This window comes from Stenotrophomonas sp. YJH_SMC_17, assembly GCF_059371655.1.
Genome location: NZ_JCAFUU010000005.1, coordinates 113,687 through 170,099 on the forward strand (window position 1 = coordinate 113,687; position 56,413 = coordinate 170,099).

The 56,413-nt window shown below is 67.9% G+C and carries 47 protein-coding genes (2 of these 47 cut by a window edge); 17 read left to right on the forward strand and 30 right to left on the reverse strand.

Annotated elements, in window-relative coordinates:
- Window positions 1–76: the 5' portion of an SDR family oxidoreductase gene (locus AC5P8Z_RS14950; RefSeq protein ID WP_286070509.1), read on the reverse strand. It extends 1,031 nt beyond the left edge of the window; 76 of the gene's 1,107 nt are visible here — the first part of the coding sequence; it begins with the start codon at window positions 74–76; its stop codon lies off the left edge, out of view.
- A gap of 195 nt (window positions 77–271) precedes the next feature.
- Between AC5P8Z_RS14950 and AC5P8Z_RS14955 the strand changes: the two genes are divergently transcribed.
- Entirely contained in the window at window positions 272–580 is a 309-nt protein-coding gene (locus AC5P8Z_RS14955) for a hypothetical protein (RefSeq protein ID WP_286070508.1), read from the forward strand.
- A gap of 22 nt (window positions 581–602) precedes the next feature.
- Here the strand turns inward: AC5P8Z_RS14955 and AC5P8Z_RS14960 are convergent, their stop codons facing one another.
- Window positions 603–1,661, reverse strand: a complete 1,059-nt coding sequence (locus tag AC5P8Z_RS14960) for a DNA topoisomerase IB (protein WP_495229409.1) — start codon at window positions 1,659–1,661, stop codon at window positions 603–605.
- A 112-nt stretch (window positions 1,662–1,773) separates the two neighbouring features.
- On the opposite strand from AC5P8Z_RS14960, the gene AC5P8Z_RS14965 reads away from it, so the two are divergent.
- The 3 genes from AC5P8Z_RS14965 to AC5P8Z_RS14975 all read left to right on the forward strand — a co-directional run bounded on the left by AC5P8Z_RS14965 (window position 1,774) and on the right by AC5P8Z_RS14975 (window position 8,333).
- Window positions 1,774–2,163, forward strand: a complete 390-nt coding sequence (locus tag AC5P8Z_RS14965; protein ID WP_286070506.1) for an I78 family peptidase inhibitor — start codon at window positions 1,774–1,776, stop codon at window positions 2,161–2,163.
- 174 nt (window positions 2,164–2,337) lie between these two features.
- Complete coding sequence (gene gltB, locus AC5P8Z_RS14970; RefSeq protein WP_495229410.1) at window positions 2,338–6,792, forward strand: glutamate synthase large subunit; 4,455 nt, start codon at window positions 2,338–2,340, stop codon at window positions 6,790–6,792.
- 95 nt (window positions 6,793–6,887) lie between these two features.
- Window positions 6,888–8,333 (forward strand): FAD-dependent oxidoreductase, encoded by a 1,446-nt coding sequence (locus AC5P8Z_RS14975; protein WP_286070504.1) that lies wholly within the window; start codon window positions 6,888–6,890, stop codon window positions 8,331–8,333.
- Here the strand turns inward: AC5P8Z_RS14975 and AC5P8Z_RS14980 are convergent.
- Complete coding sequence (locus tag AC5P8Z_RS14980; RefSeq protein ID WP_495229411.1) at window positions 8,319–10,724, reverse strand: ATP-binding protein; 2,406 nt, start codon at window positions 10,722–10,724, stop codon at window positions 8,319–8,321. The genes AC5P8Z_RS14975 and AC5P8Z_RS14980 overlap by 15 nt on opposite strands.
- A 168-nt stretch (window positions 10,725–10,892) precedes the next feature.
- On the opposite strand from AC5P8Z_RS14980, the gene AC5P8Z_RS14985 reads away from it, so the two are divergent.
- Window positions 10,893–11,759, forward strand: a complete 867-nt coding sequence (locus AC5P8Z_RS14985; RefSeq protein ID WP_495229412.1) for a methylglyoxal synthase — start codon at window positions 10,893–10,895, stop codon at window positions 11,757–11,759.
- 273 nt (window positions 11,760–12,032) lie between these two features.
- Here the strand turns inward: AC5P8Z_RS14985 and AC5P8Z_RS14990 are convergent, their stop codons facing one another.
- The 3 genes from AC5P8Z_RS14990 to ttcA are packed head-to-tail and all read right to left on the reverse strand — an operon-like array spanning window position 12,033 to window position 14,746.
- On the reverse strand, window positions 12,033–12,812 hold the full coding sequence (locus AC5P8Z_RS14990; RefSeq protein ID WP_495229413.1) for a M48 family metallopeptidase: 780 nt from the start codon (window positions 12,810–12,812) through the stop codon (window positions 12,033–12,035).
- Window positions 12,813–12,871: 59 nt separating this feature from the next.
- Complete coding sequence (locus AC5P8Z_RS14995) at window positions 12,872–13,777, reverse strand: recombination-associated protein RdgC (protein ID WP_286070500.1); 906 nt, start codon at window positions 13,775–13,777, stop codon at window positions 12,872–12,874.
- 36 nt (window positions 13,778–13,813) lie between these two features.
- A complete protein-coding gene (ttcA, locus tag AC5P8Z_RS15000) occupies window positions 13,814–14,746 on the reverse strand; it encodes a tRNA 2-thiocytidine(32) synthetase TtcA (protein ID WP_286070499.1) in 933 nt (310 codons plus the stop codon).
- A gap of 91 nt (window positions 14,747–14,837) precedes the next feature.
- Here ttcA and AC5P8Z_RS15005 point away from each other — a divergent pair, with 91 nt between their 5' ends.
- A complete protein-coding gene (locus AC5P8Z_RS15005) occupies window positions 14,838–15,041 on the forward strand; it encodes a YdcH family protein (protein ID WP_286070498.1) in 204 nt (67 codons plus the stop codon).
- A 101-nt stretch (window positions 15,042–15,142) separates the two neighbouring features.
- Here the strand turns inward: AC5P8Z_RS15005 and plsB are convergent, their stop codons facing one another.
- From plsB to AC5P8Z_RS15025, 4 genes are all read right to left on the reverse strand, one after another.
- Window positions 15,143–17,779, reverse strand: a complete 2,637-nt coding sequence (gene plsB, locus AC5P8Z_RS15010; RefSeq protein ID WP_495229414.1) for a glycerol-3-phosphate 1-O-acyltransferase PlsB — start codon at window positions 17,777–17,779, stop codon at window positions 15,143–15,145.
- Window positions 17,779–18,732, reverse strand: a complete 954-nt coding sequence (locus AC5P8Z_RS15015; RefSeq protein ID WP_495229415.1) for a hypothetical protein — start codon at window positions 18,730–18,732, stop codon at window positions 17,779–17,781. The genes plsB and AC5P8Z_RS15015 overlap by 1 nt, the downstream gene beginning before the upstream one ends.
- A 448-nt stretch (window positions 18,733–19,180) precedes the next feature.
- On the reverse strand, window positions 19,181–19,906 hold the full coding sequence (pyrF, locus tag AC5P8Z_RS15020) for an orotidine-5'-phosphate decarboxylase (RefSeq protein WP_495229416.1): 726 nt from the start codon (window positions 19,904–19,906) through the stop codon (window positions 19,181–19,183).
- The gene (locus AC5P8Z_RS15025) at window positions 19,903–20,826 is read right to left on the reverse strand and encodes a 5'-nucleotidase, lipoprotein e(P4) family (RefSeq protein WP_295566513.1); all 924 of its coding nucleotides are present in this window, start codon (window positions 20,824–20,826) and stop codon (window positions 19,903–19,905) included. The genes pyrF and AC5P8Z_RS15025 overlap by 4 nt, the downstream gene beginning before the upstream one ends.
- A 101-nt stretch (window positions 20,827–20,927) precedes the next feature.
- Between AC5P8Z_RS15025 and AC5P8Z_RS15030 the strand changes: the two genes are divergently transcribed.
- Window positions 20,928–21,578 (forward strand): YceH family protein, encoded by a 651-nt coding sequence (locus AC5P8Z_RS15030; RefSeq protein ID WP_286070493.1) that lies wholly within the window; start codon window positions 20,928–20,930, stop codon window positions 21,576–21,578.
- An 83-nt stretch (window positions 21,579–21,661) separates the two neighbouring features.
- Here AC5P8Z_RS15030 and AC5P8Z_RS15035 read toward each other — a convergent pair whose 3' ends face one another.
- Together AC5P8Z_RS15035 and AC5P8Z_RS15040 are read right to left on the reverse strand one after the other, a co-directional pair.
- Window positions 21,662–22,189 carry a GNAT family N-acetyltransferase gene (locus AC5P8Z_RS15035; RefSeq protein WP_286070492.1) on the reverse strand — a complete coding sequence of 176 codons (528 nt, stop codon included), beginning with the start codon at window positions 22,187–22,189 and terminating at the stop codon, window positions 21,662–21,664.
- Window positions 22,190–22,295: 106 nt separating this feature from the next.
- Window positions 22,296–24,272 carry a UvrD-helicase domain-containing protein gene (locus tag AC5P8Z_RS15040; protein WP_286070491.1) on the reverse strand — a complete coding sequence of 659 codons (1,977 nt, stop codon included), beginning with the start codon at window positions 24,270–24,272 and terminating at the stop codon, window positions 22,296–22,298.
- Between the two features lie 101 nt (window positions 24,273–24,373).
- Between AC5P8Z_RS15040 and AC5P8Z_RS15045 the strand changes: the two genes are divergently transcribed.
- Complete coding sequence (locus tag AC5P8Z_RS15045) at window positions 24,374–24,994, forward strand: thymidine kinase (protein ID WP_495229417.1); 621 nt, start codon at window positions 24,374–24,376, stop codon at window positions 24,992–24,994.
- 732 nt (window positions 24,995–25,726) lie between these two features.
- Here AC5P8Z_RS15045 and AC5P8Z_RS15050 read toward each other — a convergent pair.
- The 4 genes from AC5P8Z_RS15050 to AC5P8Z_RS15065 form a co-directional block, all read right to left on the reverse strand.
- A complete protein-coding gene (locus AC5P8Z_RS15050) occupies window positions 25,727–27,331 on the reverse strand; it encodes an OpgD/OpgG family glucan biosynthesis protein (protein ID WP_495229418.1) in 1,605 nt (534 codons plus the stop codon).
- A 105-nt stretch (window positions 27,332–27,436) separates the two neighbouring features.
- Window positions 27,437–28,249: a bifunctional DNA-formamidopyrimidine glycosylase/DNA-(apurinic or apyrimidinic site) lyase gene (gene mutM / locus AC5P8Z_RS15055; RefSeq protein WP_495229419.1), complete on the reverse strand. Its 813-nt coding sequence runs from the start codon at window positions 28,247–28,249 to the stop codon at window positions 27,437–27,439.
- A 60-nt stretch (window positions 28,250–28,309) separates the two neighbouring features.
- On the reverse strand, window positions 28,310–28,642 hold the full coding sequence (locus AC5P8Z_RS15060) for an EF-hand domain-containing protein (protein ID WP_495229420.1): 333 nt from the start codon (window positions 28,640–28,642) through the stop codon (window positions 28,310–28,312).
- Window positions 28,639–29,781 carry a DesA family fatty acid desaturase gene (locus AC5P8Z_RS15065; RefSeq protein WP_495229421.1) on the reverse strand — a complete coding sequence of 381 codons (1,143 nt, stop codon included), beginning with the start codon at window positions 29,779–29,781 and terminating at the stop codon, window positions 28,639–28,641. The genes AC5P8Z_RS15060 and AC5P8Z_RS15065 overlap by 4 nt, the downstream gene beginning before the upstream one ends.
- 211 nt (window positions 29,782–29,992) lie before the next feature.
- On the opposite strand from AC5P8Z_RS15065, the gene AC5P8Z_RS15070 reads away from it, so the two are divergent.
- Window positions 29,993–30,814, forward strand: a complete 822-nt coding sequence (locus AC5P8Z_RS15070) for an ABC transporter ATP-binding protein (RefSeq protein WP_295566501.1) — start codon at window positions 29,993–29,995, stop codon at window positions 30,812–30,814.
- Window positions 30,815–31,028: 214 nt separating this feature from the next.
- Here AC5P8Z_RS15070 and AC5P8Z_RS15075 read toward each other — a convergent pair whose 3' ends face one another.
- Both AC5P8Z_RS15075 and AC5P8Z_RS15080 read right to left on the reverse strand, forming a co-directional pair.
- Window positions 31,029–32,231 carry a DUF4785 domain-containing protein gene (locus tag AC5P8Z_RS15075; protein ID WP_286070484.1) on the reverse strand — a complete coding sequence of 401 codons (1,203 nt, stop codon included), beginning with the start codon at window positions 32,229–32,231 and terminating at the stop codon, window positions 31,029–31,031.
- 11 nt (window positions 32,232–32,242) lie between these two features.
- On the reverse strand, window positions 32,243–33,121 hold the full coding sequence (locus AC5P8Z_RS15080) for a lipase family protein (protein ID WP_286070483.1): 879 nt from the start codon (window positions 33,119–33,121) through the stop codon (window positions 32,243–32,245).
- Between the two features lie 261 nt (window positions 33,122–33,382).
- Between AC5P8Z_RS15080 and AC5P8Z_RS15085 the strand changes: the two genes are divergently transcribed.
- On the forward strand, window positions 33,383–34,222 hold the full coding sequence (locus AC5P8Z_RS15085) for an acid phosphatase (RefSeq protein WP_286070482.1): 840 nt from the start codon (window positions 33,383–33,385) through the stop codon (window positions 34,220–34,222).
- A 132-nt stretch (window positions 34,223–34,354) separates the two neighbouring features.
- On the opposite strand, the gene AC5P8Z_RS15090 is transcribed toward AC5P8Z_RS15085, so the two are convergent.
- The gene (locus tag AC5P8Z_RS15090; RefSeq protein ID WP_286070481.1) at window positions 34,355–36,625 is read right to left on the reverse strand and encodes a TonB-dependent receptor; all 2,271 of its coding nucleotides are present in this window, start codon (window positions 36,623–36,625) and stop codon (window positions 34,355–34,357) included.
- A 158-nt stretch (window positions 36,626–36,783) separates the two neighbouring features.
- Between AC5P8Z_RS15090 and AC5P8Z_RS15095 the strand changes: the two genes are divergently transcribed.
- Window positions 36,784–37,797, forward strand: a complete 1,014-nt coding sequence (locus tag AC5P8Z_RS15095; protein ID WP_286070480.1) for a TIGR00266 family protein — start codon at window positions 36,784–36,786, stop codon at window positions 37,795–37,797.
- 145 nt (window positions 37,798–37,942) lie between these two features.
- Window positions 37,943–38,935 carry a patatin-like phospholipase family protein gene (locus AC5P8Z_RS15100; RefSeq protein WP_286070479.1) on the forward strand — a complete coding sequence of 331 codons (993 nt, stop codon included), beginning with the start codon at window positions 37,943–37,945 and terminating at the stop codon, window positions 38,933–38,935.
- A 40-nt stretch (window positions 38,936–38,975) separates the two neighbouring features.
- On the opposite strand, the gene AC5P8Z_RS15105 is transcribed toward AC5P8Z_RS15100, so the two are convergent.
- Complete coding sequence (locus AC5P8Z_RS15105) at window positions 38,976–39,461, reverse strand: Lrp/AsnC family transcriptional regulator (RefSeq protein ID WP_164137061.1); 486 nt, start codon at window positions 39,459–39,461, stop codon at window positions 38,976–38,978.
- A 125-nt stretch (window positions 39,462–39,586) separates the two neighbouring features.
- Between AC5P8Z_RS15105 and phhA the strand changes: the two genes are divergently transcribed.
- Complete coding sequence (phhA, locus tag AC5P8Z_RS15110; protein ID WP_295566488.1) at window positions 39,587–40,480, forward strand: phenylalanine 4-monooxygenase; 894 nt, start codon at window positions 39,587–39,589, stop codon at window positions 40,478–40,480.
- A 31-nt stretch (window positions 40,481–40,511) separates the two neighbouring features.
- A complete protein-coding gene (locus AC5P8Z_RS15115) occupies window positions 40,512–41,171 on the forward strand; it encodes a DMP19 family protein (protein WP_495229423.1) in 660 nt (219 codons plus the stop codon).
- Window positions 41,172–41,226: 55 nt separating this feature from the next.
- Here AC5P8Z_RS15115 and AC5P8Z_RS15120 read toward each other — a convergent pair whose 3' ends face one another.
- The 9 genes from AC5P8Z_RS15120 to AC5P8Z_RS15160 form a co-directional block, all read right to left on the reverse strand.
- A complete protein-coding gene (locus AC5P8Z_RS15120) occupies window positions 41,227–42,321 on the reverse strand; it encodes a GDSL-type esterase/lipase family protein (protein ID WP_495229424.1) in 1,095 nt (364 codons plus the stop codon).
- A 92-nt stretch (window positions 42,322–42,413) separates the two neighbouring features.
- A complete protein-coding gene (kduD, locus tag AC5P8Z_RS15125; protein ID WP_125429153.1) occupies window positions 42,414–43,169 on the reverse strand; it encodes a 2-dehydro-3-deoxy-D-gluconate 5-dehydrogenase KduD in 756 nt (251 codons plus the stop codon).
- An 80-nt stretch (window positions 43,170–43,249) separates the two neighbouring features.
- Complete coding sequence (gene kduI, locus AC5P8Z_RS15130; protein ID WP_285318591.1) at window positions 43,250–44,098, reverse strand: 5-dehydro-4-deoxy-D-glucuronate isomerase; 849 nt, start codon at window positions 44,096–44,098, stop codon at window positions 43,250–43,252.
- 193 nt (window positions 44,099–44,291) lie between these two features.
- The gene (locus AC5P8Z_RS15135; RefSeq protein ID WP_106549175.1) at window positions 44,292–45,350 is read right to left on the reverse strand and encodes a LacI family DNA-binding transcriptional regulator; all 1,059 of its coding nucleotides are present in this window, start codon (window positions 45,348–45,350) and stop codon (window positions 44,292–44,294) included.
- A 39-nt stretch (window positions 45,351–45,389) separates the two neighbouring features.
- Window positions 45,390–46,985 carry a family 43 glycosylhydrolase gene (locus AC5P8Z_RS15140; RefSeq protein WP_495229454.1) on the reverse strand — a complete coding sequence of 532 codons (1,596 nt, stop codon included), beginning with the start codon at window positions 46,983–46,985 and terminating at the stop codon, window positions 45,390–45,392.
- The gene (locus AC5P8Z_RS15145) at window positions 46,985–48,268 is read right to left on the reverse strand and encodes a TRAP transporter large permease (protein ID WP_106549174.1); all 1,284 of its coding nucleotides are present in this window, start codon (window positions 48,266–48,268) and stop codon (window positions 46,985–46,987) included. Before AC5P8Z_RS15145 ends, AC5P8Z_RS15140 begins: the two co-directional genes overlap by 1 nt.
- Before the next feature lie 3 nt (window positions 48,269–48,271).
- Window positions 48,272–48,802, reverse strand: a complete 531-nt coding sequence (locus AC5P8Z_RS15150; RefSeq protein WP_106549173.1) for a TRAP transporter small permease — start codon at window positions 48,800–48,802, stop codon at window positions 48,272–48,274.
- 10 nt (window positions 48,803–48,812) lie between these two features.
- Window positions 48,813–49,814 (reverse strand): TRAP transporter substrate-binding protein, encoded by a 1,002-nt coding sequence (locus AC5P8Z_RS15155; RefSeq protein ID WP_125429146.1) that lies wholly within the window; start codon window positions 49,812–49,814, stop codon window positions 48,813–48,815.
- Window positions 49,815–49,854: 40 nt separating this feature from the next.
- Window positions 49,855–50,682 (reverse strand): 2-keto-4-pentenoate hydratase, encoded by an 828-nt coding sequence (locus AC5P8Z_RS15160; RefSeq protein WP_495229425.1) that lies wholly within the window; start codon window positions 50,680–50,682, stop codon window positions 49,855–49,857.
- Window positions 50,683–50,855: 173 nt separating this feature from the next.
- Between AC5P8Z_RS15160 and AC5P8Z_RS15165 the strand changes: the two genes are divergently transcribed.
- From AC5P8Z_RS15165 to AC5P8Z_RS15175, 3 genes are read left to right on the forward strand one after another with little or no spacing between them, the layout of a single operon-like run.
- A complete protein-coding gene (locus AC5P8Z_RS15165; protein ID WP_495229456.1) occupies window positions 50,856–51,824 on the forward strand; it encodes an alpha/beta hydrolase in 969 nt (322 codons plus the stop codon).
- The gene (locus AC5P8Z_RS15170; protein ID WP_295566475.1) at window positions 51,824–53,446 is read left to right on the forward strand and encodes a carboxylesterase/lipase family protein; all 1,623 of its coding nucleotides are present in this window, start codon (window positions 51,824–51,826) and stop codon (window positions 53,444–53,446) included. The genes AC5P8Z_RS15165 and AC5P8Z_RS15170 overlap by 1 nt, the downstream gene beginning before the upstream one ends.
- Window positions 53,447–53,497: 51 nt before the next feature.
- A complete protein-coding gene (locus AC5P8Z_RS15175) occupies window positions 53,498–54,085 on the forward strand; it encodes a cysteine dioxygenase family protein (RefSeq protein ID WP_286070471.1) in 588 nt (195 codons plus the stop codon).
- A 40-nt stretch (window positions 54,086–54,125) separates the two neighbouring features.
- Here AC5P8Z_RS15175 and AC5P8Z_RS15180 read toward each other — a convergent pair whose 3' ends face one another.
- Window positions 54,126–56,413, reverse strand: partial view of a LamG-like jellyroll fold domain-containing protein gene (locus AC5P8Z_RS15180; RefSeq protein ID WP_495229426.1) — the 3' portion only. The gene runs 1,525 nt beyond the window's last position; 2,288 of the gene's 3,813 nt are visible here — the last part of the coding sequence; the start codon falls outside the window, past its right edge — the gene reads right to left on this strand; the stop codon is at window positions 54,126–54,128.

Genomic DNA, 56,413 nt, shown 5'->3' on the forward strand with positions numbered 1-56,413 from the left:
TCTTCGTCGCGGTGCTGCCTTTGCGCACCTTGGGCGAAGCTTTGCGGCGGGCGGGGGTCTTTGTAGTGGTGGCCATGCAGGTCTCCTCGGGAGGGAAAGGGGCTGCCGGCCAGCGGCCGGCACTACCGGGGGCGGCATCCGCCGCGCCTGCAGTGTCCCTGTCCGGGCTGTCGGCGGCAGTGAGCGCACCGTGTCCACGATGTGCACGGCATTCATTCCACGACCACGCCTGCCGTCGCACCCTGCACGCACCCACACGAGGAACGTCTCCATGAAACATGCCATCGCCACTGCCGCTCTTACCCTCGCCCTCGCTGCCTGCAGCAGTACGCCGATGGCCCAGGTGCAGCCGATCGACGGCGTGATTTCCGGCCAGTGCCACAGCGACATGGTGCGCGGGGCACTCGGCCTGGCCGCTTCGGCCGCTACCGTCGAACGCGCGCGCGTGGACAGCGACAGCCTGCACGTGCAGGTGCTGCGTCATGACGGCCCGCGGGTGCCGCCGGCGCACGAAGGCGGTGACCGCCTGACCATCGAGAAGGGCCGCACCAACAACATCACCGCGATCTACTGCGGATAACCGCCGTCGAGCAAGCCCGACGCTACGTCGCGCCGCCGCGCTTGGACAGCCGCCGCGCGCGGCGCAGTAGCTTCAGCGTCGCCTGTTCCCACTGGCGCGGCCCACGCAGGCCAGCCAGTTTCGCCAGTTCGCCGCGCTCCCAGCCGGCGAACACGCAAGGGTCGATATAGGCCTTGCGGCACACCGCAGGCGTATTGCCCAACTGAGCCGCCACCTTGCACACCACCTCACGCTGCACCTTGGCCAGCGCGCGCTGGCTGGCCGGTTCGGGCAGCTCGGTGGCGGCGAACGCCTGTACTGCAGCCAGGGTGCCGCCCCAGGTGCGGAAATCCTTGGCGGTGAAATCCTCGCCCATCACCTCGCGCAGGTAATCGTTGACCGCACCGGAATCGACCGGCTGGATCACACCGTCGTCATCGCGGTACTGGAACAGGGCCTGGCCAGGCAACTGCTGCACACCGCGCACCAGCGTGCCGAGCCGGCGGTCGCCGACCGTTACTTCATGCAGCTGCCCGGATTTGCCGCGGAAGCGCATCCGCACGCGCCCCCCACGCAGCAGGTCCAGGTGCCGGTTGCGCAGCGTGGTCAGGCCAAAGGATCTGTTTTCCCTGGCGTAGGTTTCATTGCCTACCCGCACCAGGGTCTCGGCCAGCAGCGCGACCACTACCGCCAGCACCTTTTCGCGCGGGAAGCCACTGCGCTTGAGATCGCGGCCAAGCCGGCGACGCAGCGCAGGCAGTGCTTCGCCAAAGGCGATCACCCGGTCGAACTTGCCGGCGTCACGCACCGCGGCCCAGTCGGCGTGGTAGCGGTACTGCTTGCGCCCGCGTGCGTCGCGGCCGGTGGCCTGCAGGTGCCCGTTGGCGTGGGCACAGATCCACACGGCGGTATAGGCCGGCGGAATTGCCAGGGCGCGGATGCGCTGCAGGGTGGCGGCCTCGCGCACGGCATGGCCGTCGGCATCGCGGTAGGCAAAGCCTTTGCCGGCGCGGCGGCGGCTGATGCCGGGCTGGGTGTCATCGACATAGCGCAGGCCTGCGGCGCGCGCGGCCTGTTGTTCCGGGGTGGGGGGCGTTGGCATGGCTGCGAGTGTCGCGGGTGCGGCGCGGTGATCCTGTCGATAACGCAAGACAAACACGTGAGGGTCGGTTCGCCGCTATGCTCGGGTTTTCACAGTCCCTTCCGGAGTCATGATGTCGTTTCCGATTCGCGCCCGTTCGCTCTCCGCCCTGTTGCTGCCGGCCGTGCTGGCCCTGACCGCCTGCCAGGCGCCGGCGCTGGATGAACAGGATTCGGCCACGGCCCATGCCCAGCAGGCGGCCGAAGCCGCCAAGGCACCGGCCGACGACGCCGGCAAGGCCACCGAGGCACCGCCGGTCGGCACCTGCGACGCCAGCCAGGTGCAGAGCCTGGTCGGCCAGCCCTACACCGATGCCCTCGGCAAGCAGGCCCAGGAAGATGCCGGCGCCAACCAGGTGCGCGTGCTCAAGCCCAATGATGTGGCCACGATGGAGTTCCTCGGCGACCGCCTGAACATCGAAGTGGACGACAAGGGCGCGGTCAGCGGCGCGCGCTGCGGCTGAGTCCGGCCCCGCGCCGGCACGGGGGTGCCGGCGCGTTCTGTTGCACCTGCAACCGTGTATTGCGGCGTTGCAGCAACCTGTGATCTAGTCGAGGCATCCGGTGGCCTCACGATGCGCTCCAGGGAATGAGCGGGGACGAGTGTCGCCGCCAACCCTATACGCATCGAGGTAGAGATGGCCCCCCGCAACCGCCAAGGGCTTTACGACCCGCGCTCCGAGCGCGATGCCTGTGGATTCGGCATGGTCGCCCAGCTCGACGACCAACCTTCGCGCCTGTTGGTTGATACCGCCATCGCCGCGCTTTCGCGCATGACCCACCGTGGTGGCGTTGCCGCCGATGGCCTGACCGGCGATGGCTGCGGCCTGCTGCTGCGCCGCCCCGATGCGTTCCTGAAACTGCTGGCCAGCGAAGCCGGCATCACCATTGCCGCGCGCTTTGCCGCCGGCCTGGTGTTCCTGCCGCACGCTGCCGATGCGGCGCAGGCCTGCCGCACCCGATTGCAGGAAGAACTGGAAAAGGTCGGATGCCGGGTGGCGGGCTGGCGCGACGTGCCCACCGACGACAGCGTCTGCGGCCAGCTGGCGCGCGACACGCTGCCGCGAATCGAGCAGGTGTTCGTCGATGCCGGAGTCGGCCAGGATGACGCCGGCTTCGCGCTGGCGCTGTTCCTGGCCCGCCGCCGCAGCGAACAGCAGCTGCGCGAGCACGCCGACTTCTACGTCACCACCCTCACCCCGGATGCGATCAGTTACAAGGGCATGGTGCTGCCGGACAAGCTGAGCCGCTTCTTCCCCGACCTGCAGCGCCGCGAACTGGCCTCCAGCGCGATCGTGTTCCACCAGCGCTTCTCCACCAATACGCTGCCGCGCTGGCCGCTGGCGCACCCGTTCCGCATGCTCGCCCACAACGGCGAGATCAACACCATCGAAGGCAACCGGCGCTGGGCGCAGGCGCGCAGCAAGGTGTGGAAGACCCCGCGCTTCGACATCGCCGAATTCGATCCGGTCATCTCCATGCACGGTTCGGACTCGCAGAGCCTGGACAACATGCTGGAGCTGATGGTCGCCGGTGGCATGGAGCTGATCCAGGCGCTGCGCATCCTGGTGCCGCCGGCCACGCAGTCGCTGGAGTTCAAGGATCCGGACCTGGCCGCGTTCTACGAATTCCACGGCCTCAACAGCGAGCCGTGGGACGGCCCGGCTGGCATCGTCGCCTGCGACAGCCGCTACGCCGTGTGTACCCTCGACCGCAACGGCCTGCGCCCGGCGCGCTGGATGCTGACCGCCGACCGCCACTTCCTGGTCGCTTCCGAAGCCGGTGTGTGGGAAGTGCCCACCGAGCGCGTGGTGCGCAAGGGCAAGCTTGGCCCCGGCGAGATGGTGGCCATCGACCTCAAGCGCGGTGATCTGCTCGACTCCGACGCGGTGGACCGCATCAACCGCGGCCGCGCGCCGTACAAGCAGTGGCTGCAGCAGGGCGTGACCTACCTGCAGACCGAACTGATCGACCCGTCGCTGGTGGAAGAGCCCTTCGACGAAGGCACCCTGCGCAGCTACCACAAGCTGTACCAGCTCAGCAGCGAGGAAGTGGAGCAGGTGCTGCGGCCGCTGGCCGAGACCGAGCAGGAAGCCACCGGCTCGATGGGCGATGACACGCCGATGGCGGTGCTGAGCCAGCGCAGCCGCCCGCTGTACGACTATTTCCGCCAGGCGTTCGCACAGGTCACCAACCCGCCGATCGACCCGCTGCGCGAAGACTGCGCGATGTCACTGTCCACCCAGCTCGGCAAGGAGACCAACATCTTCCATGCCGGCCCGGAGACGGTGAACCACGTCATCCTCAATTCGCCGGTGCTGAGCCAGCGCAAGCTGCGCCAGCTGCTGAAGATGGACCAGTACGTGCAGGCCAACCGCCTGCTCGACCTGTCCTACAGCGAGGACGAAGGCCTGCGCGCCGGCATCGAGCGCATCTGCGCCGAAGCCGAACAGGCTGCGCGCGATGGCATGGTGATGCTGCTGCTGTCCGACCGCTACCCGGTGGCCGGGCGGCCGATGGTGCATGCGCTGCTGGCCACCAGCGCCATCCATCACCACCTCTCGCAGCTGGGCCTGCGCTGCGACGTCAACCTGATCGTCGAGACCGGCACCGCGCGCGACCCGCACCACATGGCGTGCCTGCTCGGCTTCGGTGCCACCGCGGTGTATCCGTACCTGGCCTACCAGACCCTGTTCGACCTGGGCCGCCGCGGCATCCTCAAGCTGAGCAAGGGCGGTGAGCAGTCGCAGATCGGCCGTCGTTACCGCAAGGGTGTCTACAAGGGCCTGTCGAAGATCATTTCAAAGATGGGCATCTGCACCGTGGCCAGCTACCGTGGCGCGCAGCTGTTCGAGATCATCGGCCTGGAGCCGGAGGTCGTGGACCTGTGCTTCCCGGATACCGCTTCGCGCATCGGCGGCGCCGGCTTCGCCCGCCTGGACGCCGACGCGCGTGAGCTGTGCGCGCACGCCTGGGACGCACAGCAGGACGTCGATGTCGGTGGCTTGCTGAAGTACGTGCACGGCGGCGAGTACCACATGTACAACCCGGACGTGGTGACCACCCTGCAGCGCGCGGCGCGCAGCGGCGATCCGCGTGCGTGGCAGCAGTACTGCGATGCGGTGCATGCGCGCCCGCCGTCGGCGCTGCGCGACTTGCTGGAACTGGTGCCGGCGGCCACGCCCGTGCCTCTGGACGAGGTCGCCCCGGCCAGTGCGCTGTTCCCGCGCTTCGATACCGCGGCGATCAGCCTGGGCGCGCTGTCGCCCGAGGCACACGAAGCGCTGGCGATCGCCATGAACCGCCTCGGCGGCCGCAGCAATTCCGGCGAAGGTGGCGAAGATCCCGCACGCTACGGCACGCAGCGGCGCAGCAAGATCAAGCAGGTGGCCTCGGGCCGCTTCGGCGTCACTGCCGAATACCTGGTCAATGCCGAAGTGCTGCAGATCAAGGTCGCGCAGGGCGCCAAGCCCGGCGAGGGCGGCCAGCTGCCGGGGCACAAGGTCAACGAGCTGATCGCACGCCTGCGCTATGCGCGCCCGGGCATCGGCCTGATCTCGCCGCCGCCGCACCACGACATCTATTCGATCGAAGACCTGGCCCAGCTGATCTACGACCTCAAGCAGGTCAACCCGACCGCGCTGGTGTCGGTAAAGCTGGTCAGCCATGCCGGCGTCGGCACGATTGCCGCCGGCGTGGTCAAGGCCGGTGCGGACCTGATCACCATCTCCGGCCATGACGGCGGCACCGGTGCTTCGCCGGTCAGCTCGATCCGCTATGCCGGCGTGCCGTGGGAACTGGGCGTGGCCGAAGCGCACCAGGCGCTGCTGGCCAACGACCTGCGCGGGCGCACCCTGCTGCAGACCGACGGCGGCCTGAAGACCGGCCTGGACGTGGTCAAGGCCGCGCTGCTGGGCGCGGACAGCTTCGGCTTCGGCACCGCGCCGATGATCGTGCTGGGCTGCAAGTACCTGCGTATCTGCCATCTCAACAACTGCGCCACCGGCGTGGCCACCCAGGATGAGCGCCTGCGCGAGAACCACTTCACCGGCCAGCCCGAGCGCGTGGAGAACTTCTTCCGCCTGCTGGCCGAGGAAGTGCGCGGCTGGCTGTCGTACCTGGGCGCGCGTTCGCTGGAAGAGATCGTCGGCCGCACCGACCTGCTGCGGCAGATCGAAGCGGCACCGCGCGACGGCGTGCGCGTGGACCTGTCGCGCCTGCTGGCCGACAGCCGCTACGAAGGCAGCCACTGTGCCGCGCAGCGCCTGTACGAATCGCCGGACAGCCTGGCCACGCAGATGGATGGCCTGCTGGCCCCGGCCATCGAGCACAAGCGCGGCGGTGAACATCGCTTCCTGATCCACAACACCGACCGCAGCATCGGCACCCGCCTAGCCGGTGCGGTAGCGCGCGCGCATGGCAACCAGGGCATGGCCGAGGCACCGCTGGAACTGCGCTTCCGTGGCAGTGCCGGGCAGAGCTTCGGCGCCTTCAACGTCGGCGGCCTGCACCTGGAAGTGGAAGGCGAGGCCAACGATTACGTCGGCAAGGGCATGGCCGGCGGCCGCCTGGTGGTGCGTCCGCCGCGTGGCGCCCGCTTCGAGGCACGCAGCACCGCCATCATCGGCAACACCTGCCTGTACGGCGCCACCGGTGGCGAGCTGTTTGCCGCCGGTCGCGCGGGCGAGCGCTTCGCGGTGCGCAATTCCGGCGCGCTGGCGGTGGTGGAAGGTGCCGGTGACCACTGCTGCGAGTACATGACCGACGGCGTGGTGCTGGTGCTGGGCAAGGTCGGCCTGAACTTCGGCGCCGGCTTCACCGGTGGCCTGGCCTACATGCTGGACGTTGATCGCGATTTCGTCGACCGCTACAACCACGAGCTGATCGACATCCACCGGGTATCGGCCGAGGGCTTCGAGAACTACCGCCAGCACCTGCACCGCCTGATCGGCCGCCACCGCGAGCTGACCGGCAGCATCTGGGCGCAGCAGATCCTGGACGAGTTCCGCGATTACATCGGCAAGTTCTGGCTGGTCAAACCCAAGGCCGCCAGCATCGAGTCGCTGACCGAAACCCTGCGCCGCGCGGCGTGACACGGCGGGGCGCCGTCCGCAACCGGCGCCCCGACCTCCCCACCGCTGTAGTGCCGGCCGCTGGCCGGTATCCGGAAAACACCACAGAGCCCGCCATGAGCCGCAAGCACGCCTTCCAGTTCCTCGACCTGCCCCGCACCATGCCGCAGCGCATTCCGGTGGAACTGCGCACCTCCGGCGACTGGGGCGAGCTGTACGGCAAGTTCGGCAAGGAAGACGCGCAGTACCAGGCCGGCCGCTGCCTGGACTGCGGCAATCCGTACTGCAGCTGGAAGTGCCCGGTGCACAACGCCATTCCGCAGTGGCTGCAGCTGGTGCAGGAGAACCGCATCCACGAGGCCGCCACGCTGTGCCACAGCACCAATCCGCTGCCGGAAGTGTGCGGCCGGGTGTGCCCGCAGGACCGGCTGTGCGAAGGCAGCTGCACGCTGGAAGAATTCGGCGCGGTCACCATCGGAGCGGTGGAGAAGTACATCGTTGATACCGCGCTGGCCACCGGCTGGCGCCCGGATCTGGGCGCGGTACAGCCGACCGGCCACAGCGTGGCGGTGATCGGTGCCGGCCCCGCCGGGCTGGCCTGTGCCGACCGCCTGGCCCGTGCCGGCATCGCCGCGGTGGTCTACGACCGCTACGAGCAGATCGGTGGCCTGCTGCAGTTCGGCATTCCCAGCTTCAAGCTGGACAAGGGCGTGATCCACCGCCGCCGCGAAGTGCTGGAAGGCATGGGCGTGCAGTTCCGCCTCGGCGTGGAGATCGGCCGCGACCTGAGCGTGCAGCAGCTGCTCGATACCCATGATGCGGTGTTCGTCGGTACCGGCGCCTACCGCTACACCGATGGCGGGCTCGACGGCCAGGACCTGAAGGGGGTGCTGCCGGCGCTGCCGTTCCTGGTGCAGAACAGCCGCATCGTCAGTGGCGATGACCCGAAGGGCCGGCCGATTGCCGGCTGGGAAGACACCATCGCCCTGCCCGATCTGAACGGCAAGCGCGTGGTGGTGCTCGGCGGTGGCGACACCGGCATGGACTGTGTGCGCAGCGCCGTGCGCCTGGGCGCGGCCAAGGTCACCTGCGCCTACCGCCGTGACGAAGCGAACATGCCGGGCAGCGCGCGCGAAGTGGCCAATGCGCGCGAGGAGGGCGTGCGTTTCCTGTTCAACCGCCAGCCGCTGTCGATCGAAGCCGGTGCCGATGATGAAGTGATCGGCGTGACCGTGGTCGAGACCCGCTTGGGCGAACCCGATGCCAACGGCCGCCAGAATGCGGTGCCGATCGACGGCAGCGAATCGCTGCTGGAGGCGGACGTGGTCATCATCGCCTTCGGTTTCTCGCCCACGCTGCCGGCATGGCTGTCCGAACATGGCGTGGAAGGCCAGTCCAATGGCCGCATCGTGGCCGGTGGCAAGGACCGCCTGCCGTTCCAGACCGCGCACCCGCGCCTGTTCGCCGGTGGCGACGCAGTGCGCGGCGCCGACCTGGTGGTGACCGCAGTGGCCGAAGGCCGCGACGCCGCTGCCAGCATCATCCGCCTACTGGCGCACTGAATCCGGCGCGAGCAGCGCCGCCAACAGCGCACGCAGTTCGTGCGTCTCCACGGGCTTGGCCAGGAAGTGGTCGATGCCCGCATCGCGGCAGGCCTGGCGGGTCCGGTCCAGCACGCTGGCGGTCAACGCGATGATCGGCACCACCGCACGGATCGCGCAGGTGTCGGCACGGATCGCACGCGCCAGCGCGAAGCCGTCCATGTGCGGCATGTGGCAGTCGGTGATGACCAGGTCGAACGCCTCCGCCTGCCAGGCCTCGAACGCCTGGCGGCCATCGGTGCAGGCGCGGACCTGCAATCCCAGGTCGTGCAGGCGCTGTTCCAGCAGATGCAGGTTGGTGGGATGGTCCTCGGCCACCAATACCCGGGTCGGCGACAGCCGCGCCAGCGCCGCCGACGTCGGTGACGCCTGCGCCGGCATCCCGCAGGCGGCCAGATCCAGTTCCAGCCACACGGTGGTGCCTTGGCCCAACACGCTGCGCAGGTCCAGCGTTGCCCCCATCGATGCGGCCAGCTCCCGGCAGATGGCCAGGCCCAGGCCACTGCCGCCGAAGCGACGCGTGGTCGATGCCTCGGCCTGGGTGTAGGCGGCGAACACCGCCTGCTGCCGCTCGGCACTGATGCCCACGCCGCTGTCACTGACCTGCAGGCGCACCCGCTGGCCACGGGCGTGTTGCTGCACCACCTGCACCTGCAGGTCCACGCCGCCATGCTCGGTGAACTTGAGCGCGTTGCCGGCCAGGTTGAACAGGATCTGGCGCAGGCGCAGGTCGTCGGCCAGCGATCCCGCCTGCAGGGCAGGATCAAGCGCGACATGCAGGTGCAGGCCGCGGCTGGCCGCCACTGGCATCAGCAGCTGCTGCACCGCCTGCACCAGTGCAGCCACGCGGGTCGGCCGCAGCTGCAGCGGTACCGCCTGCAGGCGCTGGCTGTGCAGTACATCGTCGAGGATCTGCCGCAGCATCCGCGCGGCATCACCCACCGTCGCCAGCACCTGCCGCTGGCGCGGGTCCAGCGCGCTGCCTGCCAGCCGTTCCAGCATGCCCAGCAGGGTACTCATCGGCGTGCGGATCTCGTGGCTCATCGTCGCCAGGAAATGGGTCTTGGCCAGCGCCACCTGTTCGGCCTCGCGGCGAGCCTCGGCCAGCGCACGGGTGCGCGACTGCACTTCGCTGACATCGATCCAGTAGCCGCTCCATTCCACGTCACCGCCCTCGCACGACAGCGGCTGCCCATGCGAACGCACCCAGCGCCAGCCCTGCGCCGCGCGCGTACGGAACGTGACATCGATCGGGCCACGCGCCAGCGCGGCGGCTTCCACGCAGTCCATCACCCGGCTGCGATCATCGGGGTGGACGGCTGCCAGCAGGCGCCGCTGGTCGATCTGAGCGGTCTCCACGCTGATCCCGAACAATGCCTGCACATCACCGGCAATCTGCGGGAAGCTGTAGTGGCCGGAGGCGGACCGGCGTACCTGGAAGACCACTGCGGGCAGGTTCGAGGTCACCTCCTGCAGGCGCTGGGCCACCATCCGGCGGCGTTCGCTTTCGCGATGCACGCGCCAGTAGCCGTAGGCATACACCAGCACGAGCGCCAGCAGGATCAGCGAAGACGACACCAGCCAGCGCAGCGGCGACGGCGGTGGCTGGGGACGCGGCTGGTTCGGCAGCCACGCGTTGCGGATCGCTTCGCGCTCGGCGCCGGACAGCTGCGAGATGGCCTGGTCGAACGCGTTGACCACATCGGCGCAGGCCGGCACGGCGGCCAGCACCAGTGCGTCGTCGGTACCCGCCGGCGCGGCGATCACCAGCGGCGTGCCCCGGTAGCGGCGCAGGCCGGCCTCGGCCTCGCCGAGGTTGGCGATCACCGCATCGATCAGGCCCGCGCCCAGCAGGGCCAATGCGTCATCCATAGGCGCGGGCGGCAGCAGCTGTGCGCCGGGCGCATGCTCGGCCAGCATCGCGCTCAACGCCACCGCGTCGGGACTGACCACGGTCTTGCCGCGCAACCCTTCCAGGCCCAGCATCGGCGGCGCATCGCGGCGGCGCACGATCACCTGTGGCAGCTGCTGGTAGGCGCTACTGGCCACCCAGCCCGCGGGCAGCTGCGAGCGCGGCCAACCCAGCAGGGCCTGGATGCCGTCGGGCACCCCACCTTCCGCGACGGCGGCCGATGGCAATGGATGGGGCTGCAGCAACCGTCGTGCGCCCAGCAACGCCAGGTATTCCGCGCTGAGCCCTTTCGGCTCGCCGTCTTCACTGGAAGACAAGGGCGCGCGATCGGCCGGCCAGGCAATGCGCAGGGGCGTCCCACACTCCGCAGCCGCGGCGGTAATGGGCGACAGCACGCAGGCCATGACCGCGACGGTGGCGCGCAGGCCAGCGACGTTCACGATGGGCATCCTCTTTTCGCGGGCGGAAATGAACGGCCGCGCTGCGGTACCGCTGCCTGTCACGCTAGCGACACGTGTGCGGGTAGCAATGAAGAAAGTTGTAAAAGCAGCAAGCAGGGGGAATGCCGACATACACTGCCGCTTTCACCCGTTCCTGCGGAGTTCTCAATGCGCATCGGCCTGGCTGCCAACCGTCTCCACCACCACGACGCGCGCGCCGCCCTGTTCCGCTGGCTGCGTGTCAGCGAGGCCGGCCTGCGCGAACTGGGGGTGTCGCTGCACGCAGTCGGCCGTACCTATGACGCAATCGGGCGGCAGGGCTTCCTGAGCGGCTATGCGGGCCTGCACCGCTATCCCTATGGTCGCGAGGGTGGCCTGATGAAACTGGTGGCCGAGGTGGTCGGCATGGGCGCCGAGCGGACCCTGGATGGCGCGATCTACCTGATCGACCCGGTCGATCCATCCTCCGTGTTCCCAGAAGCCACGGCGCTGAAGCGGCAGTGCGTGATTCATGGCAAACCGTTCATTTCGACCGTGGCCACTGCGCGTGACTGGGTGGAGGTGGAACGCATCCACGCCGGCCTGGCCGCCGATGCCGGGGCCGACGACCTGCATGCGTTTGAGGGGCAGACGCTGGCACTGATCGCGCACGATGCGATGAAGCCGGCCATGCTGGCGTTCGCCGATGAGCACTTCGATGTGCTGGCGCGGTTCGGTGAGCGCGTGGCGACCGGCACCACCGGCCAACGCTTGAACGAGCTGGCCTGGAGCCGCGGCTGGCCCAGCGATACGCCGTGGGTGACGCGCTACCAGAGCGGCCCGATGGGCGGTGATGCGCAGATTGCAGACCGCGTGCTGGAAGGACGCTGCCAGCGTGCGATCTTCTTCGAGGACCCGCATGTGGCGCGCCAGCACGAGGCGGATATCCAGCTGCTGGAGCGTGCGGTGACGACGGTGACGGACCAGGCGGTGTGCATTACGGCACCGCGGGTGGCGGCGCGGTGGGCGACGGCGGCGGCGTTGCGGGCGGGGTGAGGGTTTCGGCGAACGGCTGAGCCCCTCGTGGTGGCTTGGGCCTGCACGATCATGCGGTTGGCCGGGATGGGGGGAACTGCGGGGGACGCGGTAAACCCGTCCCTGAAGCGACCCCCGCAATCCCACCCATCCCGTCCTTCGACAGTTCCGGTGTGCCACCACGGAAGAAGGAAGGAAGAACAGGAGCGGGTTGCGCGCTGCGCGCGCTTCCGTAGAGCCGAGCCCATGCTCGGCTGCAGTCAACGGCAGCCGAGCGTGGGCTCGGCCCTACAGTTACAGAAGCTGGCGTAGCATGGCTTTCAGGCGCCGACCTTCCAGCTGGAAGTAGTCGCGCTGCTCGCGCCAGGCGGGGAAGCGTTGTTCCACTTCGTGCCAGAACGCGGGCGAGTGATTCGGCTGGATCAGGTGGCAGAGTTCGTGCACCAGCACGTACTCGAACGCTTCCGGACGGCCGAGCACCAGGGCCAGGTCCAGCGCCATGCTGCCGTCAGGGGCCAGCGAGCCCCATTGCGAGGACATCACCTTCAGCCGCACGCGGCTGGGTGCGCGCGGCAGGGTAGGCAGGTACTTCGGCAGCCAGCGGCCGACGTCGGCGCGGGTCTGCGCTTCGTAGAACTCGCGCAGCAGGCGGCGCAGGGTGGCGTCCCCACCACGGGTCGGCCACTGCACACAGGCACCGTGCGTGTCGATCTCCAGGCGCGCGTAACGGCCTTCCTGCCAGCGCAGCGGCAGCAGTTCGCCACGCAGGGGCAGCACGCCGTCCTCGCCCGGCTGCAGCGGTGCCGGCAGGCCATTGTCCTGATAGACGCGCAGTTGCAGCGCCAGCCAGTCGCGGTGCTGTTCCAGGAAGCGTTCGCCCATCACCAGGCTTGCCCGCGGCGGCAGCGTCAGGCGCGCGCCGCGCTCGTCCACGCTCAGCTTGATGCGCCGTGCACGCGGGTCGCGCACCCGCAGCACCTCGATCTCGGCATCCTCCAGCCGCAGGCGAACGGTGTCGCGCTGTACGGTGGCGGGTGGGGTCGGGCTGATCAGGCGGCGCAGCAGACGGCTCATGTGCCCAGCATAGCGCCGCTTCGGGCCACCGGATGACCGGCGGCCCACGGGCTGCCTGTTCAGTCAGCCTTGCTGAGCTTGAAGGCTTCCTCCAGCAACAGGAACAGGCGGCGGATCTCGGCGCTCTGCAGGGCGAAGCGGGCATCGAACTCGGCGCGGCGGCCGTCTTCGTCGGCATGCTCCAGCTGGTCCAGGGCACCGTCGAGGAACTTCAGCTTGCGCACGATCAGGTCGTCGCCGATCACGAAGGACAGGTTGTCCTCGAAGATCAGCGCCAGCTTGGTCACCTGCTTGCCGGCGTCCAGGTGCTTGTCGATCTCGTCGCAGCGCAGCTCCTGGTGCTGGCACTTGACCACCGCGCCACCTTCCACCGGATCCTTCATCTCGCACTCTTCGCCCAGGCTCAGCCCGGTCGGCAGCGGCTCGCCGGCGATCCAGCCGGTCAGGATCGAGCGCGGCGCCACTTCGGCGTTCAGCGGCATGGCCGGGAAGCTGCCGAGCAGGCCACGGATGTCGGACATGAAGTACTCGCCGGTCTTGCGGCTGGAGGTATCCACCGCCACGTAGCCGTGCTGCAGGTCGATGAAGGCGTCGTTGCGCGAGGACTTCACGAAGGCGCGCGGCAGCAGTTCATGCAGCAGGTCGTCCTTCATGCGCTTGCGTTCGCGGCCACCCGGGCGGCGGCCTTCCTTCTCCTCGATCTCCTCCAGCTTGCGCTCGAGCAGGTCGTTGACCACCGCCGCCGGCAGGATCTTGTCCTCGCCGCCCACGGTCAGCCACAGGTGCTCGGCAATGCGATGGGACAGCAGTTCCTTCTCCTCGCGGCCGAACGGCGAGATGAAACCGCGCGAGCTCATTTCCAGCGCGCCGACCGGCTTGAGCAGGGCGTGCGGCAGCAGGGTGTCGACTTCGGAAAAATCAGTGGCGGTCGGGAAACGGAAGAACGTCAGGTTGCGAAAGAACATGGAATTCCGGATGGCAAAGAGGAAGGGCGACCGACCTTAAACGGTAGGCGTCTCGGGATCTGCGTCGGCGTCGGCCGGGGAACCGGCCAGCCAGGCATGGGCGTCGGGCAGCGGCGCGTCGTCGCGACGGCCCAGCGCCATGAAATCGAACAGGGTGGTATCGGCCAGCTGCGAGGGCCGGACCTCACCCATGGCGCGCGCGATCTGCTCGATGCGGCCGGGGTGGTCCTTTTCCCACTGCTTCAGCATCAGGCCGACCTGGCGGCGCTGCAGGTTCTCCTGGCTGCCGCACAGGTTGCAGGGAATGATCGGGAACTGGCGCGCCTGCGCGTAGTCGACGATGTCGCTCTCGCGCACGTAGGCCAGCGGCCGGATCACCACGTGCTTGCCGTCATCGCTGCGCAGCTTCGGCGGCATGCCCGACAGCTTGGCGTGGTGGAACAGGTTCATGAAGAACGTGGCCACCATGTCGTCGCGGTGGTGGCCCAGCGCGATCTTGGTGAAACCGTGGGTTTCGGCGTAGTTGTACAGCGCGCCGCGACGCAGGCGCGAGCACAGCGAACACATGGTCTTGCCTTCCGGAATGACCCGGCTGACCACCGAATAGGTGTCCTGCTCGATGATGTGGTACGGCACGCCCAGCCCGGCCAGGTACTCCGGCAGCACGTGCTCGGGGAAGTCCGGCTGCTTCTGGTCCAGGTTCACCGCCACCAGCTCGAACGGCACCGGCGCCTTCTTCTGCAGCTGCAGCAGCACGTCCAGCAGGGTGTAGCTGTCCTTGCCACCGGACAGGCAGACCATCACCTTGTCACCGGCTTCGATCATGCCGAAGTCGGCAATCGCCTCGCCGACCTGGCGGCGCAGGCGCTTGGCCAGCTTGTGCTGTTCGCGCTCGGCCAGCCGCGGATCGCGGGCGGCGCGCGGCTGGGAACGCGGCAGGGGATCGGGAAGGGAAATCACGGCACTCATGGGTTCCATTCTAACGGCTCGGAGCCGCCCCGGCCGGGGGTCGGGGTTCCCCTCTCCCGGCAGTCATCGTCGCTGTGTATGCTCGGAGGCTGTGGACACCTACAGCCCCGCCGAGATCGTCGAACGCCTCGCCGCCCTGCGCGCCGAGCATCGCCTGCTGGATGAACAGATCACCCGCATGGCTGCCAATGGCGAGGACGAACTGGAATCCAAGCGCCTGAAGCGGCGCAAGCTGCAGTTGAAGGACTGCATCGCCAGGCTGGAAAGCCTGCAGATTCCCGACGAACCGGCCTGAGCGGTGGCCCATCCACGCACGGCGTGGATCCACTGCTTCGCCCCCGGTAGATGCCAACCCTGGTTGGCATGCCCTTGGCCGGGCATGGCCCGGCGCTACCTTCAATCCTGCGGCGCAGGCTCGTCCGGGCGTGCCGCTTCGGGGCTGACCCGCTCGATGGTGTGGCGCAGTTCGCGGCCGAGGATGAACTTTGCGTCCTTGGCCCAGGCATCCAGGCGCTCGTCGAACAGCAGCTTGCTGTTCTCGTCCGGCCACACCAGGCGCAGCTCGCGCAGCTTCTGGATGAAGCCCCGGAACAGGGTGCGGTCGAAGAACTCCGGCGCGGCCGGTGCATAGAGCAGGCTCAGACGCTGCGCCGCCTGCTGGCACAGGCTTTCCAGCTCGGCCGCACCCAGCACGCCCGGGCCGTTCTTCACCAGCACCGAAATGGCGATGTAGTAACGCTCGAACGCCTGCTGCAGCGAGTGCCCGATCGCACGCAGGCGGAACACTTCGTCGGTCTGCCCGGTGTTGCGCGCCAGGATGCCGCCATCGTCGTCGTTGACGTTCTGCAGCAGGCCCTCGCGCACGAACACGTTGATGGTCTGGTCGATGCGCTGCGCGAATTCGTCCTCGCTCCACGGCAGGAACAGCTCGGCCTGCAGGAACGGGTACACCGTGCGGCCCAGCTGGACCAGGCCGGTGCGGCTCATGCGGCGGTTGTTCTGGAAGCAGCAGGCCACCCACGACGAGGCAGTGAACAGGTGCAGCACGTTGTTGCGGAAGTAGCTCAGCAGCACCGCGGTATCGCCGCTGACGCTGAGCACATCGCCCAGCGGATGCTTGATGCGGGTGAGAACGTTGATTTCCTCGGCGTGGGCGATGATCCGCTCCGGAGAATGCGGGGTCACCGTCACCCGGTCCGAATACGGCATCTCGACCAGCAGGGTCTTGCACAGCTCGATCTGCGCGATCAGGTCGGCTTCGCCCATCGCGTGCTTCGGCGTGGACAACAGCGCCAGCGCCAGCAGGTTGATCGGGTTGACGTCGGCGGCACCGTTGATGCGCACCTGGATGCGTTCGGCCAGCGTATCCACCGTGGTCGACAGCCACGCCGGCTTCTCGTCCTCGGACACCGCCTCGCCCTTCCACTCCGGGGCCTTCTCGGCCAGCACGTCGTTCAGCGCGATCGGCTCGCCGAAGTTCACCACCACCTGGCCGTAGTTCTGCTTGAGCACCTTGGGGATGCCCCACAGCAGCGACCAGATCGATTCCTTCTCCTTCGGCCGGCCGGACAGTTCGTCCAGGTAGCTGCCGCCTTCCATCAGCTTCTCGTAGCCGATGTAGATCGGCTGGAACAGCACCGGCTTGCGCGGCTGGCGCAGGAACGCGCGCAGGGTCATCGAGATCATGCCGCCCTTGGGCTGCAGCAGGCGGCCGGTGCGCGAACGGCCACCTTCGACGAAGTATTCCAGCGAGTAGCCACCGGCCACCAACTGCGCGACGTACTCACTGAGCACGGCCGAGTACAGCGCGTTGCCGCGGATCGAGCGGCGGATGAAGAACGCACCGCCCTTGCGCAGCAGGGTGCCGACCACCGGCAGGTTCAGGTTGATGCCGGCCACGATGTGCGGCGGCACGATGCCACGGTCGTACAGCAGGTAGGACAGCAGCAGGTAATCCATGTGGCTGCGGTGGCTGGGCACGTACACCACTTCGTGGCCCGGCGCGGCGGCCTTGAACTTGTCCAGGTGGTGCACCAGCACGCCCGCATAGATGCGGTTCCACACGTGGCTGAGCATGAAGCTGGCCGAACGCACCACCGGGCTGGAGTAGTCCGCGGCGATTTCCCAGGCGTAGGCGTGCGCCTTCTTCCAGGCATCGGCCGCCTTCGAATTATCGCGCTTGGCCTGCGCGGCGATCGCCTCGCGTACCGGTTCGGCAGCCAGCACCTGGTCCACCAGCAGGCGCCGGGTCGACAGGTCAGGACCGATCACCGATTCACGGATGCGGCGGAAATGGGTACGCAGCACGCGCTGCAGCTTGCGCACCGTGCGTTCCGGCTCCAGGCCCTCGTCGATGATGGAACGCAGCGAGATCGGCGGCGCGAAGCGGACGATGGTGCTGCGGCCATTGAGCAGCACCGCCAGCAGGCGGCGGAAGCGGCCGACCAGTGCCCAGTTTTCCGAGAACAGCACCGCGAACCAGCCGCTCTGCTTGTCCGGCGCGCGGCCGACGAAGATCGACACCGGCACCAGGTGCACGTCCAGGTCATCGCGCACGCGATGCGCCTGCAGGACCTTGGCCAGCGAATCGGAGTGGGTCTTGGCGCCGCGCTGCTCGGGAATCAGCGAGTTGCTGGAGCTGCGCCGCGACAGCGCCAGGTAGGCGCGCTTGCGGCCGGTCGGGTCACCGGCCAGCGGCACCAGCGGCGACGGCAGGCCGGCCTGGCGGCAGGCCTTGTCCAGGATGAGCGCGTTGGACAGGCCGTAGTCTTCCAGCACGTACATGACCGGGCGGCCATCGTTGTACTGGCCCGGGTCTTCCGGTTCGATCTTCAGCGACAGCCACGGCTCGACCAGGCGGCCCAGCAGGCGCGCCCACAGCGGGCGGCGGCCGGCCGGACGCGCGTGCGCGGGCGGCGGTACCGGGTTCGGGCCGGTACCGGTCGAGGGGGACGCCGGCACCGTATCGGCGGGCGTCGACTGGGATTCTTCGCCGGGGAACGGCAGCGGGTTCTGTTTCGACATCGGCGCCATTATGGCTTAGGCGGTGGCGTTGCCGCTTCCCCACCCTCGGCGGGGGCTTCAACCGGGGCGGGGACCGCTGCGGCGCGGGCCGCGTCGGCCTTGCGCAGCAGCGCATCGGTGTCGGCCAGGGTGCGGGTCAGGTACCAGTGGCCTTCGCGCCGGCTCAGCGGCAGCTGCAGGCTCATTTCACGGCCGGCGAGGTCGTAACGCAGGCGCACCAGCGCGTTGTCGCCTTCCACCGACAGCAGTTCTCCGCGCACGCTGCGCAAGGCGTCGTCCACGCCCAACCCGTAGCTGCCCAGCACCGCCTTGAGGGTGTGGATGAATGGCGCCAGCTGCTCCAGGCTGCCTTCCATGCCCGCGGCCTGCAGGCCGGCCTCGTCATCGAAGCCGACCTTGCCGGCGGCGCCGACCAGCGCAGCGATGGTGCTGCGGGCACGCGCACGGTCGCTGATGGGTGCGCCCTGCGCCCAGCTGGCGAGAGTTTCGACGAGGGCGATGTAATGCGCCTGCTGGCCTGGTGTGTAGCCCTTCTGATGGCGCAGGTACTGCACCCCGAAGTTGCCCATCGACTGTGCGGCCTGGCGAACGGCGCCGGCCTGTCCGGCCAGCTGGCGATCGAAGCTGCGCTGCAGTTCGGCGCTGGCATTGGGTTTGCGCAGTGCGGCCAGCATCGGCAGCAGCTGGTCGCCCAGCGGCAGTTCGGTCAGCGGCCATTGGCTGTGGCCTTCGGTCCAGGCCTGTTGCAGGCGCGGGTACTGGCTCGGCGGCACCGACAGCTTTGCGTAGCCGACCAGATCGTCCTCGGCCAGGCGCAGCGCCATCGCCTGCACCGCCGCGACCGGCTCGGCTGCCGGCTTGGCCGGATCGTCGGCTGAATCACGGCACGCAGCCACCGCCAGCAGCAGCATGGCTGCCAGCCCCCACCCACGCGCAGACCTTCCTCGCACCGCTACGCTCATGCACTCGGACTCCCCGGACCGGTCCGCATCTTGCGGCCTGCGACGTGACAGCGGCAAGCCGGGGGGCAACTTGGGGTCAGATCCCTTCTGCCCTTGGCAGAAGGGATCTGACCCCGGACCGTGGCCCGCGCATAAAAAAAGAGCCGGGATCACGAGGATCACAGGCTCTTCAAGCCGGCGCGAGGCCGGTGGACAGTGTTGTGGCACATGTCCGGTCCGAGGACCGGATGGCGGCGATCCTACGCTGCGCTTCAACTTAAGGCAACACTTTACTTAGACCGCAATAAATCATTGATTTTATTGGAATGTGATTTCCAACATCACAGCCCCATGAAATCTACGGCGGGTTTTGCGGCGATTCGGGCACAACCACTGCCTGGCAGATGCAGAAACGCCACCCTGCGCGGGGCAGGATGGCGTCCAAGCCCGCAGCCCTGGCCGCAGAATCTCAGCGCGCAGCCGGCGCCGACGCGATTTCCTGCTGGATCGCCCGTGCGGCGGCCTGCGGATCGGCCGCCAGGCGGATCGGGCGGCCGACCACGATGGCATCGGCGCCATCGGCGAAGGCCTGGGCCACGCCGACGGTACGCTTCTGGTCATCGCCGACCGGCCCCCCCGGGCGGATGCCCGGGCAGACGATCGAGAATCCGGCGCCGGTGGCGGCGCGGATCGGACCGGCTTCCTGGCCCGAGGCGATCACGCCATCGATGCCGGCGGCCTGGGCGGCCAGCGCGCGCTCGACCACCACGTCCACCGGTTCGCGGTCGATGCCCATCTGCGCCAGGTCCGGGCGTCCCATCGAGGTGAGCACGGTCACCGCCAGCAGGCGCATGTCGCCGCTGTTGGCGGCCGCGCAGGCCTCCATCATCGCCGGGTGCCAACCATGGATGGTGGCGTAGCTGACCGGCCACTGCGACAGGCGCTTGATCACCGCCGCGGCGGTGGCCGGGATGTCGAAGAACTTCAGGTCGACGAACACGCGCTTGTCGCGGCGGGCCAGCTCGTCCAGCACCTGGAAATACTCGCCGGAGGCGAGCAGTTCCATGCCGATCTTGTAGAACGCCACGCTGTCGCCGAGACGATCGACCCACTCAAGCGCCTGCACGCGGTCAGGCACGTCCAGCGCGAAGATCAGGCGCTCGTCATCGCGCAGCGGCAGCGGCGCGCGGCTCACGGTGCGTAGTCCAGGGCAGCGCGCTTGGCATCGTGGCGGGCCTGGCGCGACTGGCTGTAATCGTTGTTGAACTGGGCCGGCTCAAAGCCGCCGTAGGTCGGGTTCGGCAGCATCCACCAGCGTTCGCCGAACCAGTCGTGGTACTGCTGCAGCAGGGCGTCACGGCCCTCGTTGGTGTTGGCGGTCACTTCCACGAAGTCGCCCAGCTGGTCGCCGAACTGCATCAGCACGCGGTACTTCTGCCCGGCCAGGCGGCGGCGGCAGTTCTTCTCGCTGCCGGCCTGCTCGCAGCCTTCGACCACGGTGCCCAGGCCCAGGAACACGCTGTCATCGGCCACCGGCAGGCCCTGCTCGCGCAGGTTGGCCAGGGTCGCGTCCTTCAGGTGCACGGCGCGGTTGGAGATGTACAGCAGGGTCACGCCCTTGGCGTTGGCGGCCTTGGCGAAATCAACCACGCCCGGGATCGCCTTGGCCTTCTTTTCGGCCACCCACTGGTCCCAGCTCAGTTCGTCGTACTCCTTGCCATCGCGCACCAGGCGCGCCTGGTAGGGCGAGTTGTCCAGCACGGTCTCGTCCACGTCCAGCACCACGGCCGGCTTCAGGCCCTTGGCCTCGTTGCCACGCTCTTCCGGCACCAGGGCGTCCCAATGGGCTTCCTTCAGCGCCGCGTCGAGGCGGTCGGCGGCAGCGCGGTAGGTCTGCTCCGTGATCGCCTTGTATTCCTGCGCGCGCTGCATCCACAGCACCGCGTTGAGGTTGTCGTTGGCGGTGGCATCGAGCGCGCCATCGGCCTTGGCGGCGGCGGCCGGGGCCTCCGGGGCAGCAGCTTCAGCGGCAGGCGCATCCACGCGCTTGCAGGCGGACAGGCCCAGCGCCGCGGTGGCGAGCAGGGTCAGGGACAGGGAAACGGGACGACGCATGGATTCACCGGCAATCAGATATACCGGCGCATTTTACCGGCAAAGCCGGCGCCGGGAGGGCTATCCTTGGCGGTTGACCCGTTGCCCTTCCGGAGGCCGCCATGACCGATTCCAGCCAGACCCCCGACGTCCCCCTGCTCGACGCCGTGCAGGCCCGCCTGCTGGGCTGCCTGGTGGAAAAGGAGGCGACCACCCCGGACACCTACCCGCTGACGGTCAATGCGGCGCAGTCGGCCGCCAACCAGAAGACCGCCCGCGAGCCGGTGATGAACGTTGATGCCGGCAGCGTGCAGCATGCGCTGCGTCAGCTGGAGACGCTGGGCCTGGCCCGCCAGCATTTCTCCTCGCGCGCGGACCGCTACGAGCACCGCCTGCAGGCTGCGCTGGACCTGACCCGGCAGCAGACCGTGCTGCTGGCGATGCTGCTGCTGCGTGGGCCGCAGACCTTGGGTGAGTTGGTCTCGCGCAGCGAGCGCCTGCACCGCTTCGCTGACACCGACGAAGCCCGCCATGCCATCGAGCGCCTGCAGCAGCGCGCGCTGCTGGTGGTGCTGCCGCGCGCCAGCGGCCAGCGCGAAGACCGCTACATGCACCTGTTGTGCGGCGAAGTGGACGGCGCGGCGCTGGCCGCGAAGTACGCCAGCAGCGGTGGTGGCAGCGACGCGGCCGACCCGGGCCTGGCCGAGCGCGTGGCCCAGCTGGAAGCGGCGGTGGCCGAGCTGCAGGCACAGCTGGCCGAACTGCGCGGCTGAAGGGTGGGTGCCGACCGGGGTCGGATCCCGCACCGCGGGCTCTGACCCCAACGCCACCTCGGGTTGCCGGCCAGCAGCCGGCACTACCCGACCTCTGCCGCCCCCGGCGTGGCATACAGGCGGCTCGCACTCTCCACGCCCGGCAGCTGGATCACCCCGCGCGCCTGCATGCCCAGCCCCAGCAGGATCCTCCCGGATGCCACATTGTCCAGGTCGGTGATGCCATACAGGTCGTGCAGGCCCAGCGCTCCGCGCGCATGCGCGAACACCGCCCGCGCCGCCTCACCGGCATAGCCCTGCCCCGCGAATTCGGACAGCACCGCATAACCGATATCCGGCCCCGGCAGGCCATCACGCCGCACCAGGCCGGCGTTGCCCAGCCACGCGCCATCGGCGAGCCGCTCGATCGCGTACATGCCGTACCCGTTCAGCGCATAGCTGTGCAGCACCCGCAGCGCGATGTACTCGCGCGCCTGTTCCTCGCTGCGCACGTTGCGGTCACCGATGAAGCGCAGGAAGCCGGGATCGTTGAGCAGGGCCAGCATCGGCGCCGCGTCGCGGTCCGGCTCGATGCGGCGCAGCCGCAGGCGTTCGCTTTCGATGGGATGCATGCGCGGAGCTCCGCTGGGATAGGCCGATTGTAGAGCCGAGCCCATGCTCGGCTGATCCGTCGATGCGCAAGCCGAGCATGGGCTCGGCTCTACAGCTGCGCTCCGCTCAATCAAACAGCGCTTCGATGGCGGCCAAGCCCGCGCTAGCGCGCTCCTTCTTCCGCGCTGCATCCGCCACCGGGTCCGCGCCATCGCGCTGGATCTCCTCGGCCGGAATCTCCTCGAAGAACCGGCTTGGCTTCAACCGCACATGCTCGCCGAACTTGCGGGTGAGCTTGCTGTAACTCATCCACAGCTGGATCTTGGCGCGGGTGATGCCCACGTACAGCAGGCGCCGCTCTTCCTGCAGGTTGCCCTCATCCAGGCTGACCTGGTGCGGCAGCACGCCGTCCTCGCAGCCGACGATGAACACGTACGGGAACTCCAGGCCCTTGGAGGCGTGCAGGGTCATCATGCGCACCTGGTTGCCGCCCTCGTCCTTGTCGCTGCGCGACAGCAGCGCCAGCTGCCCGGCCAGGTCGGCGGCGGTGGCGCCGCGCGGGCCGCCCTCGAACCACTGCGCCAGCTCCTCGATGTTGTTGGCGCGGCGCTGGTAGCTGGCCTCTTCCTTGGCCTGCTGGCGCAGTTCGCTGAGCAGGCCCGATTCCTTGGCCACCTTGCGGATCATGTCGCCGGAGGTCACCTGGCGCATCTGCGCCCGCAGGTCGCGCAGGATGTCGGTGAAGCGCGCCAGGCTGTTGGCCGCGCGCGGCGGCAACTGCTGCAGGGCGCCGATGGTCTCGGCCACATGCGCCATCGGCATGTCCTTTTCCTGCGCCAGCTCGGCCAGCCTGGCCAGCGTACCTGCACCCACATCGCGCTTGGGCGACTGCACCGCCCGCATGAACGCGGTGTCGTCGTCCGGGTTCACCAGCAGACGCAGCCAGGCCAGCGTGTCCTTCACTTCCTGGCGTTCCAGGAACATGGTGCCGCCGGTCAGGTGGTAGGGAATGCGCAGCAGCTGCATCGCCTTTTCCAGCGGGCGCGACTGGAAGTTGCCACGGAACAGGATGCAGAAATCACTCCACGGCACGTTGCGCGACTGCGCCACGAAGGCGATTTCGGCGGCCACCTTTTCCGCTTCGTGCTCACTGTTGCGGCACTCCCACACGCGGATGCGCTCACCGTCAGCCTGGTCGCTCCACAGCTTCTTCAGATGCTCGTGCGGGTTGTTGGCAATCAGCGCATTGGCCGCGCGCAGCACGCGGTTGGAGCAGCGGTAGTTCTGCTCCAGTTTGATGATTTCCAGCGCGGGGTAGTCACGCCCCATCTGCTGCAGGTTTTCCGGGTTGGCACCACGCCAGGCGTAGATCGACTGATCGTCATCGCCCACGCAGGTGAAGTTGCCCTTCTCACCGGCCAGCTGCTTGAGCAGGCGGTACTGCGCGTCGTTGGTGTCCTGGCATTCGTCCACCAGCAGGTAGCCGATGCGCTCGCGCCAGGCGAGCGCGATCTCCGGGTTTTCTTCCAGGATCTGCACCGGCAAACGGATCAGGTCATCGAAGTCGACGGCGTTGAACGCGGTCAAGCGCAGCTGGTAGCGCTCGTAGACGCTGGCCGCTTCCTTCTCGCGGTTGCTGCGCGCGGCGGCCATCGCCTGTTCGGGCGACAGGCCGGCGTTCTTCGCGCGCGACACCAGGTTCTTCATGTCCTCGATGTCGTCGGGCTTGGCCCCGGACATCAGGTCCTTGATCTGCGCAGCGGCATCATCGGCATCGAAGATCGAGAAGCCGCGCTTCAGGCCGACGGCGGCGTGTTCGATCTGCAGGAACTTCAGGCCCAGGGCGTGGAAGGTGCAGATGGTCACCTCGTCGGCATCCTGCTCGCGCAGGCGCTTGGCCACGCGCTCGCGCATTTCCTTGGCCGACTTGTTGGTGAAGGTGATCGCCGCGATACGGCGGGCCGGATAGCGACCACAGCCGATCAGGTGGGCGATCTTCTCCACGATCACGCGCGTCTTGCCGCTGCCCGCACCGGCCAGCACCAGCAGGGGGCCTTCGATATGGAGGACGGCGGCGGCTTGGGGGGGATTGAGACCGTGCATTGGAGAGGGATTGTAGCGGGCCCGGGTGACGGCCACAGCCGCCGGCCGGTGGGGATGCTGAACGGCGTCGGCGCGTCGGCGCAGCGGCGTACAATCAGCCGATGGCCAAGCTCTATTTCTACTATTCGGCGATGAACGCCGGCAAGACCACCACCCTGCTGCAGAGCGCGCACAACTACCGCGAACGTGGCATGCGGGTGGCGATCCTGACCCCGCGCCTGGACGACCGTGCCGGTGCCGGCGTGGTCGCCTCGCGCATCGGCCTGCGCGCCGAGGGCATGGCGTTCGACCGTGACACCGACCTGCAGCAGTGGGTCGAGCAGGACCTGGCCGCCAACGGGGCGATGGGCTGCGTGCTGGTGGACGAAGCGCAGTTCCTCACACGTGCCCAGGTCTGGCAGCTCAGCGAGGTGGTCGACCAGCTGCGCATTCCGGTGCTGTGCTACGGCTTGCGCACCGACTTCCGCGGCGAGCTGTTCGAAGGCAGCCAGTACCTGCTGGCCTGGGCCGACGAGATGCAGGAGATCAAGACCATCTGCCACAGCGGCAAGAAGGCGACGATGACGGTGCGCGTGGACGAGCATGGCCATGCGGTGCAGGACGGCCCGCAGGTCGAGATCGGCGGCAATGAACGCTACGTGTCGGTGAGCCGTGCCGAGTTCAAGAAGATCACCCGTGGTGAGGGGCGGATCGACCCGGCGCAGGCGCCCCTGCCGCTGTAAAAGGTGGTTCTTCTGCAGGGCTTGCAGCCCTGCACCTGCTCAATGCAACGGCAACGTCAAAAGCCGGAGCGGCATTCCGTGGGATGGCGGGGCGGTGTGGGTGGGCAGGACACGCCGTAAACCCATCCATGGGGGCTCGATGGCGCCATCGATGGCGCCAACGGTCCTGCCCACCCACACCGCCCCACCTCTGACAGATCCCCACGACTGTTGGTCGGTGCCGACCGTTGGTCGGCACATCTGTCAGGTATCGATATTCAAAATGGGGTCGGAGCGGCCAGTAGATCCACGCCGTGCGTGGATGACTCTCAATCGGAATCGAATACTTCGAATTGATATCGAAACGCATCCACGCATGGCGTGGCTCTACTGTGTCGACCCAGGTCGACACCTACGAGAGCAGACCACCGTTCCAGTAGATCTACGCCATGCGTGGATGGAACCTGTCAGATATCGAAATTCATCTGGGGTCAGAGCCCGTGCCGACCAACGGTCGGCACCCACCGTCAGCAGCAGCTTCCAACAGCTCGCGGAAAACTGTCGAAGGCGGGGTGGGTCCGGTTGAGGGGGCGTGAGCCGCATGGATGCGGCGACCGAGCTTACATGGACGTACTTGCAGCGTCCCCCTCAACCGGACCCACCCCGCCTTCCCACGGAAAGCCAGCTTTTGAAGTTGACGTAGACGTGGCTTGAAGCAGGTGCAGGGCTGCAAGCCCTGCACTCCCAAACCACTCAGTAAAGCGTGCGCTCCGGCGCACCGGCCGGCGGCGGGGTGTACTGGTACAGCCACGTCTCGGTGAGGGTCTTGCCACCACTGCGCAGGAACAGGCGGATGTCGATCTGCTCGGTACTGCCTTCCGGCGGCACCAGGTCGAACATCGCGCGGTAGCCGTTGATCTCGCGCAGCGGGCGCGCCGACACGATCTCGACCCGGCCGCGGCTGGCTTCCACCACCGCCTCGACCTCGGCCTTGTCGATCAGCGTGGCCAGCTCGCCCCCTTCGAAGTCCACCGCGAAGCGCCAGCTGAAGTACTCGCGCTTCTTGCCGACCACGCCGCCCAGGCCGGTACGGCTGGCCACGCAGTGCGCCAACGGCGGGCGTGCCGGCGGTTCGGCGCCCCAGTACAGGCGGTAGCCGACCAGCAGCTCCTGGCCCGGCTGCGGTTTTTCCTTCGGGTTCCAGAAGGCGACGATGTTGTCGAAGGTCTCGTCCACGGTGGGAATCTCCACCAGCTGCACCGAGCCCTCGCCCCACTCGCCCTTCGGCTCCACCCACAGGCACGGGCGCTTCTCGTAGAACACGCCGTCGTCCTGGTAGTGGTCGAAGTTGCGGTCACGCTGCAGCAGGCCAAAGCCGCGCGGGTTGCGGTCCACGAACATGTTGAAACGCAGGTTGCGCGGGTTCAGCAGCGGCCGCCAGATCCATTCGCCGGCACCGGTCCACAGCGACAGGCCGTCGGTATCGTGGATCTCCGGGCGCCAGTCCCATGCCATGCGACGGTCGTTCTCACCCACCTGGTACATGCTGGTGCACGGGGCGATGCCCAACCGCTCGATCGCCTTGCGCGGGTACAGCGCACTGTCGATGTCCATCAGCAGCACGTCGCCATTGGTGATCGCGAAACGATAGGCGCCGGCCACGCTGGGCGAATCCAGCAGGCCGTAGACCACGATCGTCTCCGAATCGGCCGACGGCTGCTCCAGGTAGTAGGCGATGAAGTCCGGGAATTCCTCCGGCTTGCCCATGCCGGTGTCGATCGCCAGGCCACGCGCGGACTGGCCGTACTGGCCTTCCTTGCCGACGGCGCGGAAGTAGCTGGCGCCAAGGAACGCGGCAAAGTCGCGGTCGGTGTCCTTGCGGGTGTTGAGGCGGAACCCGGCGAAGCCCAGATCGGCCGGCAGCTCGCCGTCCTTGATGCCGCTCTTGCCGTAGTTGAACGCCGCGCCGTCATAGGCCAGCTCCTGCGCCTTGCCGTCGACCACGTCGAACATGCGCACCGGCGAATGGAAGTACAGGCCCAGGTGGAAGAACTTGGCCTGGAACTTGCCCGGCTGGTCGGCCCACAGGGCGTGGTCCTGGCGGTAGCCGATCGACTGGTACTGGTCCCAGTCCAACCCTTCCAGGCGACCCGGCAGCACCCGCTTGTGGCTCTTGTAGGGCGCCTGCGCCAACGCGCGCGCCTGGCCTTTCAGGGTGGCGAAGTCGAACGGCTGCGGCTGGCCGAGGCGGCGCAGGCCCATCTGGCCGCTCTTGCTGGCCGCGCACGCGGGCAGGGACGGCAGGCCGAATGCAGCCAGGGCGAGGGAGGCATTGCGGATGAAGTCGCGTCGTTGCATGCAGGCGCGTCAGGCACAGAGGGAAGGTCGGCCATCATAGGCAGACAAACGTTAACGGGCAGCGGAGACGCGCCCTGCCCGTTCAGCTGCCGCTGGCCGCCCGGCTCAGCGCTGGCAGTGGCTGCACCAGACGCTGGCGCGCTGGCCGATGGTGGCGTGCTTCAGCGCGCGGCCACAGTTCGGGCACGGCAGCCCATCGCGGCCGTAGACCAGCAGTTCCTGCTCGAAGTAGCCCGGCGCGCCGTCCGGGCTGATGAAGTCGCGCAGGGTGGTGCCGCCACGGGTGATGGCGTAGCCGAGGATCTCCTTCACCGCGTCGGCCAGCCGCTGGTAGCGCTCGCGCGCGATCTTTCCCGCCTCGCGCAGCGGGCTGATGCCGGCCTTGAACAGGCTTTCGGCGGCGTAGATGTTGCCCACGCCCACCACCACCGCCTGGTCCATCAGGAACGTCTTCACCGGCGCGCTGCGGCCGCGGCTGCGCGCGAACAGGTAGTCCCCATCGAAGGCATCATCCAGCGGCTCCGGGCCCAGCCCCTGCAGCAGCGGGTGGATCTCGCCGGCCGGCTGCCAGAGCAGGCTGCCAAAGCGGCGCGGGTCGTTGAAGCGCAGCAGGCGGCCGTTGTCCAGGCTGATATCCACATGGTCGTGGGCGCGCAGCGGGGTATCGCCGGGCAGCACGCGCAGGCTGCCGGACATGCCCAGGTGCAGCACGGCACTGCCGACGGCGGTGTCCAGCAGCAGGTACTTGGCGCGGCGACGGATGTCCTCGATGCGCTGTCCCGGCAGCAGTTCGGCCACTTCCGGCGGAATCGGCCAGCGCAGGTCGGCGCGGCGCAGGATCACGCCATGGACGCGGCGGCCTTCCAGATGCGGCGCCAGGCCGCGGCGGGTGGTTTCGACTTCGGGCAGTTCAGGCATGCGGTGATTCTACGCCGGGCCATGCGAAGCCGCCGGGCATGGCCCGGCGATGGTACAGGGTCAGCGCGGCGGTGCCGCCAGTTCACGCGCATCCAGGAAGCCATCACCGTTGGCGTCCTGCGTGTGGAAGCGCTTCATGATCACCTGCCGCTGCTGATCGCGGCTGATCGCCCTGCCCTTGCCGCCGGGCAGCTCCTCGGCGCTCAGCACGCCATCGCCGTTACGGTCCATGCGGTCGAAGGCATACAGCATCCACTGCACGTACTCGGCCTCGCTGACCTTGCCGTCACCATCGCTGTCCATCCGCTGCAGGTAGCTGGCGGTGTCGGTGACCTGGGCCATCACCGCGCCCGGCAGCAGCGCCGCCAGCAGTAGTCCGTACCCTGCCCTCACGCGCCCACCAGGCTGTAGCCCTTCAATCGTGCGGCGTAAGCCTGCAACGCCACGATACCGCTTTCCTCGGCCTCGCGGCACCACGCCTGCAGCTGGTGCAGGCGCTCGGCCGCATCGTGGCCGCGCGCTTCCAGCAAGGCTGCCAAGCGGCCGCGGTACTCGACCAGGGTCCGGATGCGTGGCCGCTGTGCCACCCATGCGCTGAGCTGGACGCGGCTGTCCGGCTTCAACCAGCGGCCATCATTGACCAGGCCACGGCGCAGACGACGCGGCAGCAGGCGGCGCAGCTTGGCGCCGGCGTGAGCGGCTTCCTCGCGCAGGGCCGGCATGAACACATTGCGCTGGTAATCGGTCATCGCCTGGAAACGGTGCGAGAGCAGCGCCTTCAGGGTTTCGGCATCGGGTACGGTGATATTCGGGCGCACGTCCATGGCCGGCGCCACCCGCAGTACCTTGGCCAGGCGCAGCGCCTGCAGCAGGCGGATCGCACTCCAGCCGATGTCGAACTCCCAGCGCCGCATCGCAAAGCGCGCCGAACTGGGGAAGGCGTGGTGGTTGTTGTGCAGTTCCTCGCCACCGATCCAGAACCCCCACGGCGTCAGGTTGGTGGAGGTATCGGCCGATTCGTAGTTGCGGTACCCCCACCAGTGCCCCAGCCCATTGACCACACCGGCGGCCCAGAACGGGATCCACGCCATCTGGATCGCCCACAGGGCCACGCCGGGCAAGCCGAACAACACGCTGTTGATCGCCAGCAGCAGCACCGGGCCGAGCGTGGCATGCGGGGTATACAGGTGACGCTCGATCGCATCATCCGGGGTGCCACGCCCGTACTGCTCGATGTCCGCGCGCATGCCGCGCGCTTCGCGGTACAGCTCCACGCCGTGCCAGAACACCTTGCCGATGCCACGTGTGACCGGGCTGTGCGGGTCGTCCTCGGTCTCCACCTTGGCGTGGTGCTTGCGATGGATGGCCACCCACTCGCGGGTGATCATCGAGGTGGTGAGCCACAGCCAGAAGCGGAACACATGGGCCAGCGCCGGATGGAAGTCGACCCCGCGATGGGCCTGGCTGCGGTGCAGGTACAGGGTCACCGAGAAGATGGTGATCTGGGTGAAGACCAGCAGCACCGCCAGCATGGCCTACGAGCCCAGGCCGATCACACCACCGGTCAACAGGGACATCAGGGCATCAGGCATGAAGGCTCTCCGGATCGACGCGGGGATGGCAGACATCATGGGCGCTTGCGTTGCAAACTGCATCCCTGCGGCGGCGATTTCGTCCGCCTTCCGTGGCACCGTTCACAGTTGGGGACCTGAGTTGTCGAGCCTTGATCCACGCGCCAGCGCCATGACCGCCGCCCCGCCCGTCGCGGAGCAGCCCCCGTTGATCGAACTGGACCGTGCCACCGTGGTGCGTGGCCAGGTGAAGGTGCTGCACGGGCTCAGCCTGCGCATCGCGCAGGGCCAGCACACCGCCCTGCTCGGCCCCAACGGCTGCGGCAAGTCGACCTTCATCAAGCTGATCACCCGCGAGCTGTACCCGCTGGCCCAGGGCGAGGGCGCGGTGGCGGTGAAGGTGCTGGGGCAGAACCGCTGGCAGGTGGACCGGCTGCGTTCGCAGCTGGGCATCGTCACTGGCGATCTCAGCAGCAACCTGGCCGACATGCCCGGGCTGACCGTGGAACAGGCGGTGCTGTCCGGCTTCTTTGCCAGCTACGTGGTACCGGCCTTCCGCGAAGTGACCGCCGACATGCGTGCACGCGTCGCTGAGACGCTGGCGATGACCGGCGCGCTGGCACTGCGCGAGCGTGCCTATGCCGAGCTGTCGGCCGGCGAGACCCGCCGGGTGCTGATCGCGCGGGCGCTGGTCAACCGGCCACAGGCGCTGCTGCTGGACGAGCCCTCCACCGGGCTGGACCTGGTCGCCCGCGAACAGCTGGTGGCGACCATGCGGGTGCTCGCCCAGCAGGGCATCACCCTGGTGCTGGTGACCCACCACATCGAAGAGATCATTCCCGAGATCGAACGCGTGGTGCTGTTGCGCGATGGCCGTGTGCTGGCCGATGGCACCCGCGCCGAGCTGCTGCGCAACGAACCGCTGTCGGCGGTGTTCGGCGGCGCGATTACCGTATGCGAGCAGGAAGGCCGGCTGACCGCGTACGCGGGATAAGGCGACGGGCTCGGAAACCGGCCGGCTCGGAAACCGATGGGCCCGGGAAACCCACGGCGGTAGAGTCGACTGTTAGTCGACTGCCTTTCGCCTGGATCGCAAAAATCCCGCGCTGCGCGCGATAGTCGACTAACAGTCGACTCTACCCCCCCGGCAGGCCGTCCCGTCATGATGTCGATGCAGCGGGCCGGATCCCGGCCCGCTGTGCCCAACCTCAGAACCGCAACGCGAGCGCGCGCGATTCGATCGGTGCCATCCGGCTCTGGTCCTGCAGCTGCAGGTCGCGCAGCTCGTACGGCGCACCGAAACCGGCCGGCAACGCAGCCTGGTCGAACGGCAGCACGAGCTGGCCTGCACCCGGTCCATCGAACCACGCCGCCGCATGCGCCTGCGCGACCGGCTTCAGCTGGCCATCGCGGCCGGTGGCATACAGCGTGCCGCGCGCCTCGTAGCGGCCCGCTGCAGCTATCTGCAGCGGCAACGCCACCTGGCGGCTGGCCGGATCCGGTGCCGCCTGGCCACTGAAGCGCGCGGTCGGCCGCGCCACCGCGAAGGCCACCTTGCCATCGCGCAGCACACCATCGGCCTGGGCGAACACCTGCAGTTCCCACAGCCCCTGCACGGTGCCGACGTCAGCGGGGATCCGCACCTGCGCACGCAGGGCACCATCGGTGGTGCGCAGCAACCGCTGCGGCCAGCTGCGTCCATCCGGTGCGACCAGCAGGGCTTCACCGCCCAGGCTGCCGCGGCGCGAGGCCATCTGCGCGGTGGTGGCACCGTCTTCAAGCAAGCGTGCCTGCAGCTGCACGTTGCCACCGGCCAGCACCTGCGCCTGGTTGGCCTGCACTTCCAGCCGCAGCGGGCTGTTCGGCTCCAGCACCTGCACCACGTAGCGGCCCTGTGCCTGCGTGCTCTGCAGCGTGTACGCACCGGCCGCACTGGTCGCGCCGGTGCGCAGCATGCTGCTGCCATCACCCACCGGCATGCCGGCCTGCTGCAGCGCACGTGCGTCGACACTGCGCGCCACGCTGCTGCGCCCGGCCGGGTCACGCACCTGCAACGTGTTGGCCGGCACTGCACGCGCGCCTTCGGCCGGGCTCAGCTGGATCACCGCGTCGGCGGCGGTCAGCGGCAGATCCACGCCGCGTTGCAGCTGCGCGCCATCGACCTGCTGCCAGTAGCTGCGGCTGACAGAGGCATACGGCGTGGCCGCCTGCAGCGGTTGTGCCGGGTCCAACGCCCAGGCGAAGGACAGCGGTACGCGTTCGCTGTCATCGGCCGGCAACGGCGCGGCAACCAGCGCGGCCGGTACCTGGTCGCCGGCACGTGCGGCGTTCAACGGCTGCGCAGCCTGTGCGGTGGAGAGGGACAGCGCCGCCAGCACCGCGCTGGCCAGCAGGGTGGAATGGATCGTCATGGTCGTCTCCCTCACTGGGTCAGGTCGTTGCGCAGGATCGTGCCGAGGCCGAAGCACTCGCGGCGGCTCTGGTTGTGGCTGAGCGGCTCCGCCCCCTGGGTACGCTGCTTGTCGGTGAACCAGGTGGTGCCGGCGGCCTTCTGGCTGCTGCACTCCAGGAAGCCGTCGGAGCAGGAGGACAACCAGTTCTGCGTGAACTCCAGGCCGACATTTGCGGCATAGCCACCGCAGTAGCTGTTGCTGTCCCACACCGCCGATTCCACGTCACTGCCGACCACCGCGCGGAACGGCTTGGGCAGGGCGGGACGGCCTGCGGTGCCGTACAGGTTCTGCGCGTTGTAGGCGGCCATGCTCGCCACCTGCTGCTGCCGCACCGCGTCGTTCTTGTAGCCCAGCAGCCAGCCCAGCGAGGTTTCAAAGGTATTGCCGTTGAGCACCGCATCGGCCAGCGGCGTGCCCGCCGAGGACGGTGCCAGCGCGGTGACCTTGCGCACCGTGCGGATGATCTTCGGGTACCGGCTGTCGTAGGTCGGGTTGGACAGGATCCAGCGCACCACGTTGCCGCCGTTGGAATGGGTGATCACCACCAGCTGGGTGATGCCGCGGCTGTCGATGAAGCTGGTGAGCTGGTTGGCCAGGCAGCCGGCGGCCTCCGGCTTCCACATGTACTGGGTGAAGTCGCAGTTGATGACCACGTAGTTGCTGCTGTTCGGCAGGCCCTGGCGCACGGTGTCGATGATGGCCGGCTGCCAGTAGTCCTGGGTGGCGTTGGTCTGCGCGCCGGTGCCATGCACGAAGGCCACGCCGACCACGTCGGCGGCCTGCGCCGGCGTTGCTGCAAGCCCGAGGAGCAGGGCCAGGACGGTACTTCCTGTTGCGGTGCTGCGCATCGCTTCTCTCCCTCTGTCAGCGGATCCCCCCGACCCGGCTGGAACTGGACGGCCCTGGCGCTTGCCGTTGTGCCGATGCTCGCGGTGCAGCGGCGTGAAAGTCCGTGCGCTGCGCCCGGATTCAGGAGACTGACGCCACTCGGTGACGTTTTTTCATATCGCGGCAATGACCATGCCGGGTCTGGCCGTATGACCGATGGCCACTGCGGTGTCGTACACGGACTGCGATCATGGCGCGATGTTTTTCTCCGGAGCCCGTCCATGTCGCTGATTTCCCACCCTGCCCGCCCGCTGCTCGGCCTTGCCGTGGCCGTGGCCCTGGCCGGTTGTGCCGCCACCGCCGCCAAGCCGACCGCCGTCGAAGCCAACATCACCACCAAGGCCGTGGGCTACCTGGACAAGGATGCGGTCCCGGCCAGCCTGGACCTGGTGCCGGCGCCGCCGGTGGCCGGTTCGGCCGCGCTCGCGCTGGACGAACAGGTCAGCCGTGAAGCCCGCGCGCTGCGTGGCAGCCCGCGCTTCGCACAGGCCGGCGTCGATGCCGAACTCGGCTTCCCGGAAGGCGCCAACCACTTCTCCTGCGCCGCCGACATCGACGTCGACGCGGTGAAGACCCCGGCGCTGTACCGACTGCTGGAGCGCAGCCGGATCGACGCCAGCGCCGCCACCAAGGCGGCCAAGAACCACTACCAGCGCCCGCGCCCGTTCATGGTCAACGGTGAACCGACCTGTTCACCGAAGGATGAAGAAGGCCTGCGCAAGAACGGCTCCTACCCGTCCGGCCACACCTCGATCGGCTGGGCCTGGGCACTGATCCTGTCGGAGATCGTGCCGGACCGCGCCGATGCCATCCAGGCCCGCGGCCGCAACTACGGCGAGAGCCGCCTGGTGTGCAACGTGCACTGGCAGAGCGACATCCTGGAAGGCCGCTTCATGGGCGCCGCCGCCGTGGCCCGCCTGCACGACAACGCCGCATTCAACAAGGACCTGCTGGCCGCGCGCAGGGAGATCGCCGCCGCACGCAAGGCCGGCCTGCATTCCAGCCGTGACTGCGCCACCGAAAACGCGGTGCTGAAGGTGCGCCCGCAGAGCGCGCTGTAAGCCATGCCTCTGTAGAGCCGAGCCATGCTCGGCTCAGAGCAGCCGAGCGCAGGCTCGGCTCTACATGAAGCAGGAAACAGAAGGGCCGGCATTGCGCCGGCCCTTCTTCATTGCATCAACGCAGCCAACGCATCAGAACTTCGCGGTGAACTCCACGCCCCAGGTGCGCGGCTCGTTGAGGAAGCCGGTCAGGTTGTTGAAGTCGATCGCACCGACCACGCGGGTCTGGTTGGTCAGGTTGCGGCCGAACACGGCCACGTCGTACTGGCCGTAATCCCAGTTGTAGCCCAGGCGCAGGCCACCTTCCAGCGAACTACGGCCGCGGAACTCCGGCGACTCGTAGATGAAGAAGTTCACCGCACTGCGGTAGGCCCAGTCGGTGTAGGCGTACAGCTCGCTGCCGTCGCTGAGCGGGAAGCCCACGCGCAGGGTCGCGTTGTGGATCCACTTCGGTGCCTGCGGCAACGGGTTGCCGTTGACCAGTGCGTAGGTCTGGCCGTTGATCACCGTGGTCGGGTCGGTGATGGTGCAGCCACCGCCGCAGATCGCCACCGCCAGGTTCTTGTCCTTGATCTCGGTGTCGTTGTAGCTGCTGCCGAAGGTCAGCAGGACGTTGTCGGCCAGGTAGGCCTCCAGGTCCAGCTCCACGCCCTGGCCAATGGTCTTGTCGGCATTGAGCAGGGTGGCGGTGTTGTTGCTGCCGCCCACGGCGATCAGCTGCTGGCCGTCGACGTTGTAGCGGAACACGCTCAGGCCCAGGCGCGCACGGCGCTCGAACAGGTCGGCCTTGATGCCGGCCTCATACGAGATGACCTTCTCCGAATCGGCCTGCGACAGGCCCGGCGCGAAGGCCAGGCGGCCCTGGATGGACGGCGCACGGAAGCCCTTGGCCACGCGGGCGTAGGCGTTGATGTCGTCGGTCAGCTTGTACACGCCGCTGACATCCCAGCTGACGTCGTTGACGTCGGTGTTGGCCAGGTACGGGCCGCTGACCGGGGTGCCGAACGGCACGGCCTGCAGCACGCTGGCGCTGAAGTCCTTCTTGTCCTGGGTGTAGCGCACGCCGGCGCGCAGCTTGAAGCGGTCGGTGACATCGAAGTCGCCCGAAGCGAACACCGCCCACGCCTTGTTGCGCTGGTTCTGCACCACGTGGCCGGTCTGCGGATTGCCCGGGGTCAGCGAGTCGTAGTTGAAGTTGTTGATGGTCACGTCTTCATCGAAGTAGAAGACGCCGGCCTGCCAGTCGAAGCGGCCCCATTCGTTGGACTCGATGCGCACTTCCTGCGTCCACTGGCGGTGGTGCGGCAGGCCGTCGGCCGACTCCGACGAGAACGGAATCAGGCCCGGGCCGTAATTGCCGGCACCGAGGAAGGCTGCACCGTAGCCACCGTCGATGTCGCCACGGTTGAGCGATTCGGCGGTCTCGTAGCCGGTGATCGAGTGCAGCGTCACCGAGCCGAGGTTCCACTGCAGGCGCGCGCTGCCGCCCCAGGTGTCCAGGTCCGAGAAGTTGACGCCATCGTTGGCCACCTTGTCGCGGTCGAAGTTCTCGACCAGCGAATTGCCGCCCTTCTGGATGATGTTGGCGCGGAACAGGCGCGCGGTGCCGTTGAGCTTGCGCTTGTGCAGGTTGAACAGCGCTTCGAAGTCGTCGCCTTCGTACAGGAACTGCACGCGGCCTGCGGATTCGTCATAGCCTTCGAAGCCACTGTTGGGGGCACCAGCACGGGTGTTGTCGACCCAGTCGTCGCGGCGCTGGTAGATGGCCGAGACACGTGCCGACCAGCGATCGGTCAGCGGGCCGCCGTAGGCACCCTGCACGTTCCAGCTGTTGTAGCTGCCATAGCCCACGCGGATGTAGCCATCGGCATCCTGCGACGGGCGTGCCGAATCGAACTTGACCACGCCGGCCGGGGTGTTGCGGCCGAACAGGGTGCCCTGTGGGCCACGCAGCACTTCCACGTTGGCCAGGTCGAACAGCGGGAAGCCCTTCAGCAGCGGGCTTTCCTGCACCACGTCGTCGTACACCAGCGACACCGGCTGCGAGGCATTGAGGTCGAAATCGGTGTTGCCCAGGCCGCGGATGTAGAAGCGCGGGAAGGCACGGCCGTAGGACGACTCGATGTTGAGGCTGGGCACGCGCGCGGCCAGGAAGCGGATGTCATCGCCGGCCGAACCGAGCACATCCAGCTTCTCGCCCTGGATCGCGCTCAGTGCGACCGGTACGTCCTTGGCGTTCTCGACGCGGCGCTGCGCGGTCACCTGCAGGGCATCGAGGGCAACCGGATCCTTGGCAGCGGGGATTTCCTGGGCGGCTGCTACCAGCGGCAGCAGGGCGGAAAGAGCGGCAACGAGGGGGCGCGCGACCGGAAGGCGGCCACGGGAAGTGCGGGTCGGGGACATGGCGGTAGGCTGTGTTTGGAGGGGTGGTAAAACGGCGCTACCAGATAATTGTTGCAATACAGCACCTGCGCCGCAAACGCCCGCCGTTCATGGCCCCGTCGCCGACGCCCCCGGGCGCTCGCTAGACTCGGGGTTTCCACCGCGACGGACCCGCCGCCATGACCCAGTGGTTCTTCCACGCCTCCGCCCAGGCCGAGCGCGTCGGCCCGCTTGATGACGAGGCCGCGCGCCGCTACGCCCAGGCCAATCCACGCGCCCTGGCCTGGTGCCAGGGCATGAGCGGGTGGACGCCGATCGCCGAGGTGGCCGAGCTGCAGGCGCCGGCGCCGGGCATGCCCAATACCCCGCCGCCGGTACCGGCAGGCGTCAGCGGCCGCGCCGACGACATCGAGTTCCGCATCGTCGGCCATGAAATGCAGTTCGTGGAGATCGAGCTCGACCCCGGCGAGAGCGCCATCGCCGAGGCCGGTGCACTGATGTTCAAGGACGCCACGGTGCAGATGGATACCGTGTTCGGCGCCGCCAACGGCGTCCAGGGCGGCTTCATGGGCAAGGTGATGGCCGCCGGCAAGCGCGTGCTGACCGGCGAGAGCCTGTTCGCCACCGTCTACACCCAGAGCGGCCATGGCAAGGGCAAGGTCGCCTTCGCCGCGCCCTACCCCGGCACCGTGCTGGCGATGAAACTGGACCAGCACGGCGGCCGCCTGATCTGCCAGAAGGACAGCTTCCTGGCCGGTGCGCGCGGCGTGCAGATCGGCGTGCAGTTCCAGCGCAAGATCATGACCGGCCTGTTCGGTGGCGAAGGCTTCATCATGCAGAAGCTGGAAGGGGACGGCTGGGTGTTCATCCACGCCGGTGGCTGCGTGGTCGAGCGCGAGCTGGCCGCAGGTGAGCGCCTGGACGTGGATACCGGCTGCGTCGTGGCCTACCACCCGACCGTGGACATGGACGTACGCCGGGTCACCGGCATCAAGAGCATGCTGTTCGGAGGCGAGGGCGTGTTCCTGGCCACGCTGACCGGCCCGGGCAAGGTCTGGCTGCAGTCGCTGCCGTTCTCGCGCCTGGCCGGGCGCATGTGGTTGGCGGCGCCGCAGGGCGGCGGCCAGAGCCGCGGCGAAGGCTCGGTGCTGGGCGGCCTGGGCCGGATGCTGGACGGCGACAACCGGTTCTGAGCCCCTCGCCCGGGCGGTGCCGACCTTGGCCGGCCCCGCCCGCGCTCCATTTCCTGAATAGGCAGCTCCCCCACCCTGCCCGCCCCGCCACCGCTTCGGTATGCTGGCGCCCTTTCCCGAATCCGGCGCCGCGAGCGCACTGCCGATGAGCCTGTTCCGCCCCCGCATGCTGCTGTCCGTCGCCCTGATCGGCCTGCTGGCCGGCTGCGGTGGCGACCCGGTCCGCCCCACGCCGCCGCCGGCACCGACCGTGGTGCCGCAGGCCAAGCCGGTGAAGATCGGTATCGCCCTCGGTGGCGGTGCGGCCAAGGGCTTTGCCCACATCGGCGTGATCAAGATGCTGGAGGCCAATGGCTTCGAGCCGGTGGTGGTGTCGGGCACCAGCGCCGGCAGCGTGGTCGGCGCGCTGTATGCCAGCGGCATGGATGCGTTCCAGATGCAGAGCAAGGCGGTGGCGCTGGATGAAGCCAGCATCCGCGACGTGCGCCTGTTCTCCGGTGGCCTGGTGCAGGGCCAGAAGCTGCAGGACTACGTCAACGAGCAGGTCGCCAACCGCCCCGCCGAGCGCCTGAAGAAGCCGTTCGCCGCAGTCGCGACCCAGCTGGAAACAGGCGAGCGCGCGATCTTCGTGCGCGGCAACGTCGGCCAGGCCGTGCGCGCCTCCAGCAGCATTCCCGGCGTGTTCGAGCCGGTGAAGATCGGCGGCCGCAACTACATCGATGGTGGCGTGGTCAGCCCGGTGCCGGTGGATGCCGCGCGCCAGCTCGGCGCCGACTTCGTGATCGCCGTGGACATCTCCAGCAAGGCCAGCGGCAAGGCACCGACCGGCATGCTCGGCATCGTCAACCAGTCCATCTCGATCATGGGCCAGCGCCTGGGCGAGCAGGAACTGGCGCGCGCCGACGTGGTCATCCGGCCGAAGGTACTGGACATCGGCGCCGCTGATTTCAGCCAGCGCGGCACCGCGATCCTGGAAGGTGAAAAGGCCGCGATGGCGGCGATGCCGCAGATCCGCGCGAAGATCCAGCAGCTGCAGCGCGCACGTGCCGCCGCAGCCGCACCGCCGCCGGTGGCTGCACCCAAGTGCGAGGAAGCCTCGCGTCTGGGCAAGCTGATGGGCCGCAAGGACAAGTGCTGATCCGTTGATGGCTGGCCACCGGGCACGCCCCGGTGGTCGCTCAGGGCTCCAGCTGCGACAGCGGCAACGCCTGGAAGCCCTTCACGGTACGCAGCACGAAGCTGGAATTGGCATCGGCCACGCCACCGGCGTTGAGCAGGCGGTCCAGCAGGAAGCGCGAGAAGTGCTCCAGGTCGCGCACGTAGACGTGCAGCAGATAGTCCATGTCGCCGGTCAGCGCATGGCAGGCCACCACTTCATCCCACGCTTGCACACTGTCCACGAAGTGGCCGATGGCGGCCTGGTCGTGCTTTTCCAGCTGCACCCGCACGAAGGCCTGCAGGCCCAGGCGCAGCTGCCGCGGTTCCAGCCGCGCACCGTAGCCGACGATCACGCCCTCGCTTTCCAGCCGCTGCAGGCGGCGCAGGCAGGCCGAGGGCGACAGGTTCACCCGCGCCGCCAGTTCAGCGTTGGTGGCGCGACCATCCCGCTGGATTTCGGCCAGCAGGCGTATATCCGTGCGATCGAACTGGACTTCTCCGGCCATTGTTGCCCCGCAACATGGTGAGTGCGCAAGGATATTGCGCCACCGAGCCCATTCGGCGCAACTTTTGCAACCCTGTTGCGCGAGCTCTGCCCTAGCATCGTGGGTATCTCATCCAGGAGTGCCCCATGGACCTCGCCCAGCCCCGCCGCGTCGAACACCAGCAGACCGACAAGGGCTACGTGCCGGTGTACACCACCGCGCTCGTCGAGCAGCCGTGGGACACCTATACCGCCGACGACCACGCCACCTGGAGCACGCTGTACCAGCGCCAGCGCGAACTGCTGGTCGGCCGCGCCTGCCAGGAATTCCTGGATGCGCAGGACGAGATGGGCATGAGCGCGCACATGATCCCGCGCTTCGACCAGCTCAACGAAGTGCTTGGCGCCGCCACCGGCTGGACCCTGGTCGGCGTGGAAGGCCTGCTGCCGGAACTGGATTTCTTCGACCACCTGGCCAACCGCCGCTTTCCGGTGACCTGGTGGATCCGTCGCCCGGACCAGATCGACTACATCGCCGAGCCGGACCTGTTCCACGATCTGTTCGGCCACGTGCCGTTGCTGATGAACCCGGTGTTCGCCGATTACATGGAAGCGTACGGCCGTGGCGGCGTCAAAGCGCACGCCATCGGTCTGGACGCGCTGCAGAACCTGACCCGCCTGTACTGGTACACCGTGGAATTTGGCCTGATCAATACGCCCGATGGCCTGCGCATCTACGGTGCGGGCATCGTGTCGTCAAAGGGCGAATCGCTGTACTCGCTGGAATCGGCCGCGCCGAACCGCATCGGCTTCGACCTGCAGCGGATCATGCGCACGAAGTACCGCATCGACACCTTCCAGAAGACCTACTTCGTCATCGACAGCTTCGAACAGCTGATGCAGGCGACCTCGCCGGACTTCACCCCGATCTACGCCGCACTGGCCGACCAGGCGCACCTACCAGCCGGTGATGTGCAGGCCGACGACCACGTGTTCCAGGCCGGCACGGGTGAAGGCTGGGCGGACGGCGGCGACGTGTGATGCGCGCTGCCGCGCGGGTATCCTGCACGGCATGACGGATGCATTTGCTTCGCTGCGCGTAACCGATGTCGCTTTCGACGACGACTTCATCGTGCTGACCCTGGCCGATGGCCGCCGTACCCGCCAGCCGCTGCGCTGGACGCCGGCGCTGTTCGAAGCCACGCCTGAGCAACGCGCGGACTGGGTGGCCACCGCCAGTGGGTTGGGCGTGAACTGGCCTGCGCTGCTGCCGCCGCGCGAGACGGGCGTGGTCGATATCCCCAACCAGGTGTGGGATGACCGCTACGAGGCCGCGCTGGCGCGACTGAAGGCAGCCGCGTGGACGCTGGATGCGCTGTCCGACGAAGACCAGCAGCTGGTGGCGCTGTGGCGCATGGAAGCGGACATCAACAACGGCGGCTTCATGCAGTTCCTGTGCAACTGGGGCGACCCGACCTGCCAGCTGGCGCTGCGTGCGCTGCAGGCGATGGGCGCGGCGCAGACCCACGCGATCCTGGCCGGCATGCGCGGGCTGGTCGACCGGCTGGAAGATGACCCGGCGGTCAAGCAACTGACCGACCTGTACGGCGCGATGACCGAACAGGAGCAGGAGGCGCTGCACGCCTTCGACGAAGCCTATTTCGAGCGACCGGAAGACCTGGCCAGGTTGGGGCTGAAGCACTTCGGCCCGGAACCTGTCGAACGACGATGAGCATGCACGCCGGCGCTGTTCTGTAGAGCCGAGCCCATGCTCGGCTGCGTTTCAATCAGCGCGGGTACACCAGCAGCAGCACCAGATCCTCCTCACCCACCTGCTGCAGCGCGTGCGTGCTGCCGATGCGGGTCAGCAATGCGTGGCCTGCGCGCACGTCGTGCTGCTTGCCATCCAGCACGTAGCTGCCCTGCCCGCTGATGATGTAATAGATCTCATCCTTGTGCTGTGGATGCAGGCCGATGCCGGCGCCCTTGTGCAGCACGCGCTTGCGCAGCACGAACGGCAGGTCCGTGTCGGCGAAGAACGGGTACGCGGTGGTCGGCCCGGCGCCGCCATGCGGGCCGGGCTGGATGCGTGCAACCGTGTCTTCGTGCAGCACCTGCGAGGGCGGCTGCGCATCGGCGCCCTGCGCTGCGCCCATCACGTCGCAGTCGATATCACGCAGCAGCGCCGCCTGCAGTGCAGGCAGCAGCGGCACCGCCTCGCGCAGCACCAGGCAGGCCACCGCATGGGCACCGGCCACGCTGAAGTGGGTGCCGTCGGCCTTGTTCTGCCCGGGCACGAACAGGAAATACGGACGTGCACCCTGCTCGCCCAGCGCACGGATCCAGCGCGTGCTGCGATCGTTGAGCTCGATCAGCGCGACGCGCTCGCGCGCCGCCAGCTGCTGCATCGCCAACGTGTAGCGCGCATGCGTATCCAGCAGTGAACCGAAGTCGTACAGCAGCCGCGCCACCGGCGTGACCAGCACCGGCGTTGCGCCCTTGTCACGCGCCACCTCCACGTAGCGCATCAGCAGGCGCGGATAGTCGGTGTCCGGATCGGTGTAACGCGTGCGGTCTTCGAACTTCGCATCGTTGTGGCCGAACTGGATCAGCAGCACGTCGCCGCGGCGCAGCTCGCTGGCGATCGCGTCAAGGCGCCCTTCGTCGATGAAGCTGCGCGTGCTGCGCCCGCCCTTGGCGTGGTTGTGTACCTCGAAGCGTGCCGGGTCCAGGTAGCTCTGCAGCGCCTGGCCCCAGCCCGCCTGCGGCGCGCGTTCCGGCCCGTATTCGGCGGCGGTGGAATCGCCGGCAATGAACAGCCGCGTCGGCGCCGCCTGCGCGGTGGTGCACGACAACAGCAGCAACAGCAGCAGGTTGCGCATGGCGTGGCCCCGGTAGAGCCGAGCCTTGCTCGGCTGCTTTTCGATCAATGTGCAGCAGCCGAGCATGGCTCGGCGCTACAGAACAACACGCTTCAGCGCGCCAGCCAGCCGCCATCGACCGGCAACACGGCGCCGTTCACGTAGTCCGACGCAGACGAAGCCAGGAACACCGCTGCGCCGGCCAGGTCGTCCGGCGTGCCCCAGCGGCCCGCCGGGATGCGCTCGAGAATCGCCTTGTTGCGGTCCGCATCGGCACGCAGCTGGGCCGTGTTGTCCGTGGCCATGTAGCCCGGCGCGATGGCGTTGATGTTCACGCCCTTGCCTGCCCACTCGTTGGCCAGCAGACGGGTGATGCCGGCGATGCCGCTCTTGCTTGCGGTGTAGGACGGCACGCGGATACCGCCCTGGAAGGACAGCATCGAGGCGATGTTGATGATCTTGCCGCGGCCCTGTTCGATGAAGTGGCGGCCGGCCGCCTGCGAGATGAAGAACGCTGACTTGATGTTGACGTTCATCACGTCGTCCCAGTCCTGCTCGCTGAAGTCCACGGCGTCGGCGCGGCGGATCAGGCCGGCATTGTTGACCAGGATATCCAGCCCGCCCAGCCCGTCGATGGTTTCGCGGACGACGCGTGCCACCGGCTCGATGCTGATCAGGTTGGCTTCGATGGCCAGGCATCGGCGGCCCAGCGCGGTGATCTTTTCAATGGTGTCGGTAGGCGGCGCGATGCCAGCCACGGCGACATCGGCACCCGCGGCGGCCAGCGCCACGGCGATGCCCTGCCCCAGGCCGGTGTTGCCACCGGTGACCAGAGCGACCTTGCCTTCCAGGCTGAAGGGATTAGCCATTGCGTATGCATTCCTTGATGGAGGTGAGCGGAGTCACGGTGACGGCCGCCGCCACGCGGTGTGCGGCGGCCGTGCAGGGCTTACTTCAGCTGGCAGATGTCCAGCACGTGCATGTCGGTGTAGTCCAGGTTCTCGCCGCCCATCGCCCAGATGAAGGCATAGTTGCTGGTACCGGCACCCATGTGGATCGACCACGGCGGCGACACCACGGCTTCGTTGTTCTGGATCACGATGTGGCGCTGCGCGGCCGGCTCGCCCATGAAGTGGTAGACGCGGTCGCTGTCGCCCAGGTCGAAGTAGAAATAGACCTCGCTGCGGCGGTCGTGCAGGTGCGGCGGCATGGTGTTCCATACGCTGCCCGGCTTGAGCACGGTCAGGCCCAGAAGCAACTGCGAGGACTGGCAGGTCGCCGGCACGATGTACTGGTAGATGGTGCGCTCGTTGCTGGTTTCCAGCGCGCCGCGGTCCAGCGCCACTGCGTCCTTGATCGACAGCTGCTTGGTTTCGAAGCGGGCATGGGCCGGCGTGGACGCCAGGTAGAACTGGGCCGGGTTGGCCGCGTCACTGGAAGCGAATACAACCTCCTCGCTGCCCATCGCCACATACAGACCGTCCTTCGGTCCCAGCGTGTAGGCGGTCCCGTCCACGGTGACCGTACCGGTGCCGCTGCCGACGTTGATCACGCCCAGCTCGCGACGCTCAAGGAACGGATGGCCTGCGGCCGACGCGGGCTCGGTCTGCTTCGGCAGGGCCAGCGGAGCGTCGACGGGGGCGGCGCCACCAATCACGAAGCGCTCGTAGTGGGTGTACTTGAGCGTCACCGCACCGGCGTTGAACAGTCCGTCGAGCAGGTACAGGTCGCGCAGCTGGTCATTGCTGGCGCCGTTGATGGCATCGGGATGGGTGGCGTAGTGGGTCTTGCTGTACATGGTTTCTCCAGAGCGGGGGGCGGGCCGACGGGTCGGCCCCGGCGCGGTTCCCGGTCGATTCTAGCCAGACAGGAAACCGGTGTCATTTTGCGCCGCACGATGGCGGGAAGCGGAGCGAGCCTTATCGATGGGATGGGGCAGGTGGGAGGGTCACGACCAACGGCCGTGACCTGCAGGATTGATCCCTGCGGGATCAATCCTCCGGCGGCTGGCAGGAATCGCGCACGATCAGGTGCGGCCGCACGCTGGCAATGGGCAGCGCAGTCTGGCCTTCCGGCTGGATCAGCATCGCTGCAGCGGTGCGCCCGGTGTCGCGGGTGTGCCGCCGCACCGATGTCAGCGAGGGCCACAGGCGTGAAGCCAGCGGGCTGTCGTCATAGCCGACGATGGACAGCTGCCGGGGAATGTTGATACCCGCGCGCAGCGCCACCTTGTAGATGCCCGCGGCCATTTCATCGTTGCCGGTGAAGATGGCGGTCGGCCGGCGCTTGCCCAGCAGCAGCTTCTCGGCCGCGGCCACACCGGATTCAAAGGTATAGCCGGCCTCGATGATGCGGTCCTTCGGCAGTTCGATGCCGCGCTGTGCCAGTGCTTCGATGAAGCCGGCGGTACGTTCGTGGGCCGAACGGTACGCACTCGGACCGGTCACCAGGGCAATGTCGCTGTGGCCCAGCGACAGCAGATAGTCCGCGGCTTCGGCAGCGCCGTCACGGTCGTGGGTGACCACCATCTGCGAGGTCTCGTCCAGCGGCAACGCAGCCACACGGGTGAAACGGCAGCCGATCTCGTCCAGCATGTCGGCCAGCGCCTGGTCCTCCGAGGCACGCGGTACCAGGATCACTCCGTGCAGCTTCTGCTGCTGTACGAAGCGACGCACGCCGTCGATGTAGCCCGGGCTGCGGCTGTCGCAGGGATGCACCACCAGCTCGAAGCTGGAGCCGCGCAGCGCGTCCAGCGCACCGTATTGCATATCCACGATGTACTGCGCGGTGGGGTTGTCGTAGACCATGCCGATCAGGAAAGAGCGGCGGAACGCAAGGCCGCGGGCCAGCGGATCGGGCGTGTAGCCTACCTCGCGCATCAGCGCTTCCACCTTGTCACGCGTGTCCCTGCGCACCAGGGGTGAATTGTTGATGATTCTTGAAACCGTTTTCTTGGATACGCCCGACAGTCGCGCGATGTCGTTGATGGTGGCTGCCTTGCCCTTCGCCAATGCCGGCGTAGCGGCATCGTTCTTGTTGCGCACTGACATGTTTTGAACCCGATAAGTCTGGGAATTCCGGCGCCGCGCTCAGTCCAGCGCGCGGTAGCGGAAGCTGCGGAAGGTTACCGCACCGTTGCCGGCCGCATACAACGCCGGCTTCAGCGCCAGGAACCTGCCCGCTACATTGTGATGGTAACCGGACACTTCCATCTGAACCGGGTACTTCTGCCAAGTGTGCCCGTCGGTACTGGAGTGGAAGGTGACGATGTGGCGGTTGTTGGTCACCCGCAGCCACAGCCTGCCGCCCTTGCCACTGGCCGCCAGCCGGGAAGGGCGCTCCTCACCGTAGCGGTGCATGATGAACGACTCGCCGTTGCTGCCCACGCCCACGTACAGGTGATCGCTGTAGAACAACAGGGCCCCGCCCACGGCGCCCGCGGCGATCTCCATCTCCACCTCGAACTGGTAGGCCGGGTCGCCGGCGATGACGGTCAACGGCGACGCATCACGCGGGGTGCTGCCCTTGCCCTGCACGACCAGCCCGTCGCCGCTGAAGCCCAGCCGCCGGTACTCGTCCTGCGCCGGATTGAAGAACGCCCACTGCGGGCCCAGCGCGCTGCCACGGAAATCATCCGACAGCGCCATGCCATGCGGCGACAACGCCTGACCGGCCGGCTTGCGCAGCGGCTGGCCGAGGTCGCCGCCGGTGGCCCGGAACCAGCCATCATCGGTCCATTCGATCGGTTCCAGCAGGGCCTGGCGACCCAGCGTCCAGAAGCCGTTCTCGTAACCGTGGTACATCATCCACCAGCGCCCATCGGTGCCTTCGATCACCGTCGCGTGGCCACGTGACCACCAGGGCTCGGCCGTGGTTTGCGTGCGCGTGATCGGGTTGTTGGGCGCGTTCACCCACGGACCATGGATCGATCGCGAGCGGGCGGTAATCACCATGTGCCCGGTCGGCGGACCGGCCGTTCCACCCACGGCCGTGGTCATGTAATACCAGCCATCGCGCAGGTGGATCTTCGGGCCTTCCTGGGCATAGGCCTCCACGTCCCAGTTCTGCGGGTAGGTCCAGCCGTCATAAACATGCTTCGGCGTACCCACCACGCTCAAGCCGTCGTCAGCCAGTTGTACGTAGTCGCCGCCACTGAGGAAAAGATACCGCTTGCCATCCTCGCCCACGGCATGGCCGGGGTCGATGTAGCTGCCCAGGCCGATATCGATCGGCTCGCTCCACGGCCCGGTGATGTGGTCGGCCCAGACCACGAAGTTGCTGCGGCGCTCGCCTGTACGCGCCGGAAAGTAGATGTAGTAGCGTCCCTGGTGCTTGACGATGTCAGGCGCCCAGATCGCGCCCACATTCCTCGTGATCGCATTACCCAGGGGCTGCCAGTTCACCAGGTCGCGCGAGTGCCAGATCGGCAGGCCGGGGTAGGCATCGAACGACGACAAGGTGAGGTAATAGTCGTCGCCGTCCTTCAGCACGGACGGATCGGGATGATCGCCCGCCAGCACCGGATTGAGGAACGTGCCATCGCCGCGATCCGCTTGGCGCTGGTGCTCGATGCCACGCTTCCACGGCCCGGCCGCCCACGCCGGCACCACGGCCAGCAGCAACCCGAGCACCGCCGTGGCCGCGACGCCGCGGCACCGCGTCGTGACCGCTTCCCCGCTGCGCATCATGCGCGCAGCGCCGCAGGCAGCCACAGCGACAGCTGCGGGAAGAAGGTGACGATCAGCAGCACTGCCAACGCAGCGAACCAGAACGGCCAGATGGTGCGCATGCTCTGGCCCACGCTGATCTTGCCGATGGAGGTACCAATGAACAGCACCGACCCTACCGGCGGCGTCACCAGGCCGAGGCCGCCGGTCAGCACCAGCACCAGGCCGAAGTGGATCGGGTCGATGCCATAGGCCCTGGCCACCGGCAGGAAGATCGGCGTGCAGATCAGGATCATCGGCGCCAGGTCCATGAAGGTACCCAGCAGCAGCAGCATCACCACGATCATCAGCAGCACCATGAACTGGCTGTGTGCGAACGACTGCAGGAAGTCCACTGCGGCGGTCGGCACCTGCAGGTAGGCCAGCAGCCAGCCGAACACCGCGGCGGTGGCAATGACGAACAGGATCACACCGGTGCTGCGCGCGGCATGGATCACAGTGTCGAAGAATTCGCGCCAGCGCAGCTGCCGGTACAGCACGGTGGTCACCAGCAGCGCGTAGACCACGGCGATGGCCGCGCTCTCCACGGCGGTGAAGATGCCGGCACGGATACCGACGAAGATCAGCGCTACCAGGCCCAGGCCGGGCAGGGCGGAGACCACGCGCAGCAGCACCGCGCGCCAACCGGGGAAGATTTCCACGCCATAGCCGCGGCGGCGTGCCACGGCGTAGCCGGTCAGCATCAGGGCGACGGTCATCAGCAGGGCCGGCACGATGCCTGCGGCGAACAGATCAGCGATGGACAGGCCCCCCCCAGCGGCGGCCGAGAACAGGATCAGGTTGTGCGAAGGCGGCACCAGCAGCGCCACCAGCGCCGCGGTGATGCTGACGTTGACGGCAAAATCACGGTCATAGCCGCGCTTGACCATCTGCGGGATCATCGTGCCGCCGACCGCCGAGACGTCGGCAATGGCCGAGCCGGACACGCCGCCGAAGAACAGCGACGACAGGATCGAGACCTGGCCGAGGCCACCGCGCAGGCGGCCGACCAGCGAGGACGCCAGTGCGATCAAGCGCTCGGAGATTCCGCCGCGCATCATGATCTCGCCGGCGAAGATGAACAGTGGGATGGCGATCAGCGAGGCCGAGCCGGTACCGGCCGAGATCTGCTGCACCAGCACGATGCTGGGAATGTCCAGGTAGAGCAGGGTGGCCAGCGCGGCGGCGGCCAGCGCATAGGCCACCGGCACGCCGAGCAGCAGCAGCACGGCGAATACGGCGAACAGGATGGTGATGCCCATGGGTCAACGATCTCCTTCAGCGTCATCGCTGCCGGCATCGCGGGCCTGCAGCGCTTTCCACGCGCGGTTCAATGCGAACAGCACCATCAGCCCGCCGCCCACCGCCAGCGGCAGATAGTTGATGCTCTGCGGCAGGTTGGCGCCGGCGGCCTTGATGTCCAGCCCGTCGAGCAGCAGGTCGGCCGACCAGAACGCGATGAATCCACCGAGCACGGCCACCACCAGCTGGATCAGCACATCCACCGCGCGACGCAGCGCCGGGCCCATGTAGGCGTGCAGCAGGAAGAAGCCGAAATGGCGGTTGGTGTGCACGCCGCAGGCTGCGCCCAGGCTCATCGCCGTGGCCAGCAGCAGCAGCGTGACCGGCTCGGTCCAGCTGGGCGAATCGTTGATGACGTAGCGGGCGAACACCTGCCAGCCCTGCACCACCACCAGCCCGAGGAGGGCGGCGACGGCGCAGTAGATGGCGATGTCGGCGATGCGGTCCAGCAGGCGCTGTCCTGGCCCGGCGACGGGCGTCAAGGTCTCGGTCATGTTGGGTTCCTCAGGCAGCGCGGATGCGGTTTACCAGCGCGGCGATGTCCGGCTGTTGCAGGTACTGCTTCAGCAGCGGCTGCGCCGCGGCGTGGAAGGCGGGCATGTCCACTGCGTTGGCTTTCACCCCGGAATCGAGCACGGCGCGGCGTGCGGCGCTCTCCGATGCGTCCCAGTGCTCGCGCATCACCTTCACCGAGGCACGGGCGGTGTGCAGCAGCAGCTGGCGATCATCGGCGCTGAGCCGTTCAAAGCTGGCGCGCGACATCAGCAGCACGTCCGGCGCGTAGGAGTGATCGCTCTGCGACCAGTAATGCGCAGCCTCGAAGTGACGGCTGGAGTGGAAGCTGCGCATGTTGTTCTCGGCACCGTCGATCATGTGCGTTTCCATGCCCGAGAACGTATCGCCCAACGACATCGGCGTGGGGTTGGCACCGAGCAGGCGCATCAGCTGGATGAAGATGTCCGAGGAGGCCACGCGCAGCTTCAGGCCATGCAGGTCCTTCGGCGAAACGATCGGATGCCGGGTGTTGTAGAAGCAGCGCGCGCCGGAATCGTAGATCGCCAGACCGACCAGGTCGCGGCGTTCGAAGCCGCGCAGCACCGCGTCGGCCACGCCGTCGTCCAGTGCGGCGCGCTGGTGTGCCACCGACGTGAACACGTACGGCAGGCACAGCGCCTGGGTCAGCGGGAACGCATTGTTCAATGCACCGGCATAGACGCGGGTGATGTCGATGGCGCCGAAGCGGGCCATGTCGATCGCTTCCGATTCGCGGCCCAGCTGGCCCGAGTGGTACTGGTGCAGGCGCAGGCGGCCGTTGGTCTCGCGCTCCAGCGTTTCGCCGATCCACTTCACCGCAGTCACGGTGGGGTAGTCGGCCACGTGCACATCGGTGGCGGTCAGCGCCAGGCTGCCCTCCACACCGGTGGCCGGCCCGCGGCCGCAGGCCGCCAGCATCGGCGTGGCCAGGGCAGCAGCGCCGCCGGCCAGGAAGTTACGTCGTGTGATCATCTGCGCCCTCCCGCGCGTGTTCACCAGGGCAGGCCGGCGGTCATCCCGCCGGCACGGCCCGGCAGGCAATGTCGCCGAAGCCAGCGAACCGCACCAGCGCGGTCTGCCCCACGGTGATGTCATGGATGCCGGTGGCGTTGCCGGTGGCGATCAGGTCACCCTTGCGCAGCGGCCGGCCACGCAGGGCCGAACGGGACAGCGCGAAGGCGTACGCAGCGCGCAGGCCACCCGGCAGGCGAGTTGCTCCGCCAGTGCCGACCACGTCGCCTTCGATCAGTGTCTCGGCGCGCAGCGAGGTTTCATCGCGTGCGGTCCAGTCGGCGATCTCCGGCCCGAGCACCAGACCGTTGTTGTTGCCGAAATCGGACACCACCACGCGCGGGCCGAGTTCGTTGATGGTGGCCAGCGGGCTGCTGGCCACTTCCACGCCGATGTAGAGGCGCGCAGGCAGGGCCTCGGCCTGTTCCGGCGACCAGTGCAGTTGTCCGGCAGGAGCGTCCTCCAACAGCTCCAGCACGTACTCCGCTTCAACGGCGCCGAAGCCACCGACGAACACCGGAATGTCGGTTGTTCTACCGGTATCATTCCAGAGCTGACGCTTGAAGATCGGGCCCAGCAGGCGCTCATCGCCGGAGCCATCTCGACGCTCCGCGGCGATATAGCCCACTTTCCAACCGATCACCTGGTCGTCCCACCGATCAATCGCCCGGTCCTGAACCTGGTAGGCGCCCACCAGATCGGTCGGGATCGCGCCGGGAAACGCGGGCAGGGCAGTGCCTGCGCGACGTGCCTCGGTGAAAGCGCGGGCGATCGCGGCTGCATCGTCCGGCGCCGGTGCCTGCCCCTGTGTGCCGTGTTCGTTGCTCAAGAACGGTCTCCCTCTACGTTGTTGCACTGCCCATCGACAGCGTCTGCATGTGGTGTATATGGTAAACCGGTGTCATCACGCAAGCCGCAGCGCATCACGCCTCGTTCCCGGGCGCGTGCGGCACGCTGCCCATTCCCGCTGGAGCCCGGCCTGTCATGCTTCTATTCCGTTCTGTGCTGTGCCTGTCCGTTCTGCTGTTGCTCGCCCCGGCGCATGCTGCCGATGTTCCGCTGCGCGATGGCCAGCGGCTTGCCGGGGAGGTGGCGGGCGAACGCCTGCCGCTGTGGCCAGACGGTCAGGTGCCTGGTGAAAGCGGCCCGGCGCGGGCCGCACGCGTGGTTGAACGCAGCGCCGATCCCGCACGTCCAGACCGGTTCGTGGATGGCATCGATGCGCCGTACATGATCGTGCACGCCCCACCCCATCCGAACGGCCAGGCCGTGCTGGTCATTCCAGGCGGCGGCTACCAGCGGGTGGTGATCGACAAGGAGGACAGCGAGCTGGTACCCGACTGGGTGCAACGCGCGGGCTTCACACTGTTCGTACTTCGCTACCGTCTACCGCAACCGGGCCGGGACCGCCAGGCGGCACTGGCCGACGCCCAGCGTGCGCTGCGGGTGGTACGCGAGCAGGCGGCGCGGCGCGGCCTGGACGGCGACGGCGTGGCGGTCATGGGCTTCTCCGCCGGTGGTCACGTGGCTGCGCGACTGGCCACCGCATTCGATGCGCCGGTCTATCCCGCGCGGGATGGGATCGATCGTTTGAGCGCGCGGCCTGCGCGGGCGGTGCTTGTCTACCCGGTCATCGACATGGGCGCGCACGCGCACAGCGGCTCGCGTGCACGACTGCTGGGCCAGCAGCCTGACGCTGCGCTGGCTGGCGCGTACTCCGTGCAGCAGCACGTCCGTGCGGACATGCCTCCGACAATGCTGATACATGCCAATGACGATCACGTGGTAAGCGTGCACAACAGCGAGGTGATGGCCAAGGCACTGGCCGCAGCAGGTGTAGAACACGAGCTGCACCTTTTCGCCCACGGTGGCCACGGCTTCGGCATGCGGGTACCGGCGACCGCCACGCTTGCATCATGGCCCCTGCTGGCGCAGCGCTGGCTGGCACCCCGCATGGACGGGCGCGAGTGATGCGCCGGGCACCGACCGATCTGCAGCGCCGTCGCTTCCTGCGCGACAGCGCGCAATGGGCAATGGCGACGGCCACGCTGGCGGCACTGCCAGCTGCTGCGATACCCAACGTACGCGAGGAGCGCCCGCCCATCGTCCGCGTGCGCGGCGGGCGTCTGCGCGGCCAGCAGCAGCAGGGCGTGCGGGTGTTCCGCGGCGTGCGCTACGGCGCCGATACCGGCACCCATCGCTTCCAACCGCCACGGCCGGAAGTGGGGTGGAACGGGATCGCCGATGCAGTGGGTTATGGCGCCTCGGCACCACAGCGCGGCGCAGAAGGCCCCGGCAGCGAAGACTGCCTGTTCCTCAACATATGGACCCCGGCGCTGGGCGACGGCGGCCGTCGTCCGGTGCTGGTCTATATCCACGGCGGGGGCTTCAACAACGGCTCCGGCAGCGACCCGCTGTACGACGGCAGCGCGCTCTGCCGTCGCGGCGATGTCGTGGTGGTCACCGTCAACCATCGCCTCAATACCTTCGGATACCTGTACCTGGGCGCGCTGGGCGATGCACGCTATGCGGCGTCGGGCAATGTCGGCCAGCTCGATCTGGTGCAGGCGCTGCAGTGGGTTCGGGAGCATGCCGCGATCTTCGGTGGTGATGCCGGCAACATCACGGTGTTTGGCCAGTCCGGCGGGGGCGCCAAGATTGCTACGTTGATGGCAATGCCAGCCGCGCGCGGACTGTTCCAGCGCGCGTGGACGATGAGCGGCCAGCAGGTCACGGCGGCAGGCCCGCGTGCAGCCGCACAGCGCACGGCAATCGCGATGCAGGCGGTGGGCGCGAAGGACCTGGAGGCACTGCTGCGACTGCCCGCCGCCGATCTGCTGGCGGCAACCGGCGCACGCGATCCCTCCCGGGTGGAAAGCACATCGTTGTATTTCGGACCTGTGTTGGACGAGGTCAGCCTGCCGGTCCATCCGTTCTGGCCGCAGGCGCCGCTGCAGTCGGCCGGCATTCCAATGGTGATCGGCAATACCCGCGATGAGACCCGTGCCTTCCTGGGCAATGATCCGGCCCACTTCGCGCTGACCTGGGAGACGCTGCCGGCGGAGCTGGAAAAGCAGCAGTTCGTCGATCTGCTGCCGCAGGCGGTGATTGCCGAGTATCGCCGGCTGTATCCCCATTACACGCCGTCGGAGGTGTTCTTCGCCGCCACCACCGCCGGGCGTTCCTGGCGTGGTGCCGTGGAGGAACTGGAAGCGCGCGCGCGCCAGCCCGGTGGCGCTGCCCCCACCTGGGCCTACCAGCTGGACTGGCCCTCACCGGTGGAAGAAGGCCGGCTGCGCGCTTTCCATACCCTGGACATTCCGCTGGTGTTCGACAATGCCGGCCTGCCCAGCGCACGCACCGGTGGCGGCGCGGACGCGCACGCGCTGGCGGCGACGATGAGTGACGCGCTCATCGCCTTCGCCCGGACCGGCGATCCCAATCATCGCGGCATGTCGCACTGGCCCGCGTACGATCTGTCACGGCGGCAAACGATGCTGTTCGATCGCGAGAGCCGCGCGGTGGACGACCCACGCGCCGGCGAGCGCGCACTGTATGGGAAAGTGCCATTCCTGCAGCGCGGCACGCAGTGATGACACCGTTGTGCAAACATTCTGTTAACCGCTGTCGGCTAGAGTCGGGTCATGGAAGCAATGTCCACGCCACTGCCGTTCACCGGCCGGGAGCGCCTGGTTGCCGCGATCGATTCGGCGGTGATGCTGGGCAGGCCTGAGGCGATCACCGACGCGCTGCAGCAGGTTCTGCGCGAGGCCATCGTCGATCCGTCCATCCAGCTGCCGCCCTGCGTGCGGCGCCCGGTTGAAGGGCATTACGCGCGTCGCGAGCTGTACCGCAGCCCCACGCTGGGCTACAGCATCATCGCCATGTGCTGGGGGCCGGGCCAAGGCACGCCACTGCACGACCATGATGCGATGTGGTGCGTGGAGGGGGTCTGGCAGGGCGAGCTGGTGGTGACCCCTTATGCGCTCCTGGAGCAGGAGGGCGAGCGCCATCGCTTTGCTGCACAGCCGACGCTGTACGGCCATCGCGGCAGTGCCGGCAGCCTGATTCCGCCCTATGAGTACCACACGCTGTGCAACGCCAGCGAGGAGGACGTGGCGATATCGCTGCACGTCTACCAGGGCGTGATGGAACGCAGTGCAGTATTCGATCCGCTGGACAACGGCTGGTACCAGCGGCGGATGAAAATGATGGAGACCGACGCGGCCTGAACGCGCCCCGCCGGGCTTGATCCGGCGGCGCCGCCTCCCATCAACGCGGTACGTACACCACGTTGTTCAACCGGGTCACTTCCTCACCACCATCGGCCAGTGCCACGCGCACGCGCAGGCCGCTGCGGTCGCCCATCGGCAGGGGCAGCGATACCTGCACCGTCTTCGGTTGCAGATCGCTCGGCGCGGCCAGTGCCGGTACTTCGGTGCGAGCCAGCTCACGACCGCGGGCATCTTCCAGCACGGCCACGCCCACGCCACTGCCGACATGGCCCAGGCTGTGCACGGTCACGTGCACTTGGCGGCCGTCCACGCGCACATCGCCGCGGCCGATGCCCAGGTCCGCGCGGGTTTCCACCGGTGTGCCGGCACTCATCCGCTCGAATTCGAAGATCTCGGTGCGCCCCGGGCGGAACTGCATCGGCACCGATACGCTGGTTTCCAGCGCTACGCTGCGTTCGGTCGGCGTACCGTCGATGCGGCCATCACCATCGGCGTCCACGCCGCTACGCACGCGCCAGGTGCCGCTGGCCACGTTCCATCCGGTCATGTCGGCGGCGATGATGCGCGTGCCCAGGTTATAACTGGTCACGGTGAAACGTTCGCGCGAGGGTGCATGCACCAGCAGGGCGACCTGCTCGGCGGCACCGTCGCGGTCGAAGCGCCAGCTGACCGTGTGGCCAGGCCAGCTCTGGTTGCGCTTCAGCGCGATACCCCCCAGGCGCGCGCGCTGCAGGAACTCACTGGGCGCTTCCACGCGGTCGGACCACCAGTGGCCCTCAGTGTTCATGTAGGCGCGCTGCACCTTGGCCTGCAGGCCGTCGGCATGCAGCGCGTCGATGTACTTCGTATCGCCGCTGGCCTGCCACGCCATCAGGCTGGCAAAACCGGTCTTGCCGGCATCGGCCTCGGCGGTCAGCAGCGGATACCAGTCCTGCTGCCGACCCAGCGCTTCGACGTAGTTCTCGCCGAGGTTGGCCAATGCGCTCGGGCCGCCGCGTGCCACCCGGTAGTCCAGGGCCTGCAGGTACTTCGCATCGCCGGTCCAACGCCATGCCGCCCAGAACGTATGCATGATGTCGCCGCTGCCGGAGCCGTTGTTCAACTCGCCGCCGCGGGTGGCACCGGTGGCCCAGTTGATCTCGTTGGGCAGGGTGAAGCGCCCCTTCGCGTCGGTGCCTGCGTGGGCCAGGTAGCCATCGGCCAGGCCGATCACCAGCTTGCGGCCGGTCGGATCGGCGTTGTACTGGCCCAGCAGGAACGCCGGGTGCAGCACCGGGAAGGAGTAAGGCTTCTGCCACTGCCAGTTCGGCTCACGGTAGACCTTGTTGCCACCGAACCAGTTGCTGGAAAACACCAGGTGGCCCTGCGGATTGCGCAGGATGATGCGCTCATCGAACGCCTTCACTGTTTCCATCAGGCGCTCCAGCGTCAATGGATCGCCCCAGTTGAGGTACAGCATGGCGCTGTTGGTGTTGATACCTTCCTCGTACGAATGCAGCTCGTCGGTTTCGATGGTGCTCAAGCCATTGCTGAACATGCCATTGCGGTAGACCGCATCGGACAATGCGGTCAGCGAGGCGTTCAATCGATCTGATTGCACGCCCATCAGCGCCAGCCCCGGCCACTGCTGGGTCAGGTCGGAATCATCGGAGATGCCACCGCCGAAGTCGCCGTAGGCCACCTGGCGCTGGTCGATCCACCAGTCGACGAACTGCCGCACCTGGGCCAGGTCCTGCACCTGGTGGAATGCCCATGCCGGCACGCCCTTGGGCACCGCCGGTGCGGTGTAGGGCGGGCGGCCCTGGCTGTTGTAGCTGATGTAGTTCCAGTACAGGCGGCCGAGCTCGTGGTCCGGGTCCACCCGCAGCAGATCGCTCAGGTCGGCGTACACGCGCGCGTACAGGCGCTGACGCTTGGACGTGGTGTGTTCCTCCACCAGGAAGCCCCAGTTGTCGCGCACCTGGTTGAAGCGGTCGGCCAGGTGTTCCTTCAGGGCGTCGGTGCGCGGCTTGAACACCAGGCGGATCTGCGCGCCATCCAGCGCGCCGGCGTCGAAGCCCGGCGCGGCCGAGGCGATGCTCAGCCACAGGCTGTCGGGTGTGAGGATGCGGTCACGCAGGTCCAGCCACAGCGTGCGTTTCTGCCCCGGCGGCACCGACACCGAGACATCGATCATGTCGCGCGCCGGCCAGATCGGATCCTTGATGCGGATGTTCAGTGGAATCAGGCCATCGTGCGTGGCCGCCAGGTCCAGTGCGGGAAGGTCGATGGCTACGCCATCGAGGCCATCGTGCATGTTCTCCCAACTATAGGCCCAGCTACGGA

What these genes read in the sequence shown, in the direction of transcription:
- AC5P8Z_RS14955 (WP_286070508.1), top strand. Translation starts at nt 272, where the DNA reads ATGAAACATGCCATCGCCACTGCCGCTCTTACCCTCGCCCTCGCTGCC.
- AC5P8Z_RS14960 (WP_495229409.1), bottom strand. Translation starts at nt 1,661, where the DNA reads ATGCCAACGCCCCCCACCCCGGAACAACAGGCCGCGCGCGCCGCAGGC.
- AC5P8Z_RS14965 (WP_286070506.1), top strand. Translation starts at nt 1,774, where the DNA reads ATGTCGTTTCCGATTCGCGCCCGTTCGCTCTCCGCCCTGTTGCTGCCG.
- gltB (WP_495229410.1), top strand. Translation starts at nt 2,338, where the DNA reads ATGGCCCCCCGCAACCGCCAAGGGCTTTACGACCCGCGCTCCGAGCGC.
- AC5P8Z_RS14975 (WP_286070504.1), top strand. Translation starts at nt 6,888, where the DNA reads ATGAGCCGCAAGCACGCCTTCCAGTTCCTCGACCTGCCCCGCACCATG.
- AC5P8Z_RS14985 (WP_495229412.1), top strand. Translation starts at nt 10,893, where the DNA reads ATGCGCATCGGCCTGGCTGCCAACCGTCTCCACCACCACGACGCGCGC.
- AC5P8Z_RS14990 (WP_495229413.1), bottom strand. Translation starts at nt 12,812, where the DNA reads ATGAGCCGTCTGCTGCGCCGCCTGATCAGCCCGACCCCACCCGCCACC.
- AC5P8Z_RS14995 (WP_286070500.1), bottom strand. Translation starts at nt 13,777, where the DNA reads ATGTTCTTTCGCAACCTGACGTTCTTCCGTTTCCCGACCGCCACTGAT.
- ttcA (WP_286070499.1), bottom strand. Translation starts at nt 14,746, where the DNA reads ATGAGTGCCGTGATTTCCCTTCCCGATCCCCTGCCGCGTTCCCAGCCG.
- plsB (WP_495229414.1), bottom strand. Translation starts at nt 17,779, where the DNA reads ATGGCGCCGATGTCGAAACAGAACCCGCTGCCGTTCCCCGGCGAAGAA.
- AC5P8Z_RS15015 (WP_495229415.1), bottom strand. Translation starts at nt 18,732, where the DNA reads ATGAGCGTAGCGGTGCGAGGAAGGTCTGCGCGTGGGTGGGGGCTGGCA.
- AC5P8Z_RS15025 (WP_295566513.1), bottom strand. Translation starts at nt 20,826, where the DNA reads ATGCGTCGTCCCGTTTCCCTGTCCCTGACCCTGCTCGCCACCGCGGCG.
- AC5P8Z_RS15030 (WP_286070493.1), top strand. Translation starts at nt 20,928, where the DNA reads ATGACCGATTCCAGCCAGACCCCCGACGTCCCCCTGCTCGACGCCGTG.
- AC5P8Z_RS15035 (WP_286070492.1), bottom strand. Translation starts at nt 22,189, where the DNA reads ATGCATCCCATCGAAAGCGAACGCCTGCGGCTGCGCCGCATCGAGCCG.
- AC5P8Z_RS15040 (WP_286070491.1), bottom strand. Translation starts at nt 24,272, where the DNA reads ATGCACGGTCTCAATCCCCCCCAAGCCGCCGCCGTCCTCCATATCGAA.
- AC5P8Z_RS15045 (WP_495229417.1), top strand. Translation starts at nt 24,374, where the DNA reads ATGGCCAAGCTCTATTTCTACTATTCGGCGATGAACGCCGGCAAGACC.
- AC5P8Z_RS15050 (WP_495229418.1), bottom strand. Translation starts at nt 27,331, where the DNA reads ATGCAACGACGCGACTTCATCCGCAATGCCTCCCTCGCCCTGGCTGCA.
- mutM (WP_495229419.1), bottom strand. Translation starts at nt 28,249, where the DNA reads ATGCCTGAACTGCCCGAAGTCGAAACCACCCGCCGCGGCCTGGCGCCG.
- AC5P8Z_RS15065 (WP_495229421.1), bottom strand. Translation starts at nt 29,781, where the DNA reads ATGCTGGCGGTGCTGCTGGTCTTCACCCAGATCACCATCTTCTCGGTG.
- AC5P8Z_RS15070 (WP_295566501.1), top strand. Translation starts at nt 29,993, where the DNA reads ATGACCGCCGCCCCGCCCGTCGCGGAGCAGCCCCCGTTGATCGAACTG.
- AC5P8Z_RS15075 (WP_286070484.1), bottom strand. Translation starts at nt 32,231, where the DNA reads ATGACGATCCATTCCACCCTGCTGGCCAGCGCGGTGCTGGCGGCGCTG.
- AC5P8Z_RS15080 (WP_286070483.1), bottom strand. Translation starts at nt 33,121, where the DNA reads ATGCGCAGCACCGCAACAGGAAGTACCGTCCTGGCCCTGCTCCTCGGG.
- AC5P8Z_RS15085 (WP_286070482.1), top strand. Translation starts at nt 33,383, where the DNA reads ATGTCGCTGATTTCCCACCCTGCCCGCCCGCTGCTCGGCCTTGCCGTG.
- AC5P8Z_RS15090 (WP_286070481.1), bottom strand. Translation starts at nt 36,625, where the DNA reads ATGTCCCCGACCCGCACTTCCCGTGGCCGCCTTCCGGTCGCGCGCCCC.
- AC5P8Z_RS15095 (WP_286070480.1), top strand. Translation starts at nt 36,784, where the DNA reads ATGACCCAGTGGTTCTTCCACGCCTCCGCCCAGGCCGAGCGCGTCGGC.
- AC5P8Z_RS15100 (WP_286070479.1), top strand. Translation starts at nt 37,943, where the DNA reads ATGAGCCTGTTCCGCCCCCGCATGCTGCTGTCCGTCGCCCTGATCGGC.
- AC5P8Z_RS15105 (WP_164137061.1), bottom strand. Translation starts at nt 39,461, where the DNA reads ATGGCCGGAGAAGTCCAGTTCGATCGCACGGATATACGCCTGCTGGCC.
- phhA (WP_295566488.1), top strand. Translation starts at nt 39,587, where the DNA reads ATGGACCTCGCCCAGCCCCGCCGCGTCGAACACCAGCAGACCGACAAG.
- AC5P8Z_RS15115 (WP_495229423.1), top strand. Translation starts at nt 40,512, where the DNA reads ATGACGGATGCATTTGCTTCGCTGCGCGTAACCGATGTCGCTTTCGAC.
- AC5P8Z_RS15120 (WP_495229424.1), bottom strand. Translation starts at nt 42,321, where the DNA reads ATGCGCAACCTGCTGCTGTTGCTGCTGTTGTCGTGCACCACCGCGCAG.
- kduD (WP_125429153.1), bottom strand. Translation starts at nt 43,169, where the DNA reads ATGGCTAATCCCTTCAGCCTGGAAGGCAAGGTCGCTCTGGTCACCGGT.
- kduI (WP_285318591.1), bottom strand. Translation starts at nt 44,098, where the DNA reads ATGTACAGCAAGACCCACTACGCCACCCATCCCGATGCCATCAACGGC.
- AC5P8Z_RS15135 (WP_106549175.1), bottom strand. Translation starts at nt 45,350, where the DNA reads ATGTCAGTGCGCAACAAGAACGATGCCGCTACGCCGGCATTGGCGAAG.
- AC5P8Z_RS15140 (WP_495229454.1), bottom strand. Translation starts at nt 46,985, where the DNA reads ATGCGCAGCGGGGAAGCGGTCACGACGCGGTGCCGCGGCGTCGCGGCC.
- AC5P8Z_RS15145 (WP_106549174.1), bottom strand. Translation starts at nt 48,268, where the DNA reads ATGGGCATCACCATCCTGTTCGCCGTATTCGCCGTGCTGCTGCTGCTC.
- AC5P8Z_RS15150 (WP_106549173.1), bottom strand. Translation starts at nt 48,802, where the DNA reads ATGACCGAGACCTTGACGCCCGTCGCCGGGCCAGGACAGCGCCTGCTG.
- AC5P8Z_RS15155 (WP_125429146.1), bottom strand. Translation starts at nt 49,814, where the DNA reads ATGATCACACGACGTAACTTCCTGGCCGGCGGCGCTGCTGCCCTGGCC.
- AC5P8Z_RS15170 (WP_295566475.1), top strand. Translation starts at nt 51,824, where the DNA reads ATGCGCCGGGCACCGACCGATCTGCAGCGCCGTCGCTTCCTGCGCGAC.
- AC5P8Z_RS15175 (WP_286070471.1), top strand. Translation starts at nt 53,498, where the DNA reads ATGGAAGCAATGTCCACGCCACTGCCGTTCACCGGCCGGGAGCGCCTG.